Origin of the sequence: Streptomyces sp. NPDC002669 (genome assembly GCF_042889165.1) — a bacterium.
In the GTDB taxonomy this organism is placed as follows: Bacteria; Actinomycetota; Actinomycetes; order Streptomycetales; family Streptomycetaceae; genus Streptomyces.
In genome coordinates, this window is sequence record NZ_JBIAQQ010000001.1 from 279,653 (window position 1) to 336,443 (window position 56,791).

Genomic DNA, 56,791 nt, shown 5'->3' on the forward strand with positions numbered 1-56,791 from the left:
CGGGCCATAATCTGTTCCTCCAGCACCGTGCGGGGCCCCAGAATACAATGTCACGTTCCACGGGAACCCTTGTCCCGGAGCCGCGGAAGGCGTGGTCAGGCCGTCGAGGCGCGGTGCACCGCCTCGGCGACGGCGAGGTCCTCCCACCCCGCTCCGACGCTCTTGAAGAACCGGGGCCGTCCGGTGCCGTCCGACACCTCTCCGTCGCACCGTCCGGTCACCAGCTCGGCGAGGTTACCGGCGATGTCCTGGGCCCGGAAGGCCCCTTCGGCGATCGGGATCAGCAGGTCCCCCGGTTCCGACAGGGCCGCCGCCCGCGATTCGACGACCACCCGGGAACGGGACACCAGAGCGGTGTCGACCTCACGGGCGTCGGCGGTGTGCGAGCCGACCGCGACGACCGTCGCCCCGTCCGGCACGAGGGTGCCGTCGAACAGCGGGGTGGCGGAGGTGGTGCAGCAGAGCACCAGGTCGGCCGTGGCCACCGCCGATCCGTCCGCCTTCCCCGCGTGGGCGTCCGTGCCGAGCCGGCGGGCCCGCTCGACCAGCTCGTCGGTCCGGTGCGGGGTGCGGCCGACCACGGTGACCCGTTCCACCCGGCGCTCCGCGAGCACCGCGGCGAGGTGGCCGTGGGCCTGGGGTCCCGTGCCGAAGAGCACCAGATGGCGCACGACCGGTCCGGTGAGGTACCGGATCGCGAGCGCGGACACGGCCGGGGTGCGCAGCGTGGTGAGCGCGGCCCCGTCCAGCAGGGCGAGCGGCAGCAGGGTGGGGGCGTCGAGCAGCAGGTAGCTCCCGGTGATCCGGGGCAGGCCGGCCGCCGGATTGTCCGGGGCGACCCCGGCGATCTTCACCCCGGTCACCCGGCGGGTGGTGGCCGGCATGAGCAGCAACTCCCCGCCGGGTACCGCGAGATGGTGCCGGGCCGGGACCGTCTCCGGGTCCAGCCCCCCGCGCAGCGCCGCTTCCAGGGCGTCCACGGCTCCGGTCGGGCCCAGGGCCTCGATGGCGTCGGCGCCGAGCAGGGGGAGAGTCACAGCAGGAATCCTTCGGGGAAGGGGTCGGTCGGGTCCAGGAAGTATTGTGCGGTCCCGGTGATCCAGGCGCGCCCGGTGATGGTGGGAACGACGGCCGGCAGCCCGCCCACGGTGGTCTCCTCGACGAGCCGGCCGGTGAACGAGGTGCCGATGAACGACTCGTTCACGAAGTCGGTGTCCAGGGCGAGTTCGCCGCGTGCGTGCAGCTGGGCCATGCGCGCGGAGGTGCCGGTGCCGCAGGGCGAGCGGTCGAACCAGCCGGGGTGGATGGCCATCGCGTGCCGGGAGTGGCGCGCGTCGGAGCCGGGGGCGATGAACTGCACGTGCTTGAGCCCGCGGACGTCCGGGGCTTCGGGGTGTACGGGCAGGTCGGTGGCGTTGACCGTCTTCATCAGGGCGAGCCCGGCGGCCAGGATGTCGTCCTTGCGCGCCCGGTCGAAGGGCAGTCCGAGGTCGGCCAGTTCCACCATCGCGTAGAAGTTGCCGCCGTAGGCGAGGTCGTAGCGCAGGGTCCCGTGACCGGGCACGTCCGCCGTCCGGTCGAGCGCGACGCTGAACGCGGGCACGTTGGTGAGGGTCACGGCGGTGGCCGCGCCGTCCTTCACCCGCACGTCGACCTTGACGAGTCCGGCGGGGGTGTCCAGCCGCACGGTGGTGACGGGTTCGGTGACCTCCACCATCCCGGTCTCCACCAGCACGGTCGCCACCCCGATGGTGCCGTGTCCGCACATCGGCAGACAGCCGGAGACCTCGATGTAGAGGACGCCGTAGTCCGCGTCCGGGCGGGTGGGCGGCTGGAGGATCGCGCCGCTCATCGCGGCGTGGCCGCGCGGTTCGTACATGAGCAGGGTGCGCACGGCGTCCCGGTGCTTCTCGAAATGGCTGCGCCGTTCGGCCATCGTGTCGCCGGGAATGGTGCCGACGCCGCCGGTGATCACCCGGGTCGGCATGCCCTCGGTGTGCGAGTCGACGGCGTGGAAGATGTGACGGGTCTGCAAGGCTCCTCCTGGTTCGTCACGGGTGGGACGGGGCGGCGGCCGGCGAAGCGAGCGCCGGCCGCCTTCTCCCGGCGACTGACGAGCGGCCCGGGACCGGACGGCCGCCCGTCAGGATCTCAGCGCAGGCCCCCGGCGAGGACCTTCTCCGTGACGGCGCGCACGGCGGCCGCGTCGTCGGCGGGCAGGGGGTTGCGCGGCGGGCGGGTGGGGCCGCCGTGGCGTCCGGCGACGTCCATGGACAGCTTGATGGCCTGGACGAACTCCGGCTTGGAGTCCCACCTCAGCAGCGGGTGCAGCTCCCGGTAGAGCGGCAGGGCGGTCTCCAGGTCGCCGCTCACCGCGGCCCGGTACAGGTCCACGCAGCAGTACGGCAGCATGTTCGGGCTGCCGGCGATCCATCCGACGGCACCGGCGACGCCGAGTTCCAGCAGTACGTCGTCGGCGCCCACCAGGAGGTCGAGGCCGGGGGCCCGCTCGGCGATCTCGTACGCCCTGCGGACGTCGCCGGTGAACTCCTTGACGGCCACGACGCTGCCCTCGTTGTGGAGCTCGGCGAGCAGGGCGGGACTCAGGTCCACCTTGGTGTCGTACGGGTTGTTGTACGCGACGACCGGGACGCCGACCTCGGCCACCTCGGCGTAGTGGGCGCGCACGCCCGCCTCGTCGCAGCGGTACCCGTTGGGCGGCAGGAGCAGCACGGACCCGGCCCCCGCCTCGGCGGCCTGTTCCGCCCAGCGCCGGGACTCGGCGCTGCCGTAGGCGGAGACACCCGGCATGACGCGGTCGCCGTCCCCGGCCGCCTCGACGGCGACCCGGACCATCCGGGCGCGTTCCTCGTCGGTGAGGGTCTGGTACTCGCCCAGCGACCCGTTGGGCACCACGCCGTCGCAGCCCGCCTCGACGAGGTTGCGCACGTGGGTGGCGTAGGCGTCGTAGTCGATGGTGCGGTCGTCGCGCAGGGGGAGGGGGGTGGCGACCATGATGCCCTGCCAGGGGCGGGTGCGCGTGGGGCTGTTCGTCTGCATGCTGGCTCCTTGGGTGTGTGGCCTGTCGCGGGGGCGACATGATGCGGTACGGCGGGAACACGGTGACGCGGGCGGCGGGGCGTGCCCGGCCGTCATGGGGCGGGAAAACCGAGGCGGACGGCTTCGCGCGCTACTGGGGATCGGACAGGTCGGCGAGGGCGGACAGCTTCACGGGGCAGGCCAGCGGGCGCCGGTCGGGTCCGGCCGGTGCCGTGCCGCCGCCGTGCGCGGCGGCGAGTTCCCCGACGGCGAATCCGCACGTCCGGCCCTGGCACCACCCCATCCCGGCGCGGGTGAAGAGTTTGACGGTCCGGGAGTCGCGGGCGCCGAGTTCCTCGCACGCCGTACGGATCCGGCCCGCGGACACCTCCTCGCAGCGGCAGACCTCCGTGTCGTCGGCCGGCCACTCGTGCCAGCCGTCCCCCGGCCGGTGCACGGTTCCCATCAGGTCGGCGAAGGCCCGCAGCCGACGCCGGGTGCGGCGCAGCGCGGCCACGCCGCGCCCCGCCCCCTCCGGCGAGCCGCCCCGTGTCTCACGGACGATCGACAGTGCCGCCAACTCACCTTCGCACAGGGCGAGTTCGACCCCACCCACGCCGCCGGTCTCGCCGGCCGCCCAGATGCCGGGGACCGTCGTCCTGAGCTGTTCGTCGAGGACGACCGCGTGCGTGCCGTCGGTGCCCGGACGCGTTTCGCAGCCGGTCGCCACGGCGAGTTCGAGCTGGGGCACGAGGCCGTGTCCCACGGCGAGCGCGTCGCATTCGATCCGGCGGCCGGTCCCCGCGACGGGGCGCCAGCGGTGGTCCACCCGGCTGACGGTCACGGCCTCGACCCGTCCGTCGCCGTGCACCTCGGTGACCGCGCGGTGGCTCAGCACCCTGACCCCGGCGCGCGCCAGCGCCGCGCCGAACCTGACCGCCTCCACCGCCTTGGCGGGGTTGACGGCCAGCACCCGGGGGGAGCGCGCGTACGCCCCGTAGCCGGCGGCCTCGACCAGGGCCGGGACGCGTGCGCCGGCCCGGGTCAGCGAGGCGGCGACCGCCTGGAGGAGCGGCCCGCTCCCGGCGACCACGATCCGGCGCCCCGGCAGCACCAGGCCGGACTTGAGCATGGCCTGGGCCCCCGCCGCGCCCACGACGCCCGGGAGCGTCCAGCCGGGGAAGGGGAGCTGGCGTTCGTGGGCGCCGGTCGCCAGCAGCAGCCGACGGGCCCGCACTGCGGCGCGGGCCGCCTCGTCGGCCCCGGCGACCGCGTGCAGGGTCCAGTCGTCGCCGGTCCGCTCGACCGTCCACACCTGATGGCTGGCCAGGTGCCGGATCGCGCCGGTGTCCCGGTGCGCGGCCAGCCGTGCGGACAGGCCGGTGAAGGCGGACCAGCCGTGGTGCAGGACCTGGGGCCGGGCGGCGCCGAGGCCGTCGGCCGGGTTGCGGTAGTACTGCCCGCCGGGCGCGGCGGCGGCGTCCAGCAGGACGACGTCGAGTCCGTGGTCGGCCGCGGTGACGGCCGCGGCCAGACCTGCGGGACCCGCGCCCACCACGGCGAGTTCGGCGCGGCCGGTGTCGCGCGGGCGGCCCTCAGCCGTCGAGTGCGGCATGCCCGTTCCCCTCCTGCGTGGTGATGGCGTCGTCCGGCCGGGCGGGGACCAGGCAGGCGCGCTGGTTGGGCCGGCCGTTGATGGTGGCCAGGCAGTCGTAGCAGGCGCCGATGCCGCAGAAGGCTCCCCTGGGGCGGCCGTTGACCCGGGTGGTGCGCCAGGTCATGATGCCCGCCGCCCAGAGGGCGGCGGCGACGCTCTGACCCGGCAGGGCGGTGAGCGGGCGGCCGTCGAAGGTGATCGGGAACTCCGGGCCGGGTTCGGCTCCGACGAGTTCGGCCGGGGTGCGTGCGCGGGTGCGTCTCACGGGGTCCTCTCCTGGGGTCCGGGCCTGGGCGGGCGGGTTCCGTTCCGCGCCGTCATGCGGCACGGTCCGGGGCGTGGAACCGGTCGGGTGCGAACGGTCCGAGGTCGAGCGCGGGACGCTCGCCCCGGACCGCGTCGGCGATCAGCCGCCCGGTCACCGGCGCCAGTCCGATGCCCGCGCCCTCGTGCCCGCAGGCGTGGAAGAGGCCGGGCACCCGGGAGTCGGGGCCGATCGCGGGCAGGTGGTCGGGCAGGTAGGGGCGGAACCCGTGGTAGGCGCGCAGCACCCGTACGTCCGCCAGCAGGGGGAAGAGGGCGGCGGCCCCGGCCGCCAGCCGGGCGAGCACCGGAACCGACAGCGTCCGGTCGAAGCCGACCCGTTCGCGGCTCGCCCCGATGAGCACCGGGCCCGCCGGGGTGCCCTCCACCACCGGCGAGGTCTGCAGGGCCGCGGACCCGCTCGACACGTCGGCCACGTACTCCGCCGCGTAGACCTTGTGGCGGATCAGCCGGGGCAGCGGTTCGGTGACGAGGACGAATCCCCGGCGCGGGAGGACCGGGAGGCTCACCCCGGCCAGCGCGGCCAGTTCGCCGCCCCAGGTCCCGGCCGCGTTGACCACGACGGGGGCGTGCAGTTCGCCCCGCGGGGTGCGCACCCCGCTCACCGCCCCCGAGCGGTCCCGCAGGATGTCCACCACCTCCTCCCCCGGGTGCAGGCGCGCCCCGGCCCGGACCGCCGACCGCAGCAACTCCGCTGCGGCGAGCGCCGGTTGGACCTGTGCGTCCTGCGGGTAGTGGCAGCCGCCCGCCAGCTCCGGCGCGAGGTGGGGCTCCAGGTCGCGGAGCCGGTCGGCCGGGACGTGGTGCGCCTCGACACCGGCCGCCCGCTGGCCGTCGGCCGTCGCGGACAGGGCGTCCAGGGAGCCCTCGGAGGCCGCCACGACCACGCCGCCCTTGCTCTCGTACTCGATGCCCGGGGGCAGTTCGGCGGCCAGCTCCTGCCACAGGGCGGCGGAGAGCAGCGCCAGCTCCAGCTCGGGCCCCGGCACCTTGTCGGAGACCAGCAGGTTCCCCTCGCCGGCTCCGGTGGTGCCGCCGGCCACGGGTCCGCGGTCGACGACGGCCACGGAGAGTCCGGACCGGGCGATGTAGTGGGCACAGGCGGCGCCGACGACTCCGGCGCCGACGATGACGACATCCAGAGAGTGTCTCGTGAGCACGTCAGTAATATGTCACATTGCTTTGAGGTCGCCAAGGGTGCGCACGGGGTCGGTTGATCAACGGCCGTGCCTCCCCGCCCCGGCCGGGACGGCACGGGGGCGGGGAGGCACGGGAAGGCGCGGGGCGGTACGGGCGGGGAGGTTCCGCCCCGGACCCGTGGCCCCGTCAGGGACGGGGCACGTTCCGCAGGTTGGAGCGGGCCATCTGGACCATGCGGCCCACCCCGCCGTCCAGCACGATCTTGCTGGCGGAGAGCGCGAAGCCGGTCACCATCTCCGCGCTGATCTTCGGCGGGATGGAGAGGGCGTTGGGGTCGGTGACGACGTCGACGAGCGCCGGGCCCTTGTGCCGGAAGGCGTCCTTGAGTGCCCCTTCGAGCTGTTTGGGCTTCTCCACCCGCACCCCGTACGCCCCGGCGGCCCGCGCGACCGCCGCGAAGTCCGGGTTCCGGTTGGCCGTGCCGAACGACGGCAGGCCCGCGACCAGCATCTCCAGCTCGACCATGCCGAGGGAGGAGTTGTTGAACAGCACCACCTTCACCGGCAGGTCGTACTGCACCAGGGTCAGGAAGTCGCCCATCAGCATGGTGAATCCGCCGTCGCCGGACATCGACACGACCTGCCGGTCCCGGTCGGTGAACTGGGCACCGATGGCCTGCGGCAGCGCGTTGGCCATCGACCCGTGGCTGAACGAACCGATCACGCGGCGCCGGCCGTTGGGCGAGAGGTAGCGGGCCGCCCAGACGTTGCACATGCCGGTGTCCACGGTGAACACGGCGTCGTCGTCGGCCAGTTCGTCCAGCACCGAGGCGACGTACTCCGGGTGGATCGGGACGTGCTTCTCGACCTTGCGGGTGTACGCCTTGACCACGCCCTCCAGCGCGTCGGCGTGTTTCTTCAGCATCCGGTCGAGGAACTTGCGGTCGGACTTGGCCCTCACCTGCGGGGTCAGACAGCGCAGCGTCTCCCGGACGTCGCCCCAGACCGCCAGGTCCAGCTTGGAACGGCGGCCGAGGTGCTCGGGGCGCACGTCCACCTGGACGATCTTCACGTCGGACGGGAGGAAGGCGTTGTACGGGAAGTCGGTGCCGAGCAGGATGAGGAGGTCGCACTCGTGGGTCGCCTCGTACGCCGCGCCGTAGCCGAGCAGTCCGCTCATGCCGACGTCGTACGGGTTGTCGTACTGAATCCACTCCTTGCCGCGCAGCGCGTGCCCGACCGGGGCCTTCACCCGTTCGGCGAACTCCATCACCTCGGCGTGGGCGCCGGCCGTGCCGCTGCCGCAGAACAGGGTCACGCGTTTCGCCGCGTCGACCATTCGGCGCAGCTTCTCGATCTCCTCGTCCCCGGGCCGCACCGTGGGCCTGGAGGTGACCAGGGCGTGTTCGATCGACTTCTCCGGGGCGGGGCGGGCCGCGATGTCGCCCGGCATCGTGACGACGCTGACCCCGCCCCGGCCGATCGCGTGCTGGATGGCCGTCTGGAGCAGCCGCGGCATCTGCTCCGGGTTGGAGATCATCTCGTTGTAGTGGCTGCACTCCTGGAAGAGCAGCTCCGGATGGGTCTCCTGGAAGTAGCCGAGGCCGATCTCGCCCGACGGGATGTGCGAGGCGAGGGCGAGCACGGGTGCCATGGAGCGGTGGGCGTCGTAGAGGCCGTTGATCAGGTGCAGGTTGCCCGGGCCGCACGATCCGGCGCAGGCCGCCAGCGCGCCGGTGACCTGGGCCTCCGCACCGGCGGCGAAGGCGGCCGTCTCCTCGTGCCGCACCTGGATCCAGTCGATGCCGCGATGGCGCCGGATGGCGTCGACGACCGGGTTGAGGCTGTCGCCGACGACGCCGTACATGCGCTTGACACCCGCCCGGACGAGGATGTCGACGAACTGCTCCGACACGTTCTGCTTGGCCATGGGTGCGTACCTTTCCGCGCTTCGGCTTCCGGACTCCGCATCCATCAACCCATGGCACGCGGGGTTACGCCTCCCAGACGCCGACCCCCGTGCGGTCGTCGGAGTACCCCTTCACCCGGAGCTGGGTGTCGGCGAGGAAGGGGACGAGCCCGGGTGCCCCGCTGCGGGCCCAGCGCCCGGCGAGTTCCCCGGCGAGGGCCGGTTCGCCCCGCATCGGTTCGGCGAGACCGGTGCTGCACAGCAGCAGGGCGTCCCCCGGCCGGGCCACCGAGGCCCGGAAGCGAAACGGTTCGGCGGGCGGGTCGTCACCGGTCGTGGCCGGCAGCGGTTCGAGGTCCTGCCAGGCGTGGTCGCGCAGCCGGAAGAGCCCGCCGCCGCCGATGCCGAAGAAGACCCTGGTGCGGCAGTCGGGGTCCGCGGGCAGCAGGAGGCAGCGCAGCCCCGCCGTGTACTCCGGCGGCTCCAGCCCCTGTTCCGCGGCGCGGACGCGCAGCCTGCCGTACGTACGGTCGGTGAGGCGGTTCAGACCGGACTTGAGGTCTCCGCGCCGCCCCGCCCTGATGTCCTCGGCGAGCCGGACGTGGCTGCGGCCCACGGCCTCGCCGATCCAGCGGCAGGCATCGGCCGCCGCCAGGTGCGCCGACCGGGTGGCGCGGGCCCCGGTGGCCACGGCGACCAGGAGCAGCGCGTCCTCGTCGTCGCCGAAGCGCGCGGTGAGCAGCGCGTCGCGGCGGGGCTCGCCCCGGAACCGCGCGGAGTCCCCGCGCACGGACGCGGCGCGCAGGGTGTACGTGCCGTAGCGGGCGCCGTCCAGCACGGTGTCGGCGACGAGGCCGTCCAGCTCCTCGGCGGTGGCGGCGGGCAGGGCCGTGGGCTCGGCGTCGTAGGTGGGCGGGCGGTCACCCACGTGGCCGATCGCGAAACGGTCGGCGGGCCCGGGCCCCGGCTCCGGGACGCCGGGTACGACAGGGGTTTCGGGGACGACGGGGGTCGTGGGGGCGGCGGGTGCTCCCGGAGCGGTGGCGGACTGCTCGGTGATCGGCCTCCTGGGCAGCGGGGGCAGTGGCTCCGGCGCTCCGGCGCCCGGCTCCACGGCCGGGTCCGGCTTCGTGACCTGGTCCGGCCTCGCGAGGGGTGGTGGGTAGGGGGCCCGCGGGTCCACGGGCACGCGCGGCAACGGTACGGCGAAGGTGCGCGGACGCGACGGACCGGCCGGGGAATCCGTGGCGGGGGCGTCCGGGGCGTGCACGACCGCGGCCGGCGGCTCCCACGGGGCCCGCTCCGGCCGGAGTATCGGCGGACCGGGCGGCACGGGAGGCGCCGGTGGGGCGGGTGGTGCGGGTAACACGGATGGTTCGGGCGGCGCGGGCGGCACCGAGGGTGCGGAAGACACAACCGGTTCGGGGACCGGTGCCCCTCCCGAAGGTGCTCCTGCCGAAGGCGCCTCCCCCGCCGTCCTTGTCTCCCCCGCGTCTCCGCGCCCCGTACGCCCGTCCGGTCCCACCGCGTCCGACGCCGAGTCGAAACGGTCGTCGAGCGTGTCGGCCGCATCGCCCGTTCCGGTGTCCCGGGCGTCCTCGTCGTACAGCCTGTGCCACCAGTCGTCCTCACGGGCGGCGGGCTTCTCCCCCTGCTGACTCATTCCCTTATTGTCGGCCGCCCGGGCCGTACGAAAACGGGGCATCCGGAAAAAGCGGCTGCGAACACAGGTCCGCCGGGCGCCCCCACCCCCCACGGGAAGGACGCCCGGCGGACCGGCTCGGTGTGATCAGCGCACGGCGTATGCGTCGGTCACGGTCTGGACGACGGAGTTGCCGTTGGCGTCCGTCAGTTCGGTCTTCAGCGTGACCGGCTTGCCGGCCGCGCCCGCGTGGTTCACGGTCGCGGTCCACCGGCCGTTCTGCTGGGCGGTGGTCGCGGCGGTCCAGGTCTTGCCGCCGTCGTACGAGTACGAGACCTTGGCCGCGGTCAGCTTGCCGGGCGTGTAGCCGGCGTGGCCGGTGACGCTCAGGCCGATCTTCTGGCCGTCCTGCGCCGCGAGGGTCTTGAGCCCGTCGGCCGCCAGGTCGTAGCCCGGGAAGAGCAGCGGGATGCCCTGCGAGTACACGTTCTCGTCACGCTTCGAACGGAACTTCCAGGTGGTCTCGGTGCTGGTGGACCGCTTCCACACGGCGGCGGGCTGGCCGAACCGGGTGGTCTGCATGGTGAGTTCGTACGCGGCGTCCTCGGCCGGGACGGTGAACACCCCGGACGGCCAGCCGTTCTCGCCGATCAGCTTGCCACCGCTGCTCAGCCGCATGTTGCCCACGTCGCCGAAGGAACCCTGGAGACCGGCGTGCTCGCTGTCGCTCCAGAAGCCCGGGGCGACGCCGATCAGGTTGTCCTGGCGCTCGGCGGCGAGCTGGAGCTCACCGGCGGCGTCGCGCGGGGCGGCGGGGACCGGGATGCCCCGGTACCAGTTCTCCGTGCGCGTCGAGCCGGCCCGGTAGGTGCGCGGCTGATCGGTCATCATCTCGCCCCAGGGGAAGCTGGAGGAGAGGTACCGCGTCCAGGAGGTGTCGCCCGCCGAGTAGTACTCGGTGCGCTTGCCCGGGGCGGCGACGGAGTCGGTGATGGCGGAGAACGTCGCGCCGTACGGGCGGCTGATGAGCATCATGTCGACGTAGTCCGCCGCGACGCCCATCGCCTCGTAGTTGGCGGTGACCTTGCCGAGTTTCGTGTCGCGGACCTTGTAGGTGCGGTCCGAGGTGATCGGGCCGGTCTCCGGGAAGGCCAGGTTGTAGACGAACGGGCTGACGGCCGTGGCCTTCCAGCTCAGCTCGACCGGGCCGTCGGCCAGGGCGGACTTCAGCGCGGCGGCCTCGCCCGCCTCGATGCCGAGCGCGGGCAGCACCGCCTGGGCGAAGCCCATGCCCGGCTGCCAGGGGCCTGCGGCGGGGCGGTGGACGATGACGGCCTTGGCACCCGCGGCCTTGGCGTCGCGCGCCCAGGAGTAGATGATGCCGTCGTCGTCACCGACCTCGACCAGGGCGATCTTCCCTGCGACGCCCGCGGCCTTCAGCTCCCCGGGAGTGCCCTTTCCGGCGTCGACCAGGGCGGCGCGGCCCGTACCGTCGAGGTTGACGGAGCCGGTACTCGCCACCGTCGGGTGCAGCTCGGCGCCGCCGACGACCGACAACTTCTCGATCTGCGGGGCGTACGCGCGCCAGAAGCTGGCGAACTCGAAGTCGCCGTCGCTCGCCCGGCCCTGCACGTCGGCCAGGTAGTTCTTGACGGCGGAGCCGCCGTTGATGGAGCCCGAGTGCAGCCAGACGTCGTCCCAGCTGCGGCCGAACGCGAGCGTGGTGGAACGGTTCTCGGACACCCGGTCCGTGGTCTTGACCTGGACCCGGTGGGCCTTGCGGGCGTCCAGGACCACGGTGGTGTCCTTGGTGACGTTCAGCTGCGGCCGCGCGAGGTAGGCGACGGAGTCGGTCATGCGGCCGGTGGTGTCCTTCGGGTCGGCCGTGGTGACGAAGCCGGACAGGAAGTACGCGCCGGGGCGCACCTGGTAGACCTGGTCGGTGGCACCGCCGTTGAAGCGGCGCTCACCGCTGGCGGTGTCGGTGCCGATGACGTCCAGCGAGGAGGAGCCGGCCGCGGGCTTGCCCGCGCGGTCGACGAGCTTGACCCGCAGGGTGACGGTCTCGGCCCCGACGTACAGCGAGAACGGGGTGGAGACCTTGGCTCCGCCGGGGCCGGTGGCCAGTACGCGTCCGGTGACGTCGCCGTACTGGGCGGCCTTCAGCTTCGCCGTCGGGTCGATCTCCAGCGGGACCTCAACGGTGGCTCCGGCGGGCACCGTGACGGTGCGGGTGCCGAGCTTGGCGACCGCGGAGCGGACGGCCGAGCCGTCGTTGCCGGTGACGCCCTGGACGCTCAGCGAGAGCTTCACCGGCTTGGTGCCGGAGTTGGTGTACGGCACGTCGACCGTGGTGCGGTCGCTCCGGTCCTGCGGCCAGTTGAAGGTGCCGCCCTGGACGGCGGGGGCGCCGACGAGGGTGGTGTCGATGGCGGCCTCGACGTCGAGCCGGCCGCCGCCGGTCTCGCGCACGTCGCCGGGGATGTCGCTCTTCGCGGAGGACACCAGGGCCGCCTTGATCTGCTGGGCGGTCCAGTCCGGGTGACGCTGCTTCACGATGGCCGCGGCGCCCGCGACGTGCGGGGTGGCCATCGACGTACCGGACATCGACTGGTACGCGTAGAGGCCCCGGCCCCCGGCCGCGGCGGCCGAGATGGCGACGCCGGGGGCGGCGATCTCGGGCTTGAGGGTGTGCGAGACGATCGCGGGTCCGCGGCTGGAGAACTGGGCCGTGGAGTCGTCGCGGTCGACGGCGCCGACGGTCAGCACGCTCGGGGCGCAGCCGGGCGAGGAGACGGTGTTCGCCGTCGGGCCCGCGTTGCCGGCCGCGATCACGAACAGGGTGCCCCTGCTCTGCGCGAGCTCCTCGGCGGCGACGCTCATCGGGTCGGTGCAGTCGGTCGGTTCCGGGCTGCCGAGGCTCATGGAGACGACGTCGGCCTTCTGGTCGACGGCCCACTGCATGCCGGCGATGATCCAGGACTCGGCGCCGGAGCCGCTGTCGTTGAGGACCTTGCCCGCGAGCAGGTCGGCGCCGGGGGCAACGCCCTTCTTCTTGCCGCCGCTGGCGGCTCCGGAGCCGCCGACGGTGGAGATGGTGTGGGTGCCGTGGCCCTGGCGGTCGTCGGTGCTGTCGGAGTCGGTGAAGTTCTCCGAGGCGGCGATCCGGCCCTTGAGGTCGGGGTGTTCGGCGTCGACACCGGTGTCGAGGACGGCGACCTTGGTGCCCTTGCCGTCGTAACCGGCGGCCCAGGCGAGGTCGGCGCCGACCTGCTTGGTCGACTTGTCGAGGGTGGCCTGGACCTTGCGGTCGAGCCAGAGCTTCTTCGGACCCGCGGCCGAGAAGGAACGGGCGCCGCCGGTGAGGTCCGCCCAGAAGTCGGCGGCCTTCTTCTTGTCCGCCTTGAGCGCGACGCCGTCGATGGCGTCGAGCGCGAGTCCGCGCTCGGCACCGCGCGGGGTGGCGAACGTGGAACGGGCCCGGCCCTTGTCGTAGACGGCGATCAGCGGCAGCGACTTGCTGTGGGCGTCGTCGTAGCCCTGCCGGACGAGACCGGTGACGTTGAAGAGTTCCTCGTCGACCCGGCCCGCGGCCAGCGCCTCGACGGCGGTGTCGGGGTAGACGTAGAGGTCCTTGCCGGACTGCCTGGTCTGGACGAGGGGGACGGAACCGTCCTCGCGGGGCAGCGCGGTGACCGAGGCGGCCCCCGAACCGTCCGTGCTCACCAGGACCTTGTCGCCGGTGACCAGGGTCACCGTGACCGGCTTGCCCTTCTTGGCGTCGGCGGCGGCGCTGCCGGTCAGTGCTCTCTTACCCGTCGCGTCGTCCTGCGGCACTGCCGAGGACGGGGCGATCGCGGTGACGGCCAGGACGGCGGCGGTGGCCGCTCCCAGTGCCGTACGCGATATCGGACGCATCGCTCTCCCCAAGTGAATCCGGAACCAACCTGCGCAAACCGCAGCTTTCCGGAGGTTGTTGGTACTGCGGTGGCGCCACATTGGCAGAGCGAAGAGCGTTAAAGGGATGATGTACACGGCGGGTTTACGCCGTGGCCGCTTTCCGCCACGGCTGGACACCCGGCGACAGCGACATCGTGCGGAATCAGCGCGTCCATGAGGGGGCCGGGATGCTGGGAGCCATAGGTCTGGACGAGATACAGGAGTCCGCCTACCGTGCACTCGTGGCGGTGGGAGCTGCGGAGATAGCCGATCTCGCGCACCGGCTGGCACTTCCCGAGGCGGACACCGAACGGGCCCTGCGCAGGCTGGAGCAGCACGGGCTCGCCGCCCAGTCCTCCGCCCGCACGGGGCGCTGGGTGGCGGCCCCGCCGGGCGTGGCGCTCGGGGCGCTGCTCACCCAGCAGCGTCACGAGCTGGAGCAGGCGGAGCTGGCGGCGGCCCTGCTCGCCGAGGAGTACCGGGCGGAGGCCGCCGAATCGGCCGTGCACGATCTGGTCGAGGTGGTGACGGGGGCCAGTGCGGTGTCGCACCGCTTCCACCAGTTGCAGCTGGGGGCGGCGAACGAGGTGTGCGCCCTGGTCACCGGGAAGCCGATCGCGGTCAGCGGCATGGAGAACGAGGCCGAGGAGCGGGCCGCCACGCGCGGGGTGTCGTACCGGGTGGTGGTCGAGCGCGAGCTCCTCTCGCAGCCGTCCGGGATCATGGAGCTGTCGGCCGCGCTGAGCCGCGACGAGCAGTGCCGGGTCATCGACCGGGTGCCGACCAAGCTGGTCGTCGCCGACGGCACCCTGGCGATGGTCCCGCTGACCGGGCGCAGCGCCGAGCCCTCGGCCCTGGTGGTCCACGCCTCCGGGCTGCTGGAGTCGCTGGTGGGGCTCTTCGAGGCGGTGTGGCGTCAGGCCATGCCGCTCAGGCTGGGCGAGAGCGGCCTGCCGCAGGGGGAATCCGTCGAGCCCGACCCGACGGACCTGGAGATCCTGTCGCTGCTGCTGGCCGGGCTGACGGACGCGAGCGTGGCGAAGCAGCTGGATCTGGGGCTGCGGACCGTGCAGCGCCGGGTGAAGGGACTGATGGAGCTGACCGGGGTGTCGACCCGGTTGCAGCTGGGCTGGCACGCGTACGAACGGGGCTGGGTGGCCCGTACCCCGCGGGCCTGACCGGGGCCCGGGGGCGGGTCGCCGACCGCGCCCGGTGCGGGGCCGGTGACGGTGCGCCACCGGCCCCGCACCGTCGCCGGCCGGACTCCGGTACGGCTCCGAGCCGCACGGGCGGCCCCGTCCGGGGAGCGCTGACGGGCGGGACCGGCCGGACTCCGGCAGGCTGGTCGAATGAGCGTGTGGCAACTCGTCGCCGTCGGCCTGGTCATGCTCCTCGGCCTGCTCGGTGTGCTGGTGCCGGGGGCACCGGGGCAGGCGATCGTCTGGGCCGCCGTGCTGTGGTGGGCGCTGACCGACATGACGCCGGCCGCCTGGGGCGTACTGATCGGCGCCACCGCGCTGCTGTTGTTGAGCCAGGCGCTGAAGCCGCTGCTGCCCCCGCGCCGCCCCCACGAGTCGGGGGCACCGCGCAGGACGCTGACGCTCGGCGGGATCGGCGCGATCGTGGGTTTCTTCGTACTGCCGGTGATCGGTGCGGTCGTCGGCTACGTGGGAGCCATCTACGGGGCGGAACGGCTGCGGCTGGGCAGCCACGCGGCGGGCTGGACGTCGGTCCGCTCGGTGATGCGGGCGACGGGCTACTCGGTGCTCGTGGAACTCTTCGCGTGCCTGTTGGTGGCGGGGGCCTGGCTGGGCGCGGTGCTGTGGGGCTAGGGTCTTTCGTTTGGATCATGCCGGGCTCGCGTGCCCCGGCACTTCCCCAAGCTCTCGGCTGCGCTCGAGCAGGGGAGACCCCATCGCTCGCGGCGTTGTCGTCGGTCGCCATGGCTCCGCCATGTCTCCCTTCTCCGCCTTGCGATCGCACGCACCGGACCCCGCTCACTGATCCGGCCTGATCCAAACGAAAGACCCTAGGGCTCACCCACGAACCCCCTTCACACCAAAGCATTCTGACTGACCGTCATGCTTACTTCTCCCGGCTCTCCGGCGCCGGGTCCAGCAGGGCCGTGGCGGCCAGGAAGTCCTCGTGGGCCTCCCCGTACCGCTCGGCGGCGAGGAGGAACATGGAACGGTCGGTCAGGGCCCCGGCCAGGGCGGCCCGGCCCTCCGCCCCGACCAGCTCCGTCAGTCTGCGGGCGAGTGCCACGCCCCGGTCGAAGAACGGCCGGAGCGGTTCCAGGACGATGTGGCTGCGCCTCTCCCGCAGCAGTGCCGCGCGGATGGTCGCTCTGCGGTGCACGGCGATCAGTTCGGGCAGATGGGTGCGGGGGTCCGTGTCGGCCTCCCCGGCCAGGCGGGCGGCCCGCTCCTCCAGGGCCGGCAGGGCGTCGAAGTAGGCCCGGGCGGTGTCGCCCGACCAGGAGGTCGAGCCGAACGACGGTGCCGGGGAGTCGGGAGACGCCGGGGGTTCCAGTTCCCGGCCCGACAGCGCGAGCAGCATGGTCCACCAGGAAAGGACGTTGCTCCAGCTCCTGCGCTCCCCGGTTTCGTCCAGCTCGGCGAGGAGGCCGAGTGCCTCCTGCCGCGCCGCCGTCGCCTCGTCCCGGCGCCCGGCGGCGTCCAGCATCTGGGAGTGGCGGACGAGTTCCCAGACCAGGATGGCCGGCGGCCCGTTCCCGGCCGCGCACTCCTCACGGGCGGTGGCCACGATGCCCGCGAAGGCGTTCAGGGCCGCCCCGTGGTCCCCGGCGGCGTCCAGTTCGGCCGCCCACTCGATCGCGTCCCAGAAGGAACCCCTGTCCGGCTCCTTCGCGCCCCCGGCCCGGGTGAACCTCCCGCAGATCTCCGCGGCCTCCCGGTGGCGCCCCTCCTCCGCCAGTGCGACGGTCAGCCGGCCGTGCCCGTACAGGGGGCTCTGCACCTGCCCCGCCTCGAAGCCCTGCCGGCCGACCCGGGCCATCTCCTCGCACAACGCGAAGCCCTCCGCCCGCCGCCCGGCCTCGTACAGCTGCCGCTGGTGGGCGGAGAGGGCCCGGACGAGGGTCTCCGTACGGTTCGGATCGTCCGCCCCGATCCGCCGGGCGACGGCCACCGCCTCGGCGTACAGGGCCAGTTGTGCGTCCGGGTGATCCCGGAGCTCCCGCGCGTGGCCGGCCGAGATCAGCGCCCGGCAGAGCTTCGGCAGATAGGCCCGCGGGCTCACTTCGGCCAGCACCCGGTACGCCTCCAGCTCCTGCCGGGCGTCCGGCCGGCCCGACCCGAGCAACACCGTCCGCGCCCGCAGCACCGCATCCTGATCGACGTTCTCGGTGGGATTCATGACGGTGATTCTGGGACCCGGGAACAGGCCGGAACAAGGCCGGTCGGGTGTGCTTCCGGTCCTACGAAAAAGGCCGCTGACCTGTCATGATGGAGACGTCTTCAGCCCTTTCGGGGATTTTCCGGCCGCGTCGCACGAGGCGGGTTCAGCCGGTGCCCAGGAGCTCCAGGTGCCGCACCCCGTACGAGCGCCAGGGCCGCCACCGTTGCGCCCCCGGCCTCCCGTACGGGTCCACGTCGGGGTCGCCGAGCGCCCGCGTCCTGATGAGCGCCGCGGTCACCGGGCCGATCCCGGGCAGCCGCAGCAGGGCCTGCTCGGCCTCGTCGCGGTCGGCCCCGGCGTCCAGCCGCAGCTCCCCGCCGGCGAGCGCGGACGCCAGGGCCCGCAGCTCCGGGTCCTCGGCCGCCCCGGCCAGCACGGCGGGTTCGGGGAACACCCGGGTCAGCCCGCCGCAGGGCACGTCCAGCGCCGTCCCGTACCGCTCGACGAGCCGCGCCGCCGCCTCCCGGCCCACCAGGGCCCGGACGGCGAACTCCTCCGGGTCCGCGGCGCCGGGCGAACGCAGTCCCGGCCTGGCGGCGACCCCCGGGGCGAGCCGCGGGTCGGCGCCCAGCCGCTCGTCGACGGCGTACGGATCGGCGTCCAGGTCGAAGAGGCGCCGCAGCCGCTGGACGGCCGTCGTCAGGTCCCGCAGGTCCGTGAGGTGGATGCGGGCGTCCAGCCAGGAACCGGCGGACCGCTCGTCGACGGCCACGACGCCCGAGCCGTACGGGAGCCGCAGGGTGCGCCGGTAGGTGCGGGCGCCCGTCCCGCCGCAGACCTCCTCGATCCCGGCGACCGCCTCACCGGCCAGCAGGTCGAAGACCTGGCGCGCCGCGTACGGCCCCCGGTGGGCGAGCCGCAGCGGGATGCCGGTGGTCCGCCCCACCCGTACCGTTCCGCCGCGCCCCGTACCGGCCTCGGTCCGCAGTGCAGTCGGTGTGCGGGCGTAGATCTGCCGGATCGTGTCATTGAACTGGCGCACACTGGCGAAGCCGGCCGCGAAGGCGATCTCGGTCACGGGCAGCCCGGTCGTCTGGAGCAGCACCCGTGCGGTGTGGGCGCGCTGGGCGCGGGCCAGTGCGACGGGTCCGGCGCCCAGCTCCGCGTTGAGCTGCCGCTGCACCTGGCGCGAGCTGTAACCGAGCCGGTGGGCGAGGCCGGGCACGCCCTCCCGGTCGACCACGCCGTCGCCGATCATCCGCATGGCGCGGCCCACGACGTCGGCCCGGACGTTCCACTCCGCCGAGCCGGGCACCGCGTCCGGGCGGCAGCGGCGGCAGGCCCGGAAGCCGTTTCCCTGCGCGGCGGCCGCCGTCGGGTAGAAGCGGACGTTCTTCCGCTTGGGGGTCACGGCGGGGCAGCTCGGCCGGCAGTAGATGCCGGTCGTCTCGACGGCGAAGAAGAACTCCCCGTCGAAACGGGCGTCGCGGCTGCTCACCGCCTCGTACCTGGTCCGTTCGTCCATCACGGAATCCAGTGTGCGGCACCCCCCGGCACCGCACTGGCGGATTTCGGACGCGGCCCTGCGCGCGGTCGGCCGACGCGCGGGGCCGTGGGAACACGGCCGCGGCTACCGAGCCCGGCCCCGCTTCGCCTCCATGGCGGCGCGCCCCTCGGCCCCCTTGCGCTTCCAGTCCCGCAGGATCTCCGACCGCAGCCGGGCGTCGGTCTTGGCGACGATGCGCTGGTTCTCGCGCAACAGCTTGCGGAAGCTGTCGAGGCGCCGCTCGTGCAGCGAACCGTCCTCGATCGCCGCGAGCACCGCGCAGCCCGGCTCGGACTCGTGGGCGCAGTCGTGGAACCGGCACTGCTCGGCCAGCTCCTCGATCTCGGAGAAGACCTGGCCCACGCCTTGCTCCGCGTCCCAGAGACCGACCCCGCGCAGCCCCGGGGTGTCGATCAGCACGCCCCCGCCGGGCAGGACCAGCAGGTTGCGGGTGGTGGTGGTGTGGCGGCCCTTGCCATCGACGTCACGGGCGGCCTGCACCTCCATCACGTCCTGGCCGAGCAGGGTGTTGGCGAGGGTCGACTTGCCCGCGCCGGACACCCCGAGCAGCACGCTCGTACCGCCGGAGACGATGGCGGAGAAGACGTCGATGCCCTCCCCCGTGGCGGAGCTGACGGGCAGCACCTGCACCCCGGGGGCGACGCCCTCGATGTCCTGGACCAGGTAGGACAGCGTGGCGGCGTCCGGCACCAGGTCGGCCTTGGTCAGCACCACGATCGGCTCGGCGGCGCCGTCCCCGGCGGACCCGTCCGTGCGCAGCAGCGCGTCGCCGGAGGAGCTGGACATGGCGAGCGCGAGGAAGCGCTCCACCCGCCCCAGGTCGAGTTCCACGGCGAGCGAGACGCAGATGACGATGTGGTCGACGTTGGTGGCGAGCACCTGCCCCTCGGAGCGCTGCGACGACGTCGAGCGGACGAAGGCGGTGCGCCGCGGCAGCAGCGTGCGGACGAACTGCGGATCACCGTCGGGATCGACGGCGACCCAGTCACCCGTGCAGACGATCCGCATCGGATCGCGCGGGACGACGAAGGCGGTGTCGGCCCTGAGCATGCCGTCCGGGGTGACGACATCGCACTGGCCGCGGTCGACCCGCACCACACGCCCGGGAAGCAGACCCTGTTCGGCGTACGGCGCGAACTCGGCCTCCCACTCGGCGTCCCAACCGTACGGGGACAGCGGGTGCGCGGCGGACGAGCCCTGGAGGGAGGAGAGAGCGGACGAGAAAGACTGGAGGGACAAGGGAAACCCTTCGAAGGGTGGCCCCGGCAACGCGCTTGCGGGCGCGGAGAGTTACGAAGAGGTCAGCCGGTGACCACGGGGGTGGGAACGATGTTCTTCCGGTTGTGGGCAACGCCCATCGCAACGACAGTCATCACGGTCCTCACCTCCTGGTTCACACATGAACCCGACACCGGCGGCTCAGCACGCCGTCCGGAACTCCGCACACGATAGCCCGCGTCCGTCGGGCGGCTCAACACATTTACCGGGACGCGCGCCGCATCCGCCGGATCGGGGACCACGCTCCGGGCCGTATTCATCGGAGTTATCCGGCTATCTCGCTCGATCAGGTGATACGCATGCACAACCACCGGTCCGGGGCCGTTATGGTGCCGAGCATGACCTCACCCCAGACCGCCAACGGCACGTTCACCCAAGCCCAGTTGGGCACGATCACACTGATCGGGTGGAGCGGCGAACACCCTGACGGCGGCCACGACGTCGCCTTCCTCCTCGTCTACTCGCTGGGCGACGGCACGGACGGTCCCGCCGCCGGTGAGGCCGCCATGCGCGTGGCCCTGGAGCGCTGCGGACTGCCGGTCGGCAACGGCCCGGTGTACGCGGCGGAGCACCCCGGCCTCCAGGTGAAGCTGCTCGTCCAGGCGGGCCAGGCCGTTCTGACGCTGCCCCACTTCACCGCGCAGTACCCCGCCCCGCCCGAGTGGCTCGCCGCCGCGAACCAGCGGGGCGAGGTGCACGCGATGTTCGCGACCCGTCCGTGGCCCCAGGGCGCCCCGGGCCGCCCGGTCGACGAGGGGCTGCTGCGGTCCTTCGCCGGCGATCCGGAGGTCATCATGTCCTCCGCCCACTGCGTGCTCCCGGTGCGCAGCCTGGGTTGATCCGCCCCGGCACATGACGATGCCCACCGCCCCCGTGGCGCGGTGGGCATCGTCATGTGCGAAGCCCGGGGCGTTGTTGCCCCCGGTCCTGCTCGGCGGTCGGCCGTGCCCCGTGAACCGGTGGGGCACAGCCGTGCGGACGACCGCGGGAACGGTCCCGGGTCGCCCGCACGCCGGACGCGTCAGTTGTTGGCGATCCCGTTGCCCGACAGCACCGGGATGCCGTTGACCAGGTGCGACAGCGCCTCGTCGCCCTTGGCCTGGGTGGAGTTCTCGGCACACTGCTGGTTCTGCGGCGAGGACAGGACGTTGACGTCCTGGACCGCGACCGGCACCAGCAGGCCGACGAGGGCACCGGCGTTGGCCTTGAGCGGCAGGCCGACACAGGCCTTGTTCAGCGTGCCCTGGACGAGCTGGACCTGCGGGCTGCCGTCGCCCTCGGTCACACTGTTGCCGAACGAGTCCACGGCGCCGTTGCCGTTGACCGACGTCGTGCCACCGTCGTTGCCGATCGCCATGGCCGCCGGGGCCATCGCGGCGGACAGGCCGACCAGGGACACGGCCACTGCTGCGCCGGTCATCATCTTCTTCATCACGCTTCACCTTTCGGAGCGTCCCGTTGTGGAACGTACTGATCAACCCGCTACGGAAGCGTGGGTTCCGCAGTACCACCCGAATGGGTTCGATCCGGCATGAGTTCGACCGCTCCGTTCACCCCTCGACGGCCTCGCCGGAGGTGCGGGCCGCCGGGATCCGGCTCTCCGCGCGGGGCCGGGCGGGTGCCGGGGGCGGCGTCCGTTCCGGGTCGCCGTGGGCGGCGCGCCACTCGGCGAGCAACCGGTCGTAGATGGGGGTGCCGCCCTGTCCGTGCCCCGGCCGACCGTGGGAGTTCTGACTGTCGTACTGGTCCATGAGGTGGGCTTACCCGATGCGGCGGACGGTGTCCGCCGCCACTACGGCAACCGGCCCAGCGCACCGCCCCTTCGAGGGGTCCCGCGCTCCGGACGCACGACGGGGCCGGCACATCCGGGCGGCCGACGAACGGCTGCCGCGTGGATGTGCCGGCCCCACGGGTACGTCATGTGCTGCGGGCAGGCGGGCCCGAAGCGGCCCGCGGTGTGCTCCCCCCGCGCGTACGAGAAGTCGGGAGGAGCGCCCGGGGCGGTACGGCCTTAGTTGTTGCCGGCGCCGTTGCCGGACAGGATCGGGATGTCGTCCAGGATGTGCGAGAGGGCCTCGTCACCCTTGGCCTGGGTGGAGTTCTCGGTGCACTGCTGGTTCTGCGGCGAGGACAGAACGTTGATGTCCTGGACCGCGATCGGGATGGCACCGAGCACCGAACCGACGTTGGCCTTGGCCGGCAGCGCGATGCAGGGCTTGTTGAGCGAGCCCTGGATGAGCGCGAACTGCGGGCTCCAGTCGCCGTGGGTGGCGGAGTTGCCGTACGACTGGACGGCACCGTTGCCGTTGACCGACGTCGTGCCACCGTCGTTGCCGATCGCCATGGCCGCCGGGGCGGCCGCGGCGGAGACGCCGACGATCGAAGCAGCGACAGCTGCCGAGGCCATAATCTTCTTGATCATGAAATAGCCCTTCTGGGGTTTCTCTGTTGCCCGCCTGTCCGGAGCGTTCTGATCAACTCGCGGCGACGGGGATGGTTGTGCCCGTTCACTCGAACGGCGCTCTCGCGTTCAGCTGTTCACCGGATGCGCGGCACCGGAGGAATGCGAAAGTCTTCGCCGGGCGGCAATCGCCTCGGGGCGACGGATCAACCGCCGACCGGCATACCGCCCAGGAGCGGGGCCGCACCCTTGGCCGCGCCGGTGGCCTTGCCCGCCAGGTCGCCGAGGGTGCCGTCCTTCACCGCGCCCGCGGCGTTGTCGACCGCGTCGACGACCGGGTCGACGGCCTGCGGGGCGCTCTCCACCACCTGGTTGACACCGCCGTTGAGGCTGAAGTTGGGGGCCGTGGTGGTGGTGACGGCGAAGGCGGGGGCAGCCGTTCCGAGCGCGGCCACGGAACCGGCGATGATTGCGGCGGTCTTCGCGTACTTCACTTTCGGGTTCCCTTCTGCAGCGGCAGCTTCATCGGTCGCGTGAACCGCGCCGCACGAGCCCTCTGTGGCCGTGCCCTCCTGCCGCTTTCGCAGTGGGTAACGAGGCGAAAGCGGCCCGGAAACTGGACTGGGACACTTTTTTCCCCGGGGCCACTCGTTCGATTTCGGGAACCGGAAAAGGGCAGGGAAAAGCCCCGGAACGCGGAAATGCGTTCCGGGGCCTTCCGGTCACGGGCTTTCGGCCCGGTCGACCGGAGGTCAGACGTTGGCGCAGGTGTTGCCGAAGGCCGGGTTGAGCACACCGATCACGTCGATCGTGTTACCACAGACGTTGACCGGAATGTGGATCGGAAGCTGGATGACGTTTCCGGACACCAGACCGGGCGAGTTCGCGGCGCCGCCCTCGGCACCGGAGTCGGCGAAGGCGGGGGCGGCGGCGCCCATCGCCATGAGGGTTCCTGCGGCGATGGCGGCAACCTTGGTGTACTTCACGTTTTTCCCTTTCTTTGACGGAGTCCGAAGCAGCCACGTCTTTCGTGCCACACGAGCGCGATCCCGATCGCTCGTAACTCCGCCGCTCTCATTCGTAACGATTCAGGGCCGCAGGCGAAACTCGGGGAGCTGAAAATCCTCAAGAATCGCCCGAAAGATGCAATACCGATCACTTGACGTCACGGATGGGCCCGTGCGGTCACGCGACGTGTCCCACACCCTCCCGAGCCCGTACGCGGGCCCGGGAGGGCAGCAACAGGCCCGGAACCGCCGGGGGAGGAAGGCCGGCGGCCCGGGCCTGTCATTACGGCTGGGTCAGGTGTCGATCAGCCAACGGTCAGCTGTTGCCGGCGCCGTTGCCGGACAGGATCGGAATGCCGGACAGGATGTGCGACAGCGGCTCGTCGCCCTTGGCCTGGGTGGAGTTCTCGGTGCACTGCTGGTTCTGCGGCGAGGACAGAACGTTGACGTCCTGAACGGCGATCGGGATCAGGCCGAGGACCGAACCGACATTGGCCTTGGCCGGCAGGCCGATGCACGGCTTGTTCAGGCTGCCCTGGACCAGGCCGAACTGCGGGCTGCCGTCACCACGGGTCTCGGCGTTGCCGAACGACTGCGAGGCCCCGTTGCCGTTGATCGAGGTCGTGCCGCCGTTGTCACCGATGGCCATGGCCTGCGTCGCGCCCAGACCCAGAATGGAGGCGGCGACGGCGCCCGTAGCCAGAACCTTCTTGATCACGCTTCAACCCTTCTCGTACCGGATGCCCCGTACCGGAGCCCCCTGCCCAACTCGCGACCGGGCTTTTGGTTCTCGTACTTCCCGCCTTTCACCCGAATGCCCGGAGCGCACGCACAACCGTGCGAAATCACGCCCGCGGGCCGGTCGGGAAAACGAGCGCCCGGTCGTCGCACCGTCATCCATACCGTATTCGCGCGCCGATACGGAGCATCCCGGCCGCCGCGGTCGGGGCCGATCATGAGCCGCTTGCGCTACTCCGTTCGCGTGGTTACGAAACTTCCACGGCCGCGTGAGTTTCCTGAACAAAATCTTCTCGTTATGAGTGTCACAAGCGTGCACGCTCGGGCGCTTGACCGGCAGAAGCAGTACTCAGCACATGAAGAACACGTCTTCGTGGTCTCCACGTTTCCACAACCGCCGCTTTCCGGTCTCACGCACGAAGGCCGTCGGGGTGGCGTCCCGACAGTGTCCGCATCGCCTGCTGTACGAACAAGCGAGCGTTCCGCTCGCACGGAATGTCCATAGGAAAGGGCACCAATGCGAAAAGCCTTGAGTAAGAGCGTGCTGGTGATGGCGGCGGCGTCAGGCATCCTGGCCGTGTCCGGGGGGTACGCGTTCGCGGACGCCTCCGCCGAGGGTGCGGCCGTCGGTTCGCCGGGCGTCGGCTCGGGCAACACCGTGCAGGTGCCGGTGCACGTACCGGTCAATGTGTGTGGCAACACCGTCAACGTGGTCGGCCTGCTGAACCCCGCGTTCGGGAACAAGTGCAAGAACGAGAGCGGCGGCAGCGGCAGCGGCAGTGGTACGGGCGCAAGCGCCGAGGGCGTCGCGGCCAACTCCCCCGGCGTGCTCTCCGGCAACGTCGTCCAGGCGCCCATCGACATCCCGGTCAACGTGTGCGGCAACACCGTCAACGTCATCGGCGCGCTGAACCCGGCGGCCGGGAACAACTGCGAGAACGGGTCGGGCGGCACCAGCACTCCGCCTCCCGTCCACCCGCCGCACAAGCCGCCGGTCCACCCCCCGCACCACCCGCCGGTCCACCCCCCGCACCACCCGCCGGTCCACCCGCCGCACCACCCGCCGGTCCACCCGCCGCACAAGCCGCCGGTGCACCCGCCGCACCACCCGCCGCACAAGCCCCCGCACCACCACACCCCGAACTGCCCTCCCACCACACCGCCCACCACTCCCCCCACCACTCCTCCGACCACGCCCCCCACCACACCGCCCACCACACCGCCCACCACTCCTCCGACCACCCCGCCCACCATGCCGCCGAACCACCCCGAGCCGGCACACCACAAGCCCCCGCACCACAAGCCGCCGCACCACAAGCCGCCGCAGCTGGCGCACACCGGCTCGGACGCGAAGCTCGGCCTGGCCGGCGGTGCCGCCGCGGCCATGGTGCTCGGCGGGACCCTGCTGGTCCGCCGTACCCGCGCCGCGCGGGACTGATCGGATCGGCCCCCGGGCAGCGGTGACGAGCAGTAGGTCACCAGGCAGCAGGTAGAGAAGGGCGGGGTCCGTCGTCGCAGCCCGAGCTGTGACGACGGACCCCGCCCCTTCGTCGTTCCCGGGCCCGCCGCGGGCCCGGGAGGGTCCCGGTCAGATCCGGGAGAGTCCCGCGCGGTCCAGGCAGGCCGCGACCTCGGCGGTCTCGGCCGCGTCCAGGCGGCGCATCGGCGGGCTCACCGCGTTGGTGGTGATGATCCCGCGCAGCATCAGGGCCGTCTTGAACGCGCCGAGGCCGGCGGCGGTGGCGGACGTCGTGCCGGGGCGTGCCGCGCGGACGATGTCGAAGAGCCGGACGAGCCGGTCCTGTTCGGCCCGGGCTGCGGCCCAGTCGCCGCGCACCGCGGCCTCGTGGAGGCGTACGTAGCCATGCGGGTCGACGTTGCCGAGCCCCGGGACCGAGCCGTCGGCCCCGCTCAGCATCATCGCGTCCACGACCAGTTCGTGCCCGGTGAGCACGGAGAACTCCGGCAGCTCGCGGGCTCCGATGACCAGGCGGCGGAACGATCCGTCGTCGCCGCTGGAGTCCTTCACACCGGCCAGTACACCGTCCGCGGCGAGCGGCAGCAGCAGTTCCGGGGTGAGCTTGCTGTGCACGCAGACCGGCACGTCGTACGCCAGGACCGGCCGGTCGAGGGCGGCGGCGACGTCACGGAAGTGCCGGTCGATCTCGGTGTCGTGGGTGCGGGTGTAGAACGGCGCGGTGACGACGACCGCGTCGGCGCCGAGCCCGACCGCGGCGCGGCCCCGTTCGATCGCGCGGTCGGTGGTGGTCTCGATGGCTCCGACGAGCACCGGTACCTGGCCCGCGGAGACGGCCGTGACGATCTCGATGACCTCGTCCTGCCGGGCGGGCGTCAGGTAGGCGGTCTCGCCGGAGCTGCCGAGGGCGAACAGGCCGCTGACGCCGCCGTCGAGCAGATGCCCCACGACCCGTTCCAGGGACGGCCGGTCGATCCCGCCGTCCTCGGTGAGCGGGGTGACGAGGGGCGGGATCACTCCGGAGTGACGCGGAGTTCGGGCGGTCATGCGGTGCTCCTTGCGGACGGTACGGGGGCCGGGTCCCCGGCGGGGGCCCCGGAGTGCTGGGGGTGGACGCAGTTCCAGCGGTGCCCGTCGGGGCCGGTGGCCGGGGCGGGGAAGACCGTGGCGCACGCGTCGTCCGCCTTCCAGCAGCGGGTGCGGAACGGGCAGCCGGTCGGCGGGTTGGTCGCCGAGGGGACCGGGCCGGTGAGCACGATCCGTTCGGTGGACTCCAGCAGGCTGGGGGTCGCCGAGAGCAGTGCCTCGGTGTACGGGTGCGCGGGGCTTTTGGTGACGTCCGCCGCGCGCCCCTCCTCGACGATCCGGCCGAGGTAGAGGACGGCGACGCGGTCGGCGAGGTAGCGCACGGTCTGGATGTCGTGCGAGATGAACACCATGCCGAGGCCGAGACGTTCGCGCAGGTCGACGAGGAGGTTGAGGACCTGGGCTCGGACGGAGACGTCGAGTGCGGAGGTCGGTTCGTCGGCGACGATCAGCTCCGGTTCGAGGGCCAGGGCGCGGGCGATGGCGACGCGCTGGCGCTGACCGCCGGAGAGCTGTCCGGGGAGGGCCGCGAGGGTGTGGCCGGGCAGGCCGACCAGGTCGAGGAGTTCCTCCACGCGGTTCTCGCGCTCCTCCCGGGTGCCCCGCCGGTGCACGTCGAGCGGATCGCGCAGGATCTGACGGACCGTGAGGCGGGGGTTGAGGGCGGTGGACGGGTCCTGGAAGACGACGCCGACGGCGGAGCCGAACTCGTCGCGGCGCCGGGCGCCGGGCATGCCCCACAGGTCCTGGTCGTGGAAGAGGACCCGGCCCTCGGTGGGCTTCTGGAGCCCGGTCAGGACGCGGGCGAGGGTGGACTTGCCACAGCCGGACTCGCCGACCAGGCCGACGATCTCGCCCCGGCCGACCTCCAGGGTGGCGTCGGTGAGGGCGTGCACCGCGTCCCGGCGGAACACTCCGCCGCTGCGGGCCTTGTGGCGCACGTGGACGCCTTCGAGCCTGATCACGGGGTGCTCCCTTCCAGCTGTACGGCCTTCGCCGGGTGGTGGCAGGCGAAGGCGTGGTCGTCGGCGCCCTCGCCCGGGGTGAGCGCGGGCGGGGTCGTGCGGCACAGGTCGGTGGCGGCGGCGCAGCGCGAGGCGAACCGGCAGCCGGTGCCGAAGCCCTGGGGTGCGGGGACGATGCCGCGGATCTGGTGCAGCCGTTCGGCGCCCGCCTCCAGGGAGACGACGGAGCCGAGGAGGCCGCGGCTGTAGTGGTGGGTGGGGCCGGTGAGCACGGAGCGGGTGGTGCCGATCTCGGCGAGGCGGCCCGCGTACATGACGGCGACGCGGTGCGAGAGGTCGCCGACGAGGGCCAGGTCGTGCGAGACGAGGACCATCGCGAAGCCGAGTTCGTCGCGCAGCCGGACGAGGAGTTCGACGACCTGGGCCTGGACGGTGACGTCGAGGGCGGTGGTCGGCTCGTCGGCGATGAGCAGCCGGGGGTCGCGGGAGAGCGCCATGGCGATCAGGACGCGCTGGCGCTGGCCGCCGGAGAGCTCGTGCGGGTAGCTGCGCAGGGTGCGTTCGGGCGAGAGGCCGACGAGTTCGAGGAGTTCGGCGGGGGTCCGGGTGCCACCGCGCGAGGTGAGCTGTTTGAGCTGGGTGCCGACGAGGACGGACGGGTTGAGGGAGGAGAGCGCGTCCTGGTAGACCATCGCGATCTCGGGGCCCATCAGGGCGCGGCGTTCCTTCGGCGACAGCTCCAGCAGGTTCCGCCCGCGGTAGCGGATCTCGCCGCTGACCTCGGCGTTGCGGGCGAGCAGGCCCATGACGGCGAGGCTGGTGACGGACTTGCCGCAGCCGGACTCGCCGACCAGACCGAGGGTCTCGCCCTCGTGGACGGTGAAGTTCAGCGCGTCGACGACGGGGATGTCGCCGTAGCGGTCGGGGAAGCGGATGGCGAGGTCGCGGACGGCGAGGAGTTCGTCGGCGTCCTCGCGGACCGGGGTGATGGTGGGTTCGGTGGCCCGGATCCGGTCGGCGAGCCGGGCGAGCGCGGCGTCGGTGCCGGCGGTGGGGGCGGCCTCGACCGGGTCCGGGCCGGTGGCCGCGGTGGGATCGGCGGCGGGGCGGGCGCTCCTGGGCGCCGCGGAGGCGTCGGTGAGCCCCTCGGAGAGGATGTTCAGGGCGAGGACGGTGATCAGCAGGGCGAGGCCGGGGAAGAAGGTGGCCCACCAGCCGCCGGCCAGGAGGATCTGTCGGCCGTAGGCGAGGACGCTGCCCCAACTGGGGTCGGGGTCCTGCACACCTGCGCCGATGAAGGAGAGGCCGGCCTCGAAGATGATCGCCTCGGCGACCATGACGGTGGCGAACACCAGGACCGGGGCCATGCAGTTGACGGCAACGTGCCGCAGGACGATGTGACCGCGGCGGGCCCCGATGACCTTCTCGGCCGCCACGTAGTCCTCGCCGTACTGGGACAGCACGTTGGCGCGGACGACGCGGGCCAGGGAGGGGGTGTAGACGAACGCGATGGTGAAGATGATCACCGGAACGCTGGTACCGAAGACGGCGACGAGCACGGCGGCGAGCGCGATCGGCGGGAAGGACATGACGACGTCGAGGGTTCGCATCACGGATTCGTCGCCGAGCCTGCGGGAGGTGGCCGCCAGCGATCCGAGCAGTGCCCCGGCCGCCAGGGCCAGGGCGGTCGCGCCGAGGCCGATGACCAACGAGTAGCGCGAGCCGTGCACGACCCGGGCGAAGACGTCGCGGCCTGCCCGGTCGGTGCCGAACCAGTGCTCCGCGCCGGGGGCCTGCACCGGGGTGCCGGTGGTCAGCGGGTCCTGGGTGAACAGCGGGGCGGACACGGCGCCGAGCACGACGACGATCAGCACGCCGAGGGCGATGCGGGAGGTGACCGGGAGGGAGCGGAACGCGATGCCCGGTCGGGACAGTTTGGTGGCCGGAGAGCCGGTGGCGAACATGTCACACCGTCCTGATGCGCGGGTTGACCAGCAGGTGGAGCAGGTCGACGATGACGTTGACCACCAGGAACACGATGGCGATGGTCAGTACGGTGCCCTGGACCAGGGCGACGTCGCCGCCGGTGACACCTTCGAGGATGAGCTTGCCCATGCCGGGCAGGTCGAAGATCGCTTCGATGACGACGGCTCCGCTGAGCATGTAGCCGACCTTGATGCCGAGCACGGTCAGCGGGGTGACGAGCGCGTTGCGCAGGACCGAGCGGATCACCAGGAGCGGCGGGAGTCCGTTGCCGCGGGCGGTGCGGACGTAGTCGCGGTCGAGTTCGGCGACCATCGCGGTCCGCACCAGGCGGGCGAGCGAGGCGGAGACGGGGAGGGCGAGGGAGATCGCGGGCAGCGTCATGGTGGTGAGCCAGCCGCCGAAGGAGTCGGCGGGGTTGGTGTAGCCGCCGGTCGGGAAGATGCGGGTGTTCAGGGCGAACTGCTGGATGAGCAGGACGCCGAGCCAGAACGACGGGATGGCGACCCCGGCCATGGAGACGACCCGGAACAGCTGGTCGGGCCAGCGGTCCCGGTACATCGCGCCGATCACGCCGGACACGACGGCCAGTACGACCGCGAGGACCAGGCCGAGGACGGTCAGCTGGAGGGTGAGCGGGAAGGCGGCCGTGATCCGGTCGATGACGGGCCGGCTGGGCGGGACGGTCGAGCCCAGGTCGAAGTGGAGCAGCTGTCCCAGGAAGTGGACGTACCGGACCGGGAGGGGGTCGTCGAGGCCGTTGGCCTCGGCGAAGGCCGCACGGGCCTCGGGGGTGGCGCTCTCCCCGAGCGCGTTGAAGGCCGGGTCGACCGGCGAGAACTGCAGCACCACGAAGACGAGCAGCGCGATGCCGAGGACCATCACCGGCATCATCGCGACGCGGCGCAGCGCGAGCCGGAGAAAAGCAACCATCGTCGGGTTCCTTGCGGTTGGGCGGGCCGGGGTCTTCCGTCCGGGTCGGGGCGGTCCGGGCGGAAGGTCCCGGTGGTCCGGGACACCTGGGTCGGGGCGTCCCGGACCGGGCGGGTCGGGCGGTCGGTCCGGGCCCGGCCGGTCAGGCGCGGCCGACGTCCAGGAAGGACAGGCCGGTGGTGGGCAGGGGCTTGAAGCCGGGCAGCGCCTTCTCGTTCCAGGCGGTGGGCAGCTTGCGGTGGAGGATCGGGTAGAGCGCGGCCTCGTCGGCGATCAGGTCGGTGACCTGGCCCCACAGTTCCTTGCGCCGTGCGTCGTCGGCGGCGCCGGCGGCCTTGTCGAGCAGCCGCCCGACCTGCTTGTAGGCGGCCGAGCCGCCCCAGCCGTACCGCTTCTCGGGCCAGAAGCCGTAGTAGAACCAGCGCAGCAGGAGGTCGGCGTCGTTGCCGAAGACGGAGGGGTCGCCCGGGGCGACCAGCACCTCGAAGTCGCCCTTGTCGATCTTGGCGTACTGGGCCGGGGACTGTGCGATGTCGAGGGTGACCTCGACGCCCGCCGCCTTCCAGCTCTCCTTGAGCAGGGGGGCGATGTCCTTGACCCAGCCGGTGTCGGTGGTGAGGACGGTGAAGGAGAGGTTCTTGACGCCCGCTTCGGCGAGCAGTCGCCTCGCCTTCGCCACGTCGTGGGTGTAGACCGTGGCGGCCTCGTGGTAGTCGGGGTGGGTGGCGGGGACGTAACCGGTGGCGGGTGCGGCGTTGCCGACCATCGCGGTGGAGATGATCTTCTCGGTGTCCAGGGCGTAGTGCAGTGCCTGGCGCACCCGCTTGTCGGCGAACCGCTCGTCGGCGGTGTTGAACATCAGGAAGAGCAGGCCGAAGGACTGCACGGACTCGGTCTTCACCGAGCCCGAGAGCCGCTTCACGTCGATGTAGGGAACGTCCTCGATGGCCTGGACGCGGCCCGACTCCATGGCGCTGACGCGGGCCGACTGGTCGGACATCAGGCGCCAGATCATCTTCTTGGCCTTGGCGGGTCGGGCGCCGTTGTACTTGTCGTACGCCTCGAAGACGATCTTGTCCTCGCGGGTGGCCTCGACGAACCGGTAGGGCCCGGAGCCGACCGGTTCGGCGTCGAACGCCTTCGGGTCCGGCTCGACGATCTTCTTCGGGACGATCCGGACCACGGCCATCCGGGACGGGAAGAGCGTGAAGGGGTGCTTGAGCTTGAACTCGACCGTGCTCGCGTCGACCGCCTTCACCGTGTCGATGAAGGGCACGAACTGGGCCATCAGCGAGGCGTTCTTCGGGTCCAGGACGCGGGCGAAGCTGAACACCACGTCGTCGGCGGTGACCGGCGAGCCGTCGTGGAAGGTGGCGCCCTTGCGGAGCGTGGCCCGGTAGGTGGTGGCGTTGATCTTCTCCGGCATCCCGGTGGCGAGCGCGGGGCGGGCCACGAGCGTCACCGGGTCGAGGTCCACGAGGCCCTCGAAGATGTGCATGTTGGCGGCGTAGGGGGTGGCGCCGGAGGTGATCATGGGGTCGAAGCCGGTCGACAGGGGGTATGAGAGGCCGGCTTCGATGACGCCGTCCCCCTCGCCCCCGCCCGCCGCGCCGTCGGCGGTCGAGGACGGTCCGCCGCAGGCGGAAAGGCTCGCCGTGATGACGGCTGCCGCACCGGCGGCACTGGCGTAACGCAGGAAGGTGCGGCGCTCGACACCGGCGGGTCTCAGCTCGGGCACGGGTCCTCCAGGGACATCGAAGGTGGGACGTGACTGCGTCGAATGGATCAAGGGCGCGTCGGGAACACGGGGTCGCGAAGGGCGTCAATCCACCGGCAGGGCATAAGACGTCAGATGTCTGATGCCTTGATAGCGTGGGAACGTAGCTTGACAATCGAGAGGGGTCAAGAGGTGGGGAGTTCACGCATGTCCGGTACGAAGCCCGGCCGACAGTTGCTCCGGCAGGAAGTCGTCGAGGGCATCAAGCGCTACATCCTGGAGGAAAGGCTCCGCCCCGGGGACCCGCTGCCCACCGAGCCGGCCCTGTGCGAGGCGCTCGGCGCCAGCCGTTCCAGCGTGCGCGAGGCGGTCAAGATCCTCGATGCGCTGGACATCGTCGAGGTGCGCCACGGGCACGGCACCTACGTGGGGCGGCTGAGCCTGTCCGCCCTGGTGGAGAGCCTGACCTTCCGCGGACTGCTCTCCCCCGACGACGACTTCCAGGTGATGGCCGACCTGGTCGACGTGCGCGAGCTGTTCGAGCGCGGAATGGCCGACCGGATCGTCTCGCTGCTCGACGAGGAGCAGCTCGACAAGCTGGACACGCTGGTCACCACCATGCGCGAGACCGGCGCCCGGGACGGCCACGGCTTCGTGGAGGCCGACCGGGCGTTCCACGAACTGCTGGTGGCCCCGCTCGGCAACGAACTGATCGGCCAGCTCTCGATGGCCTTCTGGGACGTGTACACGATCGTCGCGCCACACCTCGACGGGTTCACGCAGGCCGACGAGATGGAGACGATCGCGGCGCACCAGAACATCGTGGACGCCGCGCGGGCCGACGACATCGCCGGCTTCATGAAGGCGCTGGGCGAGCACTACGCCCCGGTCAGGCGCCGGATCTCCGAGGCGCGGGCCCGCGACGCGGCCCGGGGCTGACCCCGCGCGTCCCGGCCGCCCCGCCTCCGGGCCCTCCCGAAGAAGCCGGACCGCGGCCCCCCGCCGGGAGCGGGCCGGGCCCGCCCCGGGCGGAAGGCTCCAGGCCCCCTCGGCGCCGAGCCCGGTCCGACGGGGGCCTTGACGCTCACCGCGAGCGCTGCCTAGGGTCCGTGTGCCGCCAGGACATCTGACGTCTTCTGTCCTGCTGGTCGGCGTTCAGCTCCCGGTCGCACCCAGAAGGGCACCCCCATGCCGTTGACGGATCTCCCGCTCGCGGAATGCCGCGTCTACCGGCCCGAACTGCCGGTTCCGGACGACTTCGACGCCTTCTGGTCGCGCACGCCCGGCCCGGCACCGCGGGAGGAGCCGGTGTACACGCCCGTCGACGCCGGGCTCCCCCGCATCCGTACGTACGACGTGTCGCTGCCGGGCTTCGCCGGGCGGCCGGTCCGCGGCTGGCTGCGGCTGCCGGCCGGGGCCACCGAACCGCTCGGCTGCGTCGTGGAGTTCCTGGGGTACGGGCGCGGGCGCGGCCTCCCCCACGAGAACCTGCTCTGGGCGTCCGCCGGACACGCGCACCTGATCATGGACACCCGCGGCCAGGGCTGGTCGGCGGCGCCGGGCACCACCGCCGACACGGACGCCGGGGCGGCCGGCGCCGTCCCCGGCTTCCTCACCCGCGGCATCGAGAGCCCCGAGACGTACTACTACCGGCGGGTGTTCGCCGACGCGGTGCGCTGCGTGGAGGCGATGCGTGCCCACCCCGGGATCGATCCGGACCGGATCGTCGTCACCGGGGTCAGCCAGGGCGGCGGCATCGCGCTGGCGGTGGCCGGGCTGGTGCCGGGGCTGGCCGGGGTGATGCCGGACGTGCCGTTCCTCTGCAACTTCCGGCGGGCCGCCGAGATCTCGGGCCGGCCGCCGTACACCGAGATCGCCGAGTACCTGAGGCTCCACCGCGACCGCGTCGGGACGGCGTTCACCACGCTGTCGTACTTCGACGCCGCCCTGCTCGCCACCCGCGCCACCGCTCCCGCGCTGTTCTCCATCGCGATGATGGACGACATCTGCCCGCCCTCCACCTGCTTCACCGCCTACAACCACTACGCGGGCCCCAAGGACGTCCGGGTCTACGAGTTCAACGGGCACGAGGGCGGCACGGCCCATCATCAGCGGGAGCAACTGGCCTGGGTGCGTTCCCTGTTCGCGGGCCCGCCGTCGGGGCGGCCCGAACACTCCTGACCGGAGGCTCTTCCGTGCGCAGACGCTCCGTGATCCGCGACAGCAGCACGCCCGCCACCCGGGTGCTCACCGGTGAGGGCATCACCCACGGCTCCCTGCACACCGGCGGATGGCGCAGCTGCCCGGAGCACCGGACGGAGCGGGTCCGCCGGGAGTCGGGCAAGCCGAAGAACCGCGACTTCGTGATCGGCACCGGCATGAGCGGGGCCACCGGCGCCGGCCCCGTCGCCGGCTCCGCGGACCGGGTCGCCGCCTTCTCGCCGGAGGTCGTCTCGATCATGATCGGTACGAACGGCATCGCGGCCCCGGGCTCGGCCCGGAGACCTACCGGGCCAACCTCGTCCCGCTCGTGCGGCCGGTGCGCGCCCTGCCCGGTTCGCCGGTCCCGGTGCTCCAGTCGCCCCATCCGGTCGATTCCGCCAAGTGGCCCGGCCGGGTGGGACTTCCGCGGTACGCGCAGGTCTCCGCTCCCTGCGCATCCCGTAGAGCACGTCCAAAACACGCGCCGAGCACGCCCGAGGCGCGTCCGGAGCGCGTCCGGAGCGCGTGCCGGGCGCGTCCGGAACACGTCCGCCGGAGGCCGTCGGCCCCGCCGGGCACTCCCCCGGTCCTCCGCCCTTCCCAGAAGCACCACCCCTTCCGAGAAGAGAGATCACCCATGCAGCGAAAAGCCCCCCTCGCCCTGCTCGCCGCCGCCCTGCTGGTCGCCACCGCGGCCGGCACCGCCCACGGCGCCACCGCCCCCGCCCCGGGCCAACTGACCTTCCAGAACCTGACCGTCGACGGGGTGGGCTCGCCCCACTACCGCATCCCGGCGCTCACCACCTCCGTCAGGGGCACGGTCCTCGCGGCCTACGACGCCCGGCCCACCCTGGGCGACCTGCCGGGCAACATCTCCGTCGTACTGCGCCGCAGCACCGACGGGGGCGTCACCTGGCAGCCGCAGCAGGTGGTCCGCAAGGACGCCGCGCCCAAGGGATACGGCGACCCCAGCCTCCTCGTCGACCGGGACACCGGCCGGATCTTCCTCTTCTACGCGGCCTCGGTGAACCAGGGCTTCTTCGGCTCGGGCACCGGCAACGACGAGAACGACCCGAACGTCCTCCAGACCGACTACAGCTACTCCGACGACGACGGGCTGACCTGGACCCACCGCCGCATCACCGAGCAGATCAAGAACCCTGCCTGGGCGGGGATGTTCGCCGCCTCCGGGGAGGGCATCCAGTTGCGGCACGGCGCGTACGAGGGGCGGCTGATCCAGCAGTACGCCGTCCGCGTCGACGGTGCCAACCACGCGGTCAGCGCCTACAGCGACGACCACGGCGAGACCTGGAAAACGGGCAACCCGGTCGGGCCCGGCGGCGACGAGAACAAGACCGTGGAGCTCTCGGACGGCAGGGTGATGCTCAACAACCGTTCGAAGCCGTACCGGACGATCGCGTACTCCACCGACGGCGGCGTCAACTACACCCCGTTCGTCCAGGACACCCGGCTCACCGACCCGGCGAACAACGCCTCGGTGATGCGTTACGCCCCCGACGCCCCGCCGTCGGACCCGCAGTCGTCGTGGCTGCTGTTCAGCAACACCGAGGACGCGTCGGCGCGGCGGAACCTGACGGTGAAGATGTCCTGCGACAACGGGAGGTCCTGGCCGATCAGAAAGGTCGTCGACCCGGGCTCCGCCGCCTACTCGACGCTGACCCGGCTGCCCGGCGGCCGCCTCGGGCTGCTCTACGAGCGGGCCGACTACCAGCACATCACGTACGCGTCCTTCGACCTGAAGTGGCTGGGCGGCACCTGCGCCGACATCACCATCACCCCGCCGGCCGCCCTGAGGGCGGGGACGGCCGCGGAGGTGACGGTCCGCGTCGTCAACCGGATGGACGTACGGCGCGCGGCGGGCACGGTCGACCTGACCGTACCGGCGGGCTGGACGGCGCGGCAGCGGAGCATTCCCGCGCTGGACCCGGGCCAGGGCGCCGACATCGAGGTCCCGGTCACCGTGGCGGCGGGGGCCTCGGGGAACGCCGCCCTCACCGCGACGTACCGCACGATGGGCCTCCAGGCGTCCGGCGGCGGGACGGTGACGGTCACTCCGTGACCGGACGGCGCCCCGGTCCGTGCGATCGGGGCGCGCACCGCCTCCCGGAGGTCGCGTGCGCCCCGGGCAACGCCGTACGCCCCGGGGTGCACGACGTGTGTCCCCCGTCCCGTCCCCGGGCGGGTGCGACGATGAGGACGGTCAGCACCTCGCGTGCGTCGGGACGGGCGGTGGATCGGTGACGGTGACGGGTTTACGCATCGGGGTGGTCGGCGGCAGCATCGCCGGCTGCGCCATGGCGATCGCGGCGGGGCGGGCCGGGGCGGAGGTCACCGTCCACGAGCGCAGCGACGGCGCGTTGCAGGAGCGGGGCTTCGGGATCGTCATGCCGCCCCCGCTCCACCGGGAGCTGGTGACCGGCGGTTATCTGGGCGCGGACATGCCGACGGTTCCGGTCGCCGACCGCGTCTGGCTCACCCGGGCCCCGGGCGGGCGGTCCTCGCGCGAGCTGGCCCGCCAGCGGTCCCCGGTGGCCGCGTGCAACTGGGGGCTGTTGTGGCGGGCGTTGCGCGGGCGGATCGGGAAGGGCGTGTACCGCGGCGGGCTGCCCGTCGAATCCGTCGGCCGGGCCTCCTCGGGCCGCGCCCTGATCCGTACCGGGGACGGGGAGCTGGAGTACGACATCGTGGTGGGGGCGGACGGGCACCGGTCCGTCACCCGCGCCCTGGTGGCCCCGGACGTCCGGCCGGTGCCCGCCGGGTACCTGGCGTGGCGGGGCACGATCCCGCTGGAGGTGCTCCGCGACCACCCGGGGCCGCTGGAACTGCTGCGGACCGCCTGGGTCACCCTGGGGTTCTCCGGCGGGCACGCCGTCTTCTATCTGATTCCGGGCCCGGTGCCCGGCTCGCGGCTGCTGGCCCATGTCGTCTACGGGTCCGCCCCGGGGCCGGCCGGGGCGCGGGAGCCGGTGCCCGCCGAGTACCTGCGCGACCTGGCCGAGGAGCACTTCCCGGCGGAGTGGGCCGACATCGTCGCCCGCGGTGAGCACGGGATGCGGGCCCTCCACCCGGTCGCCGACTTCATGACGCCGCGCGTCGCCGAGCCGCCGTTCCTGCTGGCGGGCGACGCGGCGAGCGTCACCAGGCCGCACACGGCCAGCGGCGCGGTCAAGGCGCTGCAGGACGCGTTGTGTCTGGAACGGGCCCTGCGCGCCGGGGTCCCGGTGGCCGAGGCGCTGCGCCGGTACGCCGACGAGCGCACCGCCGAGGGGACCCGGCTGGTGGAGCTGGGCCGTCGGCTGGGGCGCGACCTGGTGGAGCGCACGCCCGACTGGGCGGCGATGGGGCCCGCCGAGGTGGAGGCGTGGAGCCGGGCCTCGTTGGACGGCGACCGGAGTTATCTCTACGGCAGCGTGCACCGGCCCTGAGGGCTGTCCGGCCTCCGGGAGCGGTTTCCGGCGGCCGGTGTCCGTGCCCGATGCTCCCGGCCACGACCCGCGGGAACCGCGGCCGGGAGGCGGTGTCTCAGCGGCCGGGGCGCGCGACCCCGGCTGCCGCGGCGGTCAGTTCGGCCATGTCCACGATCCGGTCGGCGGCCTCCGCCACGGCCGGGTCGTGGGTGGCCACGACCGTGACGCAGTCGTCCTGGCGGGTGCGTTCGGCGAGGAGCGCGGCCAGTTCGCCGGCCTGCGACCGGTCGACGGCCGCGGTCGGTTCGTCGACCAGCAGGAGCTTCGGGGAACGGAAGAGCGCGCGGGCCAGGGCGACGCGCTGGCGCTCGCCGCCGGAGAGCTGGTCGGGCCGGTGGCGCAGCCGGTGGCCGAGACCGACCCGGGTCAGCGCCTCCTCGGCGCGGGTCCGGTGGGCGCGGGGCCGTTCGCCGCCGATGTACGCGGCGGCCAGCAGCTGCTCGACGGCGGGCAGCCCGGAGAGCAGGTTGCCGCTCTGGAACATGTAACCGATGCGGTCCCTGCGCACCTTGGCGCGGCCCCGGTCGGAGAGCACGGCGAGGTCGTCGCCGTCCAGCAGGACCTGCCCGGAGTCGGGCCGCAGCAGCGCCCCGGCGACGGCCAGCAGGGTGGACTTGCCGGAGCCCGAGGGGCCGACGAGCGCGGTGGTGCGGCCGGGCTCGAAGGTGACGTCGAGGCCGTCGAGGACGGTGGTACGGGCGTCGGCGCGGCCGAACCCGACGGTGACGGAGATCAGTTCGAGGCTCATCGGTTGGCTCCCAGCATGGTCAGGGGGTCGGCGCGGGTGACCCGGCGCAGGGTCAGCGCGGTGCCCGCGAGGCCGACGGCCGCGACGGTGCACATGGTGGTGGCGAGGGTGGCGGCGGGCAGGCTGAACGGCACCTTCTCGCCGACCAGGAGCCCGACCGCGGCGGCGAGCGCGGCGCCCGCCGCGGTGCCGAGGACGACGACCAGGCCCGCCTGGAGCACGGTGTGGGCGAGCAGCTTCCGCCGGGAGGCGCCGAGCGCGCGCAGCAGGGCGAGTTCGGGCTGGCTCTGCACGGTCCACACGGCGAAGAAGGCGCCGACCACCAGGGGGGCGATCAGGTAGAGGAAGACCTGGATCGAGGTCATGGTGACGCGTTCGCCGGTGTAGCCGGGGGCCGCCTCGTACGTCTTCTCCTTGGTGAGGGTGGTGGTGGAGTGGCGTTCGTCGAGGGTGGTGGCCGGGGTGCCCGGCGCGGTGCTCAGGGCGAGCGCGCTGAACTGGCCGGGGATCGCCGCGGTGGCGGAGGCGGGGGCACCGGGGGTGCTGAACCGGATGCGCTGCCAGGTCTTCAGCGGGACGTAGGCGGCGGGCACGTGCCCGTAGCTGAGGCGTTCGGTCAGGCCGACGACGCGCAGTTCGATGCCGAGCCGGTCGATGACGAGGGTGTCGCCGACGCGCACTCCCTCGTCGGCGAGTTTCGCGGAGATCACGATGCTGTCCGCCCCGGCGCCCGCGAGGCCCTCGCCCCGGGTGACGGACGGGGCGAGGAAGGAGCCGGGCTCGATGCCGAAGGCGGCGAGGTCGACCTCGGCGCCCCGGTCCGTCGTGCCGCGGGTGATGGAGACGCCCAGCGGTGCGGTGCCGGTGCCCGCGTCCTTCCGCCAGGCGTCGGCGGTGCTCTCGTCGAGGAGGCTGCGGGCGAACTGGTCGGACCGGGCGTCGGAGGAGAAGACGAACTGCGCGGCCGGGAGGCGGCGCAGCGCGGAGATGGTGTCGTCGCCGAGGCCGGTGGTGAAGCCGGAGACGATGCCGACGAGTGCGGCGACGAGCACCACGACGGACCCCATGAGCAGGAAGCGCCCTCGGGCGGCGCGCAGCTCCAGCAGTGCGAGGAACACGGCGGTTCCCTTCGGTGGATCGATGTTAGGGACGGTGTGTCGCCAACATAGATGATGGCGACGCACCGTCCCTAACTGGGGGTCGGTCGACGGGTACGGCCTCCTACACTTGGGCGCGTGCCCCGGATCAGCGCCGCCACGGTCGCCGAACACCACGCCCAGCAGCGACTGGCCCTGGTGCGGGCGGCGCGCGCACTGCTGGAGGAGGGCGACGCCGAGGCCGTGACCTTCGCGGCGGTCGCCAGGGCCACCGGCCTGGCCCGCAACAGCGTGTACAAGTACTTCCCGGGCCGCCCCGAACTGCTCGCCGCGGTCGTCGAGGACGCGATGCCGCGCTGGACGGACGCCATCCGGGCGGGCATGTCGGCGGCGGGCACGCCGGAGGAGAAGATCGCGGCGTACGTGTCGTCCCAGCTGGATCTGGTGCGCAGCGGGGAGCACCGGCTCGCCCAGGCCCTCGCCGGGGTCCGGGACGCGGCGGTGGTGCGGGAGAGCGCGGCACGGGTCCACCGGGAGCTGCTCACCCCGTTGATCGGCGCGCTCACCGAGCTGGGCGAGGAGGACCCCCGGCGCACGGCACTGCTGTTGCAGGGCATCGTCAACGCCGCCACGACGGCGATCGAGTCGGGCGACGACCACGCGGCGGTGGCGGACCGGGCGGTACGGATGGCGGTCGCGGCGGTACTCGGAACGGACCGGCCGACGGACTGACGGCCGCCGGACCGGCCGGGTGACGGATCGTCGGATCGGCCCGGTGACGGATCGACCGAGCGGCGGGCCGGCGGCTCGATCGGGTCGCGGGCCGACGGGCCGGTGACCCGCGATCGGCCCGGTGCGGCGGCCGGTGCGGCGGTCGGCGCTACGGGCGGTGCGGTTCCAGGCGGGCTCGGATGCCGTCGAAGTGGGTGCGCATGGCGCGTACCGCGCGCTCGCCGTCGGCCGCCGCCACCGCCTCGACGATCTCGTGGTGCTGGGCGCAGGTGACCACCGGGTCCTGATGGCCGTCGTCGAGATCCTCGCGCACCCGGTCCATGGCCGCCCAGAAGGCGTCGAGCACCTCGCTGAGCAGGTGGTTGTCGAGCGAGGCGTAGAGCGCGAGGTGGAAGGCCCGGTCGGTGCCGCGCGCCACCCGCCCGCCGGTGCGGGCCTCGGCCCCCATCTCCGCCGCGAGGCCGCGCAGCACGTCGAGGTCCCCGTCCGGGATGCCGGCCGCGACGGCGCCGATCAGCCCCGTCTCCAACGCCTCGCGCACCTTCATCAGTTCGAGCAGCCCCGGCTCGCCCCGCCGGTGCCGCACGGCCGCCCGGAAGGCGAGCCCCTCGGCGAAGGGCGAGAGCGACAGCGAGCCGACGAAGGTTCCGGAGCCCCGGCGGATCTCCACGACGTTCATGGCCTGGAGACCCTTCAGCGCCTCCCGGACCGACACCCGGCCGACGCCGAAGAGCTCCATCAGTTCCGCCTCGGTCGGCAGCGCGTCACCGGGGGCGAGCCTGCGTTCCAGGATCAGTTCCTTGAGCCGGCGCTCCAGGTCCTGGGCCACGGTGGGGCGCGTCACAACGTCCTCCTGTGCTTCGACTGCCCCTTGACCGGTCGCAGGAGCATCTGTTTAAGGTGAGCCAGACATAGGACATCTTACGTCTCATGTCGCGTTCCGCGGAATCCTCGGTGCCGCGGCACGGCGCCCCGACCGAGCTGGAGAGCCCTCACCATGTCCCTGACCACACCGTTGCGCGGCGTCGTCCCGCCGGTCTGCACCCCGCTCGACTCCCGGGGGGAGGTCGACACCGCTTCCCTCGCCCGGCTCGTCGAGCACCTCGTGGACGGCGGGGTGCACGGGCTGTTCGCGCTCGGCTCCACCAGCGAGGTCGCGTACCTCACCGACGAGCAGCGCGCCACGGCGCTGCGGACGGTGGTCGAGGCGGCCGCCGGCCGGGTTCCGGTACTGGCCGGAGTCATCGACACCACCACCGCGCGCGTGATCCACCACGCCGAGGCCGCCGCCGGACTCGGTGCGGACGCCCTGGTCGCCACCGCGCCGTTCTACACCCGGACCCACCCCGAGGAGATCGCCGGACACTTCCGGAAGCTGCGCGCGACGGTGGACCTGCCGCTGTTCGCGTACGACATCCCGGTCGCGGTGCACAGCAAGCTGTCCGCCGCGCTGGTGCGCGAACTCGCCGAGGACGGCACCCTGGCCGGCCTCAAGGACAGCAGCGGGGACGAGGGCGGGCTGCGCAGGCTGCTCGTCGAACTGGGCGGCCGGGGTGGCCGCGGGGTGGGCCCGGCGCCGGGGTTCAGTGTGCTCACCGGCTCCGAACTCACGGTGGACGCCGCCCTGTTGGCCGGGGCCGACGGTGTCGTGCCGGGCATCGGCAACGTGGACCCGGCCGGGTACGTCCGGCTGTACGAGGCCGCCCTGGCCGGGGACTGGACGCTCGCCGCGCAGGAGCAGGAGCGGCTCGTGGAGCTGTTCGGCATGGTGGACGTCGGGCCGGAGGCGGACATGGGCCGCAGTTCCTCGGCGCTCGGCTCGTTCAAGGCGGCGCTCCAGCTGCTCGGCGTCATCGAGTGCGGGGCCACGGCCTTCCCGCAGATCCCGCTGAGCGCCGGGGCGGTCGCCGAGGTCGGCCGGCACCTGCGCGCCGCCGGCCTGTCCCCGGTCCGATGAGCGCCTCCTCCCGCCCGGCGCCCGAAGTCCCGGCACCGGGCGCCGGAACGGGGGCGGCGGTGATCGGGCTCGATCTCGGCGGTACGAAGATCGCCGCCGCGCTCTTCGCCGCCGACGGAACGGTCCTGGCCCGGCACACCCGGCCGACACCGGCCGGGGACGGCGCGTCGGCGGTGCTGGACGCGCTCGCCGGTGCCGCTGCCGCCGTCGACCCCGGTCGGCTGGCCACGGCGCTCGGCATCGCGGCGGCCGGGGTCGTCGATCCCCGCAGCGGCCTGGTCACCAGCGCCACCGACACCATCCGCGGCTGGGCCGGCACCGCGCTGGGCAGCGGCCTCGCGGACCGCACCGGCTACCCGGTGGCCTGCGACAACGACGTACGCGCCACCGCAGGGCCGGAGCTGGCGGCACCGACCGGCCCGGGAACGGACCACGCGCCCTCCGAGCCGGCACCCTCGCGCGAAACGGCACCGGCCGGGCACGGGCTGCCCGGACACGAGTCGTCCGGGGCGCGCCGGACGGCGCCGGGGTCACGACGCACGGGCGACGGGTCGTTGTTGTTCGTGGCCGTCGGCACGGGCGTGGGCGGCGCGATCGCCGTCGACGGGCGGATGCTGCACGGCGCGGCCGGCATCGCCGGGCACCTGGGGCATCTGCCGAGCCCCGCGGCGGCCGGACTGCCCTGCACCTGCGGCGCCACCGGGCACCTGGAGGTCATCGCCTCCGGCCCCGGCATCGCCGCCCACTACGAGCGGCTGACCGGCGCCCCCGTCGACCGGCTCGAAACCGTCGCGGTCCGCGCCGCGCGGGGTGACGACCACGCCGTCCGCGCCATCACCGTCGGCGCGGCAGCCACCGGGCGCGCGCTCGGCGGGCTCGCCAACGCCCTGGGACCCGACCGGGTCGTCGTCGGCGGCGGGGTGCCCCGCATCGGCCCGCTGTACTGGGACGCGCTGACCGCCGCCTTCGTCCCGGAACTGATGCCACCGCTGCGCGGGCTCCGGCCCGAGCCGCCGCGGTTCGGCACCGACGCGGCCGTGCGCGGCGCGGCCGCCCTCACCACCACCCTTCCCCTCCACCGACCGGGAGCCGGCCGATGACCGCACAGGACCCGACCGCCGCACAGGACCCGCCCGCCGCGCACGAAACGACGGACGTACCGGAGACGACGTGCACCCCGCAGCCGTCCCCCGCCCCGGGGCCGGCATCCGCGCGGGAGCTGGCCGACTCGCTCCGGGGCAGGCTGATCGTGTCCTGCCAGGCGCCCCCCGGCGACCCGATGCGGGAGACCGGCACCCTCGTCCGGCTCGCCCGGTCGGCCGTCGCCGGGGGCGGCGCGGCGATCCGCGCCAACGAACCGGAGGTCGTCGCCGCGATCGTGGCGGCCGTGGACCTCCCGGTCATCGGCCTGTGGAAGGACGGCGACGAGGGCGTCTACATCACCCCGACCGTGCGGCACGCCCTGGCGGTCGCCGGGGCCGGAGCCGCCGTCGTCGCCGCGGACGCCACCGACCGGCCCCGCCCCGACGGCTCCTCCTTCGCCGAACTGGTCACCGCGGTCCACGGGGCCGGAGCCCTGGTCATGGCCGACGTCGCCACGCTCGCCGAGGGCGTCGCCGCCGCCGCGCAGGGCGCGGACTTCGTGTCCACCACCCTCTCCGGCTACGTCCCCGGCTCCCCGGAGCAGACCGGCCCGGATCTCGGCCTGGTCGCCGCGCTCGCCGCCGCGATCGACGTGCCGGTGGTGGCCGAGGGCCGCGTCAACACCCCGGAGGAGGCCGCCGAGGCCCTGGCCCGCGGCGCGCACAGCGTCGTCGTGGGCACCGCCATCACCGCGCCCACCGCCCTGACCGCCCGTTTCGTCGCGGGCCTCACCCGGCCCTGACCCGTAACCGTCCCGCGGGCCGGCGCTCAAGGGCGAGTGCCGTCCCGCACCCTGGAGTCACCGTGCAGACCACACCACCCCCCACGCTCCCCTGGTACCGAGAGGTGAGCGGCACCCAGTGGAAGTCGTTCCTCGCCGCCTGGATCGGTTACGTCCTCGACGGCTTCGACTTCGTGCTGATCACGCTCGTCCTCACCGAGATCAGTGACGACTTCGGGCTGAGCACGGTACAGGCCGCCAGTCTGATCTCCGGCGCGTTCATCACCCGCTGGCTGGGCGGCGCGGTGCTCGGCGCCGTCGGGGACCGCTACGGCCGCAAGCTCTCCATGGTCCTGAGCATCCTGCTGTACTCGCTGGGCACCTTCGCCTGCGGGTTCGCGTGGAACTACCAGAGCCTGTTCGCCGCCCGGCTCGCCATCGGCATGGGCATGGCCGGCGAGTACAGCGCCAGTGCCACGTACGTCATGGAGAGCTGGCCGGCCAAGCTCCGCAGCCGGGCCAGCGGCTTCCTGATCTCCGGCTTCTCGGTCGGCTCGGTGCTCGCCGCGCAGGTCTACAACTGGGTGGTGCCCTCGCTCGGCTGGCGGTGGATGTTCTACCTGGGGCTGGTCCCGATCGTCATCGCGCTGTGGATGCGGCGCGCGCTGCCGGAGGCCGAGGAGTGGGCGGAGGACGTCGCGGACAGCGGCGCCCGGCCCAACCCGTTCCGGCCGCTGTTCGTGACCCGGGGCCGGGCCCTCGTCAACACGGTCCTGGTCGTCGTCGCCACCGTGGCGCTGTTCCTGGTGTTCACCCCGGGCGGCGCCGGGGCGGTCCCGGTGCTCTCGGTGGTCGCCGGACTGGCGCTCGCCGCCTTCGCCGTGCAGCTGGGCGGGCGGCGCGGCTGGGCGCTCTACCTGTCGATGATCGTGACGCTGTTCTTCGCGTTCCTGTACTCGTGGCCGATCCAGGCGCTGCTGCCCACGTACCTGAAGACCGAGCTGGGCTACACCACCGACCAGGTCACCGACGTGCTGTACTTCGCCGGCTTCGGCACCATGGTCGGCTGCTGGGCCGCGGGCTTCCTCGGCGACCGGATCGGGGCGAGGAAGGCGTACGCGCTGACGCTGCTCGCCTCGCTGGCCTTCGTGTACCCGGTCTTCGCCGTGCACGACAACCTGCTGCTGCTCGGCGTCCTGCTCTTCCTGCTCCAGGCGACCGGCTTCGGCATCTCCGGGCTGCTGCCCCGGTACATCGGCGGGCACTTCCCGACCCGGAGCCGGGGCGCAGCGCTCGGCTTCACGTACAACGTGGGCGCGCTGGGCGGTGCGGTGGCCCCGGTCCTGGGCGCGCACCTGGCGTCCGGGATGGAGCTGGGGCAGGCGCTGGCCGTGCTGACCTTCGCGGGCACGGTGATCGTGGTGCTGCTGGTCGGCCTCGACGTGCCGGCCAGGCTGAACCGGCTGGCCGACCCGGACGCGCCGCGGGACCACCTCGCGCCGGCTCCGGAGGCCGGCCGGCACCCGGCCGTCTGAGACGGGGGAGGGGCGGGAACGGGGCCGAGGAACCGGACCCGGTACGGCCGCGGGCGCGGTGGGACGCGTCCCACCGCGCCCGCGGCCGTCGTGCGGTCAGTGCGTGATGCGCTCGAAGACCGCGGCGAGACCCTGCCCGCCGCCGATGCACATCGTCTCCAGGCCGTACCGGGCCTCGCGGCGGTGCAGTTCACGGGTGAGCGTGGCAAGGATGCGGGCGCCGGTGGCGCCGACCGGGTGGCCGAGGGAGACCCCGGAGCCGTTGACGTTGACGCGCTGCTCGTGATCCTTCTCACCGAGGCCCAACTCGCGTGTGCAGGCGAGCACTTGGGCGGCGAAGGCTTCGTTGAGCTCGATCAGGTCGAGGTCGGCGAGGGTGAGTCCGGCCCGTTCGAGCGCGGCCCGGGTCGCGGGTACGGGGCCGAGGCCCATGGTCGCGGCGGGCACCCCGGCGCGGGCGAACGAGACGAGCCGAACCAGCGGGGTGAGGCCGAGGCGTTCGGCGGTGGCCGCACCGGTCACCAGGCAGGCGGCGGCCGCGTCGTTCTGCCCGCTGGCGTTGCCCGCGGTGACGGTCGCCTCCGGATCGGTCTTCGCCATGATCGGGCGCAGCGCGGCGAGTTGTTCCGCGGTGGTGTCGGGGCGGGGGTGCTCGTCGGTGGTGACGACGGTCTCGCCCTTACGGGTCCGTACGGTGACCGGCACGATCTCCGCGTCGTAGCGGCCCTCCGCCGCCGCCCGCCCGGCGCGCCGCTGCGAGCGCAGGGCGAGGGCGTCCTGGTCGGCGCGGCCGATGCCGTACGCGCGCCGCAGGTTCTCCGCCGTCTCGATCATGCCGCCGGGCACCGGGTGGTGGACGCCGCCGGCCGTGACCCGGCCCCGGGCCAGTGCGTCGTGGAGCTGGAGGCCGGGCCCCTTGATGCCCCAGCGGCCCTCGTGCGTGTAGTACGGGGCGGCGCTCATCACGTCCACGCCGCCCGCGATGACGACCTCGCTGAAACCGGCCCGGATCTGCATCGCCGCGTCCAGCACGGCCTGGAGACCGGAGCCGCAGCGGCGGTCGACCTGGGTACCGGTGACGGTCTGGGGCAGTCCGGCGTCGAGGGCGGCGACCCGGCCGATGGCGGGTGCCTCGGCGGACGGGTAGGAGTGTCCGAGGATCACCTCGTCGACCGCGTCGGGATCGATCCCGGTACGGGCGACGACCTCGGCGATAACGCGTGCGGCGAGTGCGGCCGGCGTCTGCTGCGCGAACACTCCGCCGAAACGGCCGATGGGGGTGCGCAGCGGTTCACAGATGACGACATCGAGCTGCTGGTCGGGCACGGCGTGACCTTTCGGTGACGGGTGGCAAGGGGCGGGCGGTGCGGGGCGTGTCTCAATCGTGGGGCGGGTCTCAGTCGTGGGGCGCGGCGGTCCCTTCCCCGGCCGGGCCCGCCGGGGTGGGCAGTGCCTCCTCCGCCACCGCGAGCACCGCCCGCAGGGCTGCGGAGGGGTTGTCGGGCCGCCAGGCCAGCGCGGCCCGGAGCCGGACGGGCGGGCCGGACAGCGGCCGGTAGACGAGACCGTTCTGCTGGATGTGCTGGACGGAGGTGACGGTGAGCGTGACGCCGACGCCCGCGGCGACCAGCGCGAGGATGGTGTACGAGTCGGGCGCCTCCTGCACCACCCGGGGGTGGAAACCGGCGGCCTCGCAGACACCGACCATCGCGTCGCGCACGGTGGAGCCGGTGTTGGCGGGGAAGGCGACGAAGGGCTCGTCGGCGAGCACCTCGACGGGGACGCTCCCCCGTCGGGCGAGCGGGTGGTCGGAGGGCAGCGCGCACACCAGCTCCTCCTCGGCGATCACCCGGTGGGCCACCCCGGGCCGGGTCACCGGCAGCCGGACGAACCCCAGGTCGAGCGAGCCGTCGGCGACCCGGTCGAGGGCGACGTTGGCGTAGGTCTGCCCCTTCATGGCCAGTTCGACGGCGGGGTGGGCGGCGCGCACGGCCCGGGTGAGGAGCGGCAGCGTCTCGTGGCTGGAGGCGCCCGCGAAGCCGATCGTGACCCGCCCGTACTCACCGCGGCCCGCCGCCTGCGCGGCCCGTACCGCGGTGTCGAGATCGGCGAGGACGGCCCGTACCGGCCGGAGGAAGGACTCCCCCGCGCCGGTGAGCCGCACCGACCGGGTGTTGCGTTCGAAGAGCTGGACGCCCAGTTCCTTCTCCAGCCGGCGGATCTGCTGGCTCAGCGGCGGCTGGGCCATCTGCAGCCGTTTCGCGGCCCGCCCGAAGTGCAACTCCTCGGCCACGGCGACGAACGCGGCCAGATGACGCAGTTCCATGCCGCTCCTCCGGTCCCCGGCCGCACCGGCCGGCCCCGTCGCCCCGGGCCCGTCGGTCCGGCAGTCCATTCATTGCCCGGCCGTCTCGATGCGACCTTAATTCGGTATTGGACAGCGATCAATGGCCGCTGACACGGTGGAACGACGCGCGGACCGGGACGCGCGCGGAGCCGGAGGAGCACCGTTGCAGCAGCGGAACGACAGGACGGGCCGGACGGTGACCGGCCCGACCGGGACCGGTCCGCCGCCGGGACCGGCCGAACTCCGGCTGCCGCGCGAGGGCGTGGCCCCGGACCGCGGCTATCTTCGCCGAGACGGAACACACGCCATCCCCGAGAGGACCGCAACCACCATGCGCATCAGGATCGTCGGCGCCGGGGCCATGGGCCGCGGCATCGCCCAGTGGGCGGCGACCGCCGGACACACCGTCGAGCTGTGCGACGTACGCCCCCAGGCGGTGACGGAAGCCCTGGACTTCGTACGGTCCATGCTCGAACGGGCCGTGCAGAAGGGCCGGTTGTCCGCCGAGGACCGGGACGCCACCGCGGCGCGCCTGGTCCCGCTCGACGACCCGTGGGCGGACGGGCCGGACGTCGAGCTGGTCGTCGAGGCCGTGCGGGAGGACCTCGACACCAAGACGGAGGTCTTCGGCCGGCTGGAGCGGGCGCTGCCCGCGACGGCCGTCTTCGCGACCAACACCTCCTCCCTGTCGGTCACCCGGATCGCCGCCGGGCTGAAGGACCCGGGCCGCCTGGCCGGGCTGCACTTCTTCAACCCGGTGCCGCTGATGAGGATCGTCGAGATCGTGCCGGGCGCGGCCACCCGCGCGGACATCCCGCCGACCCTCACCGCGTTCGTCGAGGGCTGCGGCCACCGCGCGGTCACCGTCGCCGACACCCCCGGTTTCCTCGTCAACCACGCCGGGCGCGGGCTGGTGACCGAGGCGCTCGCCCTGCTGGAGGAAGGGGTCGGCACACCGGAGGACATCGACCGGATCGCCCGTGACGTGCTCGGGCTGCGGATGGGCCCGTTCGAGCTGATGGACCTCACCGGGCTGGACGTGACGGCCGCGGTGATCGACTCGATCTGGCAGGGCTTCCGCCACGCGGACCGGCTCCGCCCCTCCTACCTCACCCCGAACCGGGTGGCGGCCGGGCTGCACGGCCGCAAGACCGGGCGCGGCTGGTACGCGTACGGTCCCCAGGCGCCCGCCCCCGCCCCGGAGCCGCCGGTCACCGGTGACCCGGACCGCCCGGTGTTCGTCCACGCCGCCGGGGGCCGGGACGCGGACGCGCTGCGGATGGCGCTGACCGCCGCGGGCGCCGTCGTGGAGACCGGTGACGGGCCGTCGGCCGACGCCCTCGTGCTGGTCCCGGTCTGGGGCACCTCGGTGGCCGGGGCGGTCGCCGGGCACGGGCTGCCCGCGGCGCGCACCTTCGGGGTGGACCCGTTGCCCGCGGTGGGCCGGCGCCGGGTGCTGGCCGTGACCCCGGCGGCGGACCCGGCCGCAGCACGCGACGCCCGCGCGGTGCTGGCCCGGTCGGCGGAGGGCGAGGAGCCCCGGGCGGTCTCGGTGGTGCGGGACACTGCGGGTTCGGTCGCCCAGCGGCTGCTCGCCTCGATCGTGTCGGTGGCGGCCGGGATCGCGGAGCGTTCCATCGCCTCCCCCGGCGACATCGACCTGGCCGTCACCGCCGGGCTCGGCTACCCGGTCGGCCCGCTGGCCTGGGGCGACCGGGTCGGCGCCGGACGGATGCTGGAGCTGCACCGGGCGCTGCACCGCACGACGGACGACCCGCGCCACCGGCCGAGCCGCTGGGTCACCGAACGCGCCCTGCTCGGCCTGTCGCTGACCGACCCGGGCACGTCGCCCGCCGACTGCGTGGACGGTCCCGGGCCCTCCTGACGCGCGGGGCGGGCCCGGACCGGAACCCACCGCGCCGGACCCCGGCCGGGCCCGCCCCACCCCGTTCGGGCAGGTGTCCGTTTCTTACAAGACCCCGGCCCGGCCCCGGCCTAGGGTTCGGGGCATGACTCCACGCATGGATGCGATCGGCATCGTCACCAAGGACCTGACCGCGTCGCTCGCCTTCTACCGCCGGCTCGGTCTCGACATCCCCGCCGACGCCGACTCCGCGCCCCATGTCGAGGCGACGCTCCCGAACGGCATGCGCCTGATGTGGGACACCGAGGACGTCATCCGCTCGTTCGACCCCGGGTGGACCGAACCCGCCGACGACGGGCAGCGCCTCGGGCTCGCCTTCCGCTGCAACGGTCCGGCGGAGGTGGACGCGGTGTACGACGAACTGACCGGTGCCGGGCACGAGGGACGGCTGAAGCCGTGGGACGCGGCCTGGGGGCAGCGTTACGCGATGGTCCTCGACCCGGACGGCTGCGAGGTGTCGCTGTACGCCGCGAACGACTGAGACCGGGCCCGGGGCGCCGCTCCTTCCGCGGGCCGCCCCGGCCCGCGGGTCCTCAGGACGTGCCCCGCGCCAGGTGGGCGGTCAGGGTGGTGCCGGTCAGGGCGCGCATCTCCCGGGCGAGGTGGGCCTGGTCGGTGCAGCCCGCCGCGACCGCCGCCTCGGCGTAGGGCGTCCCGGCCCGGGCGAGGGCCAGCGCCCGCTGCAACCGCAGGATCCGGGCGAGCGTCTTGGGCCCGTAGCCGAAGGCCGCGAGCGAGCGCCGGTGCAGCCGGCGGACGCCGAGACCGGTCGCGCGCGCGGTGTCCGCGACGGACCCCCCGGCGGCGAGCCGGGCGGCCACGGACCGCATCAGCGGGTCCGGCGGCGCGGTGCCGGCCGCCCGGCGCAGGACGACGTCCTCCAGCGCGGCGGCGGGGTCGGGCGCCTCGGCGACGCGCTGGGTGAGCTCGCGGACCAGGGCGCCGGGCCACAGGTCCGCCAGATCGGTGCGCAGATCGCGCAGTTCGTGCGCCGGTACGCCGAGGAGGGCGGGGGCGACGCCGGGATCGAAGCGGATTCCCGCGTACCGCCCGCCGGCCGCCGCGCCCGGGACCATGGCGCGGGTGTCGGGGCCCGCGACGAGCAACCGCCCGCCGAACCAGAGCAGGTCCATGCATCCGTCGGGCAGCACCGGACCGACGCGACCGTCCGGCGCCGCCAGCGTCCACACGGTCGCCCCGCCGAACCGCGACGCCCGTTCCTCGTACCCGTTGCCCATGGCCACACGCTAGTCTCGTCGGCGGACCGATCGGCTTCCCGGGGGCTTTGCATGACGGCACTGATGGAGTTCACCACCGACAGCGGCGCGACGGTGACGGTCGAGGTCGACCGTCAGGCGCAGGGCGCGAATCTGGTCGCCCTGGGCGATGACAACACCCTGACCAGAGCCGGTCGTACGTTCGACAGCGCACTCACGGGCATGCGGTCCGCGGCCGAGTCCGCGCTCGCGGTGTTCCGGGACGGCGCCCTGAAACCCGACGGGGTGGAACTCGAATTCGGGGTGAAGATCACGGCGGAGGCCGGGGCCGTGATCGCCAAGAGCGCGGTGGAGGGCCACCTCCTGGTCAAGCTGTCCTGGTCCCCCGGGGCCGAGCGGGAGGACGCGGCGCCGCCCGCTGCCGGGACCACGAACGCCCCGCCGGTGCCCCCGCAGGCCGCACCCGCGACTCCCGCACCGACCGCACCGCCGGCGCCGTCCGCCGGATGACACCGGCCGGGCCGGGTGCTCACGCGCCGGGCGGCCGGTCCGCCCCGTCGTCCGGCTCCTCGGCCCCGTCGGTGTCCCCGCTCTTCTCCCGGTCCTTGTCCGGCTCCTTGTCGCGGCTCGGCTGCAGCCTGGACTTCACGTCGTCCGGCGGCAGGAACTTCGACCAGCGCTCCGGGAACTCGGAGGGCATGTAGGGGCTGTCCTCGTCGCCCTCGTCGTCGTCCTCGTCGTCGTCCTCGTCCCAGTACGCCGCCCGGCTCTCCGCCTGCGCCCTGGCCACCAGTTCCGCCGCCTGGGCCGCGCGCAGCCGGTCGTTGGCCGCGCGGGCGGCGGCCGTGGCCAGCGAGGGCCACACCCGGTCGATGGCCGCGTTCACCGCGGCCCCCACCAGCACCGCGAACGCGGAGATGCCGATCCACAGCAGAACGGCGATCGGGGCCGCCAGCGAGCCGTAGATCGTGGGCCCCTCGACCGTGCTGGTGAGGTAGATCCGCAGCAGGAAGCTGCCCAGCACCCACATGACGAACGCCACCAGCGCGCCCGGCACGTCCTCGATCCACGGCGAACGCACCGGCACGGACACGTGGTAGAGCGTCGTCAGGAACGCGATCGACAGCAGGACCACCAGCGGCCAGTACAGGATGCTTATGAGTTCGGTGCCCCAGGGGACGAACTCCACGACCCGGTCGGGGCCGACGACCAGCAGCGGCAGCACGACGGCCCCGAGCAGCAGCGCGACGACGTACAGCAGGAAGGCGAGCAGGCGCGTCCTGACGATGCCCCGGTGGCCGTCGAGCCCGTACATCACCGTGATCGTGTCGATGAAGACGTTGACCGCGCGGGAGCCGGACCAGAGCGCGATCGCGAAGCCGATCGAGATGACGTCGGGCCGGGCGCCGGTGGTGACGTCGGCCAGCAGCGGCTTGGCGAAGTCGTTGACACCGCGCTCGCTGAGCACGGTGTGCGCGGCGTTGAGGATGTTGCGCTCGATGGAGGCGACCGTGGTGGTACTGGTCCATTCGTCGACGTAGCCGAGCAGTCCGATCAGGCCGAGGAGCAGGGGCGGCAGGGACAGCAGGGTGAAGAACGCCGCCTCGGCCGCGAGCCCCAGGATGCGGTACTCCATGCACGAGTTGACGGTGTCCTTGAGCAGCTGCCAGACCATCTGCCGCTTGGACACGTTGCGGTAGAGGACTCGGGCCCGGTGGAGCCGCCCCGTCGGCCGCTCGGGTGTTTCATTTGCTGCCTGCACATCCTTACCGTATCGGCATGGCAGCCACCACCCACACAGTGTCCAACCAGGTCCCGCCGCTGGTCGGCTACGACGTCTTCGCCGCCGACCGGGTGCTCTCCGAGGCCGTGCGGCGGCATGTTCCGCCCGCTCTGCTGGCCGAGGTCCGGGGCGAGCTCGGCGAGCTCGGCAGGGCCGCCGGCTCCGCGCAGGCGCAGGAGTGGGGCGAGCGGGCGAACGCGAATCCGCCGGTGCTGCGCACCCATGACCGGTACGGCCACCGCATCGACGAGGTGGACTTCCACCCGGCCTGGCACCGGCTGCTGGGCCACGCGGTCTCGGCGGGCCTCACCGGCGCCTGGCACCGGGACGCCGGGCACGTGCGGCGGGCGGCGGGCTTCCTCGTGTGGACGCAGGCCGAGGCGGGGCACGGCTGTCCGCTGTCGATGACGCACGCGGCGGTGCCCGCGCTGCGGACCGATCCGGCGCTGGCCGCCGAGTGGGAGCCGCTGCTGACCTCGCCCGTGTACGAGCAGGGGTTGCGGCCCGTCGCGCAGAAGGCCGGGGCGCTCCTCGGGATGGGCATGACGGAGAAGCAGGGCGGCACCGACGTACGGTCGAACACCACCCGGGCCCGGCCGCTGGCCGCGGCGGGCGAGTACCTGCTCACCGGGCACAAGTGGTTCTGCTCGGCTCCGATGTCCGACGGCTTCCTGGTGCTGGCGCAGGCGCCCGGGGGTCTGACCTGCTTCCTGCTGCCCCGGGTGCTGCCCGACGGCACCCGCAACGTCTTCGCCCTCCAGCGGCTCAAGGACAAGCTGGGCAACCGGTCGAACGCCTCGGCCGAGGTCGAGTTCGACGGCACGTGGGTGCGCCGGGTGGGCGAGGAGGGACGCGGGGTGCGCACCATCATCGAGATGGTCGCGGCGACCCGGCTGGACTGCGTGCTCGGTTCGGCGGCGCTGATGCGGCAGGCGGTCGCGCAGGCGGTCCACCACTGCGCGTACCGCAGCGCGTTCGGCGGGGTGCTGATCGAGAAGCCGCTGATGCGCAACGTGCTGGCCGATCTGGCGCTGGAGTCGGAGGCCGCGACGGTGCTGGCGATGCGGCTGGCGGCGGCGTACGACGCCGGTACGGACGGCGAGCGGGCCTTCCTTCGGATCGCGGTGCCCGCGGCGAAGTACTGGGTGACCAAGCGGTGCACGCCCCTGGTGGGCGAGGCGCTGGAGTGTCTGGGCGGCAACGGCTACGTCGAGGAGTCCGGGATGCCGCGGCTGCTGCGCGAGGCGCCGCTCAACTCGATCTGGGAGGGCTCGGGGAACGTGCAGGCGCTGGACGTGCTGCGGGCCCTGCAGCGGGAGCCGATGGCGCTGAACGCGTTCCTCCAGGAGGTCGGCCGGGCGCGCGGCGCCGACCACCGGCTGGACCGGGCGATCAAGGACCTGCTGACGGAGCTCGCCGACCTGAACGGGATCGAGGCGCGGGCCCGCAGGCTGGCCGAGCGGATGGCGCTGGTGCTCCAGGGTTCGCTGCTGGTGCGCTGGGCCCCGCCGGAGGTGGCCGACGCGTTCTGCGCGTCCCGGCTGGGCGGGGACTGGGGGGCGGCCTTCGGGACGCTGCCGCACAGTCTGGACCTGGCCCCGGTGGTGGAACGGGCCCGGCCCGACCAGTACGGCGGGGAGGGCTGACGGGGCCGCCCGGAGGAAACACACAGCGACGGAGGGTGGTGCTGCGCCGACACGGCACCACCCTCCTTGCTGTGCACACCGGACGGGGGGCACAGGCTCCGCCGCTCGGTGTTCCCCCACTCTCATACGAACCCGCATGTCCTCGCCAGAGTTGCAAAGGGTTGCAAGCATTGTGCGGAGAGTGCGGTATCGGGGCCCGCGCAGCGGCAGGATGGGACCGTGGAGTGTCGAGCAGTCCCTGTCGGGTGGGGGGAGTCAAGCGTGGAGACCAGTGCTGCCGGGGTGAAACGATCAGCCGTCCCCCAGTCCGTCCAGGCCGCCCGCCTGGTCCACCGGGCCAGGGAGGCCAGGCTCTCCGGCGACCGTCCGGCGGTCGCGCCGCGGGCCGAGATCTGTGCGTCGTGGGACCGGATGGTGCGCGACGGCGTCGATCCCGACCAGTCGACCGAGAGCGTGCTGCTCGGGGTGGAGGAGATCGAGCACCGGCGCCGGACCTCGACGCTGAGCGAGGTGATGCCGCTGCTGAACGACGGTCTGGTCTCCCTGGCGGACACCGCCCAGCAGATCGTGGTGGTCACCGATGTGGAGGGCCGGGTGCTGTGGCGCCAGGGCAACACCCGGGTGCTGCGCCGGGCGGACAGCATCTGTCTGTCGGAGGGCGCGACATGGGCGGAGACCAGCGCGGGGACGAACGCGATCGGCACGGCGCTGATCTCGCGCACCCCGATCCAGGTGCACTCCACGGAGCACTTCGTGCGGACGCTGCACAACTGGACGTGCGCGGCGGCTCCGATACGTGACCCGCGGGACGGCAGGCTGATGGGCATCGTCGACATGAGCGGCCCCGCCTCCACGTTCCATCCGACGACGCTGGCCCTGGTCGGTTCGGTCGCCAGGCTGGCGGAGAGCGAGATCAGGAACCGGCATCTGCAGGCGCTCGACCGGCTGCGTTCGGTGGCAGCACCGCTGCTGTGCCGGCTGGGCGGGCGGGCCCTGGCGGTGGACACCAACGGCTGGCTCGCGGCGGTGACCGGGATGCCGCCGGTGGACCGGCTGCCGCTGCCCAAGTCGTTACGGCCGGGACGGGTGTGGCTGCCGTCGCTCGGCATGTGCCGGGTCGAGCCGTTGCCCGGCGGCTGGCTGGTGCAGGTCGCGGACGGGCCGGCGGACGGGGCGCCGCAACGGGTGGTGCTGGACCTGAGCAGGCCGCGCGGGCTCGCGGTCAACGTGGTGGGCGCGGTGGGCACCTGGACGCAGCGGCTCTCGCCCCGCCACGCGGAGCTGCTGTACGCCCTGGCGTTGCACCGCGAGGGACGCACGGCGTCCGAGCTCGCCCAGGACATCTTCGGCGACGCGACCCGGACGGTGACGGTGCGGGCGGAGATCTCGCGGATACGCCGCCATCTCGCGGAGGTGCTCGCGCACCGCCCGTACCGCTTCGGCGACGACGTCGAGGTGGAGGTGATCCACCCGGACCACCCGGCCGATCTGCTGCCGCACTCGACGGCCCCGGTGGTGGTCAGGGCGCGCGCGGCCGAGTGAGGGCGGACGCGCCGGTTCCGGTGCGAGCGGGACCGGCTTGGGGGTGCGCGGCGCGGCGTGGTTCCCTGGCAGTCATGAACAGCCCCGCACGTACCGCACCGCCCGCCACCACCGAGGTGACCGTCTGGTCCCTGGAACAGACCTCCCCCGACGACCTGCGCCCCGCCTCCGTCCCGGAGGGGGACGTACGGATCGTGCGCTCGCAGGTGCCGCTGCCCGAGTTCAGCCGGTTTCTCTACACGGCGGTCGGCGGCGACGTCCGGTGGACGGACCGGCTCGGCATGACGTACGCGCAGTGGGAGGAGGTCCTGGGCCGGCCGGGCGCCGAGACCTGGGTGGCGTACGAGAACGGCACCCCGGCCGGGTACATCGAGCTGGACCCGCAGGACGAGGGGGTGGTGGAGATCATGTACTTCGGGCTGATCCCCGCCTTCCGGGGCCGCCGGATCGGCGGGCACCTGCTCTCCCACGGGGTCGCCCGCGCCTGGGACCTGGCGGAGCGCTGGCCGGAGCGGACGCCGACGAAGCGGGTGTGGCTGCACACCTGC

Annotated in this window: 50 protein-coding genes (2 of these 50 cut by a window edge); 19 read left to right on the forward strand and 31 right to left on the reverse strand. The window is 73.2% G+C overall.

Features of this window, described 5'->3' with window-relative positions; genetic code table 11:
- The 10 genes from ACFYW1_RS01265 to ACFYW1_RS01310 all read right to left on the reverse strand — a co-directional run.
- On the reverse strand, positions 1-8 hold the beginning of the coding sequence (locus tag ACFYW1_RS01265; RefSeq protein ID WP_388985437.1) for a GntR family transcriptional regulator. It extends 706 nt beyond the left edge of the window; only the first 8 of its 714 coding nucleotides appear in the window; the start codon lies at positions 6-8; its stop codon lies off the left edge, out of view.
- 87 nt (positions 9-95) lie between these two features.
- Positions 96-1,037, reverse strand: a complete 942-nt coding sequence (locus tag ACFYW1_RS01270) for an ornithine cyclodeaminase family protein (RefSeq protein ID WP_388985438.1) — start codon at positions 1,035-1,037, stop codon at positions 96-98.
- A complete protein-coding gene (locus ACFYW1_RS01275; protein WP_388985440.1) occupies positions 1,034-2,035 on the reverse strand; it encodes a proline racemase family protein in 1,002 nt (333 codons plus the stop codon). The genes ACFYW1_RS01270 and ACFYW1_RS01275 overlap by 4 nt, the downstream gene beginning before the upstream one ends.
- A gap of 116 nt (positions 2,036-2,151) precedes the next feature.
- Positions 2,152-3,060: a dihydrodipicolinate synthase family protein gene (locus tag ACFYW1_RS01280; protein ID WP_388985442.1), complete on the reverse strand. Its 909-nt coding sequence runs from the start codon at positions 3,058-3,060 to the stop codon at positions 2,152-2,154.
- 130 nt (positions 3,061-3,190) lie between these two features.
- Positions 3,191-4,654, reverse strand: coding sequence for an NAD(P)/FAD-dependent oxidoreductase (locus ACFYW1_RS01285; RefSeq protein WP_388985444.1), 1,464 nt, complete (start codon positions 4,652-4,654; stop codon positions 3,191-3,193).
- Complete coding sequence (locus tag ACFYW1_RS01290; protein ID WP_388985446.1) at positions 4,635-4,961, reverse strand: (2Fe-2S)-binding protein; 327 nt, start codon at positions 4,959-4,961, stop codon at positions 4,635-4,637. The genes ACFYW1_RS01285 and ACFYW1_RS01290 overlap by 20 nt, the downstream gene beginning before the upstream one ends.
- A 52-nt stretch (positions 4,962-5,013) precedes the next feature.
- Positions 5,014-6,180, reverse strand: a complete 1,167-nt coding sequence (locus tag ACFYW1_RS01295) for an NAD(P)/FAD-dependent oxidoreductase (RefSeq protein ID WP_388985447.1) — start codon at positions 6,178-6,180, stop codon at positions 5,014-5,016.
- A 166-nt stretch (positions 6,181-6,346) separates the two neighbouring features.
- A complete protein-coding gene (locus ACFYW1_RS01300) occupies positions 6,347-8,089 on the reverse strand; it encodes a pyruvate dehydrogenase (RefSeq protein WP_388985448.1) in 1,743 nt (580 codons plus the stop codon).
- Positions 8,090-8,153: 64 nt separating this feature from the next.
- Positions 8,154-9,731 carry a protein phosphatase 2C domain-containing protein gene (locus tag ACFYW1_RS01305; protein ID WP_388985450.1) on the reverse strand — a complete coding sequence of 526 codons (1,578 nt, stop codon included), beginning with the start codon at positions 9,729-9,731 and terminating at the stop codon, positions 8,154-8,156.
- A gap of 126 nt (positions 9,732-9,857) precedes the next feature.
- Positions 9,858-13,628, reverse strand: coding sequence for a S8 family serine peptidase (locus ACFYW1_RS01310; RefSeq protein ID WP_388985452.1), 3,771 nt, complete (start codon positions 13,626-13,628; stop codon positions 9,858-9,860).
- A 209-nt stretch (positions 13,629-13,837) separates the two neighbouring features.
- Here ACFYW1_RS01310 and ACFYW1_RS01315 point away from each other — a divergent pair, with 209 nt between their 5' ends.
- On the forward strand, positions 13,838-14,827 hold the full coding sequence (locus ACFYW1_RS01315; protein WP_388985905.1) for a helix-turn-helix domain-containing protein: 990 nt from the start codon (positions 13,838-13,840) through the stop codon (positions 14,825-14,827).
- A 171-nt stretch (positions 14,828-14,998) separates the two neighbouring features.
- Complete coding sequence (locus ACFYW1_RS01320) at positions 14,999-15,481, forward strand: DUF456 domain-containing protein (RefSeq protein WP_388985453.1); 483 nt, start codon at positions 14,999-15,001, stop codon at positions 15,479-15,481.
- A 253-nt stretch (positions 15,482-15,734) separates the two neighbouring features.
- Here the strand turns inward: ACFYW1_RS01320 and ACFYW1_RS01325 are convergent, their stop codons facing one another.
- From ACFYW1_RS01325 to rsgA, 3 genes are all read right to left on the reverse strand, one after another.
- Positions 15,735-17,027, reverse strand: a complete 1,293-nt coding sequence (locus tag ACFYW1_RS01325; protein ID WP_388985455.1) for a hypothetical protein — start codon at positions 17,025-17,027, stop codon at positions 15,735-15,737.
- A gap of 145 nt (positions 17,028-17,172) precedes the next feature.
- A complete protein-coding gene (locus tag ACFYW1_RS01330; RefSeq protein WP_388985907.1) occupies positions 17,173-18,534 on the reverse strand; it encodes an AlkA N-terminal domain-containing protein in 1,362 nt (453 codons plus the stop codon).
- 105 nt (positions 18,535-18,639) lie between these two features.
- Entirely contained in the window at positions 18,640-19,815 is a 1,176-nt protein-coding gene (rsgA, locus tag ACFYW1_RS01335; protein WP_388985457.1) for a ribosome small subunit-dependent GTPase A, read from the reverse strand.
- Between the two features lie 377 nt (positions 19,816-20,192).
- On the opposite strand from rsgA, the gene ACFYW1_RS01340 reads away from it, so the two are divergent.
- Positions 20,193-20,693: a DUF5949 family protein gene (locus ACFYW1_RS01340; RefSeq protein ID WP_388985459.1), complete on the forward strand. Its 501-nt coding sequence runs from the start codon at positions 20,193-20,195 to the stop codon at positions 20,691-20,693.
- Between the two features lie 182 nt (positions 20,694-20,875).
- On the opposite strand, the gene ACFYW1_RS01345 is transcribed toward ACFYW1_RS01340, so the two are convergent.
- The 6 genes from ACFYW1_RS01345 to ACFYW1_RS01370 all read right to left on the reverse strand — a co-directional run bounded on the left by ACFYW1_RS01345 (position 20,876) and on the right by ACFYW1_RS01370 (position 23,980).
- On the reverse strand, positions 20,876-21,286 hold the full coding sequence (locus ACFYW1_RS01345) for a rodlin (RefSeq protein ID WP_388985461.1): 411 nt from the start codon (positions 21,284-21,286) through the stop codon (positions 20,876-20,878).
- Positions 21,287-21,404: 118 nt separating this feature from the next.
- A complete protein-coding gene (locus ACFYW1_RS01350) occupies positions 21,405-21,605 on the reverse strand; it encodes a hypothetical protein (RefSeq protein WP_388985463.1) in 201 nt (66 codons plus the stop codon).
- A 260-nt stretch (positions 21,606-21,865) separates the two neighbouring features.
- Positions 21,866-22,276, reverse strand: a complete 411-nt coding sequence (locus tag ACFYW1_RS01355) for a rodlin (RefSeq protein ID WP_388985465.1) — start codon at positions 22,274-22,276, stop codon at positions 21,866-21,868.
- A 185-nt stretch (positions 22,277-22,461) separates the two neighbouring features.
- Positions 22,462-22,749: a hypothetical protein gene (locus tag ACFYW1_RS01360; RefSeq protein WP_388985467.1), complete on the reverse strand. Its 288-nt coding sequence runs from the start codon at positions 22,747-22,749 to the stop codon at positions 22,462-22,464.
- A gap of 258 nt (positions 22,750-23,007) precedes the next feature.
- On the reverse strand, positions 23,008-23,241 hold the full coding sequence (locus ACFYW1_RS01365; protein WP_388985469.1) for a chaplin: 234 nt from the start codon (positions 23,239-23,241) through the stop codon (positions 23,008-23,010).
- Positions 23,242-23,578: 337 nt separating this feature from the next.
- Positions 23,579-23,980: a rodlin gene (locus ACFYW1_RS01370; protein ID WP_388985471.1), complete on the reverse strand. Its 402-nt coding sequence runs from the start codon at positions 23,978-23,980 to the stop codon at positions 23,579-23,581.
- A gap of 561 nt (positions 23,981-24,541) precedes the next feature.
- Between ACFYW1_RS01370 and ACFYW1_RS01375 the strand changes: the two genes are divergently transcribed.
- Positions 24,542-25,438, forward strand: coding sequence for a chaplin (locus tag ACFYW1_RS01375; protein ID WP_388985909.1), 897 nt, complete (start codon positions 24,542-24,544; stop codon positions 25,436-25,438).
- A gap of 150 nt (positions 25,439-25,588) precedes the next feature.
- Here the strand turns inward: ACFYW1_RS01375 and ACFYW1_RS01380 are convergent, their stop codons facing one another.
- From ACFYW1_RS01380 to ACFYW1_RS01400, 5 genes are all read right to left on the reverse strand, one after another.
- Complete coding sequence (locus ACFYW1_RS01380; protein ID WP_388985473.1) at positions 25,589-26,524, reverse strand: dihydrodipicolinate synthase family protein; 936 nt, start codon at positions 26,522-26,524, stop codon at positions 25,589-25,591.
- Entirely contained in the window at positions 26,521-27,528 is a 1,008-nt protein-coding gene (locus ACFYW1_RS01385; RefSeq protein ID WP_388985475.1) for an oligopeptide/dipeptide ABC transporter ATP-binding protein, read from the reverse strand. Before ACFYW1_RS01385 ends, ACFYW1_RS01380 begins: the two co-directional genes overlap by 4 nt.
- Positions 27,525-29,492 (reverse strand): dipeptide/oligopeptide/nickel ABC transporter permease/ATP-binding protein, encoded by a 1,968-nt coding sequence (locus ACFYW1_RS01390; RefSeq protein ID WP_388985477.1) that lies wholly within the window; start codon positions 29,490-29,492, stop codon positions 27,525-27,527. The genes ACFYW1_RS01385 and ACFYW1_RS01390 overlap by 4 nt, the downstream gene beginning before the upstream one ends.
- A gap of 1 nt (position 29,493) precedes the next feature.
- Positions 29,494-30,444, reverse strand: coding sequence for an ABC transporter permease (locus ACFYW1_RS01395; RefSeq protein WP_388985479.1), 951 nt, complete (start codon positions 30,442-30,444; stop codon positions 29,494-29,496).
- A gap of 142 nt (positions 30,445-30,586) precedes the next feature.
- Positions 30,587-32,182 carry an ABC transporter substrate-binding protein gene (locus ACFYW1_RS01400; protein ID WP_388985481.1) on the reverse strand — a complete coding sequence of 532 codons (1,596 nt, stop codon included), beginning with the start codon at positions 32,180-32,182 and terminating at the stop codon, positions 30,587-30,589.
- A gap of 186 nt (positions 32,183-32,368) precedes the next feature.
- Here ACFYW1_RS01400 and ACFYW1_RS01405 point away from each other — a divergent pair, with 186 nt between their 5' ends.
- From ACFYW1_RS01405 to ACFYW1_RS01420, 4 genes are all read left to right on the forward strand, one after another.
- Complete coding sequence (locus tag ACFYW1_RS01405; protein ID WP_388985483.1) at positions 32,369-33,100, forward strand: FadR/GntR family transcriptional regulator; 732 nt, start codon at positions 32,369-32,371, stop codon at positions 33,098-33,100.
- A gap of 249 nt (positions 33,101-33,349) precedes the next feature.
- Entirely contained in the window at positions 33,350-34,342 is a 993-nt protein-coding gene (locus ACFYW1_RS01410; RefSeq protein WP_388985485.1) for an acetylxylan esterase, read from the forward strand.
- 658 nt (positions 34,343-35,000) lie between these two features.
- Positions 35,001-36,443 carry an exo-alpha-sialidase gene (locus ACFYW1_RS01415; protein ID WP_388985486.1) on the forward strand — a complete coding sequence of 481 codons (1,443 nt, stop codon included), beginning with the start codon at positions 35,001-35,003 and terminating at the stop codon, positions 36,441-36,443.
- Between the two features lie 184 nt (positions 36,444-36,627).
- The gene (locus ACFYW1_RS01420; RefSeq protein ID WP_388985488.1) at positions 36,628-37,809 is read left to right on the forward strand and encodes an FAD-dependent monooxygenase; all 1,182 of its coding nucleotides are present in this window, start codon (positions 36,628-36,630) and stop codon (positions 37,807-37,809) included.
- A gap of 97 nt (positions 37,810-37,906) precedes the next feature.
- On the opposite strand, the gene ACFYW1_RS01425 is transcribed toward ACFYW1_RS01420, so the two are convergent.
- Positions 37,907-38,599: an ABC transporter ATP-binding protein gene (locus tag ACFYW1_RS01425; RefSeq protein WP_388985490.1), complete on the reverse strand. Its 693-nt coding sequence runs from the start codon at positions 38,597-38,599 to the stop codon at positions 37,907-37,909.
- Positions 38,596-39,717, reverse strand: coding sequence for an ABC transporter permease (locus ACFYW1_RS01430; RefSeq protein WP_388985492.1), 1,122 nt, complete (start codon positions 39,715-39,717; stop codon positions 38,596-38,598). Before ACFYW1_RS01430 ends, ACFYW1_RS01425 begins: the two co-directional genes overlap by 4 nt.
- Before the next feature lie 117 nt (positions 39,718-39,834).
- Here ACFYW1_RS01430 and ACFYW1_RS01435 point away from each other — a divergent pair, with 117 nt between their 5' ends.
- Positions 39,835-40,428 carry a TetR/AcrR family transcriptional regulator gene (locus ACFYW1_RS01435; protein ID WP_388985494.1) on the forward strand — a complete coding sequence of 198 codons (594 nt, stop codon included), beginning with the start codon at positions 39,835-39,837 and terminating at the stop codon, positions 40,426-40,428.
- 148 nt (positions 40,429-40,576) lie between these two features.
- Here the strand turns inward: ACFYW1_RS01435 and ACFYW1_RS01440 are convergent, their stop codons facing one another.
- The gene (locus ACFYW1_RS01440) at positions 40,577-41,272 is read right to left on the reverse strand and encodes a FadR/GntR family transcriptional regulator (protein WP_388985496.1); all 696 of its coding nucleotides are present in this window, start codon (positions 41,270-41,272) and stop codon (positions 40,577-40,579) included.
- Between the two features lie 153 nt (positions 41,273-41,425).
- Between ACFYW1_RS01440 and ACFYW1_RS01445 the strand changes: the two genes are divergently transcribed.
- The 4 genes from ACFYW1_RS01445 to ACFYW1_RS01460 all read left to right on the forward strand — a co-directional run bounded on the left by ACFYW1_RS01445 (position 41,426) and on the right by ACFYW1_RS01460 (position 45,784).
- On the forward strand, positions 41,426-42,385 hold the full coding sequence (locus tag ACFYW1_RS01445; RefSeq protein ID WP_388985498.1) for a dihydrodipicolinate synthase family protein: 960 nt from the start codon (positions 41,426-41,428) through the stop codon (positions 42,383-42,385).
- Positions 42,382-43,485: an ROK family protein gene (locus ACFYW1_RS01450; protein WP_388985500.1), complete on the forward strand. Its 1,104-nt coding sequence runs from the start codon at positions 42,382-42,384 to the stop codon at positions 43,483-43,485. Before ACFYW1_RS01445 ends, ACFYW1_RS01450 begins: the two co-directional genes overlap by 4 nt.
- A complete protein-coding gene (locus ACFYW1_RS01455; protein ID WP_388985502.1) occupies positions 43,482-44,270 on the forward strand; it encodes an N-acetylmannosamine-6-phosphate 2-epimerase in 789 nt (262 codons plus the stop codon). Before ACFYW1_RS01450 ends, ACFYW1_RS01455 begins: the two co-directional genes overlap by 4 nt.
- A 62-nt stretch (positions 44,271-44,332) precedes the next feature.
- Positions 44,333-45,784 (forward strand): sialate:H+ symport family MFS transporter, encoded by a 1,452-nt coding sequence (locus tag ACFYW1_RS01460; protein ID WP_388985504.1) that lies wholly within the window; start codon positions 44,333-44,335, stop codon positions 45,782-45,784.
- A 96-nt stretch (positions 45,785-45,880) separates the two neighbouring features.
- On the opposite strand, the gene ACFYW1_RS01465 is transcribed toward ACFYW1_RS01460, so the two are convergent.
- Both ACFYW1_RS01465 and ACFYW1_RS01470 read right to left on the reverse strand, forming a co-directional pair.
- The gene (locus ACFYW1_RS01465) at positions 45,881-47,110 is read right to left on the reverse strand and encodes an acetyl-CoA C-acetyltransferase (protein ID WP_388985506.1); all 1,230 of its coding nucleotides are present in this window, start codon (positions 47,108-47,110) and stop codon (positions 45,881-45,883) included.
- A 70-nt stretch (positions 47,111-47,180) separates the two neighbouring features.
- On the reverse strand, positions 47,181-48,110 hold the full coding sequence (locus tag ACFYW1_RS01470; RefSeq protein ID WP_388985508.1) for a LysR family transcriptional regulator: 930 nt from the start codon (positions 48,108-48,110) through the stop codon (positions 47,181-47,183).
- A 352-nt stretch (positions 48,111-48,462) separates the two neighbouring features.
- Here ACFYW1_RS01470 and ACFYW1_RS01475 point away from each other — a divergent pair, with 352 nt between their 5' ends.
- The gene (locus tag ACFYW1_RS01475; RefSeq protein ID WP_388985510.1) at positions 48,463-50,016 is read left to right on the forward strand and encodes a 3-hydroxyacyl-CoA dehydrogenase; all 1,554 of its coding nucleotides are present in this window, start codon (positions 48,463-48,465) and stop codon (positions 50,014-50,016) included.
- Positions 50,017-50,140: 124 nt separating this feature from the next.
- Entirely contained in the window at positions 50,141-50,536 is a 396-nt protein-coding gene (locus ACFYW1_RS01480) for a VOC family protein (RefSeq protein ID WP_388985511.1), read from the forward strand.
- Between the two features lie 52 nt (positions 50,537-50,588).
- Here the strand turns inward: ACFYW1_RS01480 and ACFYW1_RS01485 are convergent, their stop codons facing one another.
- Positions 50,589-51,293, reverse strand: a complete 705-nt coding sequence (locus ACFYW1_RS01485; RefSeq protein ID WP_388985513.1) for a helix-turn-helix domain-containing protein — start codon at positions 51,291-51,293, stop codon at positions 50,589-50,591.
- A gap of 51 nt (positions 51,294-51,344) precedes the next feature.
- Between ACFYW1_RS01485 and ACFYW1_RS01490 the strand changes: the two genes are divergently transcribed.
- Positions 51,345-51,782 carry a CU044_2847 family protein gene (locus ACFYW1_RS01490; RefSeq protein ID WP_388985515.1) on the forward strand — a complete coding sequence of 146 codons (438 nt, stop codon included), beginning with the start codon at positions 51,345-51,347 and terminating at the stop codon, positions 51,780-51,782.
- A gap of 19 nt (positions 51,783-51,801) precedes the next feature.
- On the opposite strand, the gene ACFYW1_RS01495 is transcribed toward ACFYW1_RS01490, so the two are convergent.
- A complete protein-coding gene (locus tag ACFYW1_RS01495) occupies positions 51,802-53,034 on the reverse strand; it encodes a YihY/virulence factor BrkB family protein (RefSeq protein WP_388985517.1) in 1,233 nt (410 codons plus the stop codon).
- 17 nt (positions 53,035-53,051) lie between these two features.
- On the opposite strand from ACFYW1_RS01495, the gene ACFYW1_RS01500 reads away from it, so the two are divergent.
- From ACFYW1_RS01500 to ACFYW1_RS01510, 3 genes are all read left to right on the forward strand, one after another.
- Positions 53,052-54,701, forward strand: a complete 1,650-nt coding sequence (locus tag ACFYW1_RS01500; protein ID WP_388985519.1) for an acyl-CoA dehydrogenase family protein — start codon at positions 53,052-53,054, stop codon at positions 54,699-54,701.
- A gap of 261 nt (positions 54,702-54,962) precedes the next feature.
- Positions 54,963-56,243: a GAF domain-containing protein gene (locus tag ACFYW1_RS01505; protein WP_388985521.1), complete on the forward strand. Its 1,281-nt coding sequence runs from the start codon at positions 54,963-54,965 to the stop codon at positions 56,241-56,243.
- Between the two features lie 74 nt (positions 56,244-56,317).
- Positions 56,318-56,791, forward strand: partial view of a GNAT family N-acetyltransferase gene (locus tag ACFYW1_RS01510; protein ID WP_388985522.1) — the 5' portion only. It continues 123 nt past the right edge of the window; only the first 474 of its 597 coding nucleotides appear in the window; it begins with the start codon at positions 56,318-56,320; its stop codon lies off the right edge, out of view.

Excerpts from the sequence above, each read along its gene's own strand:
- ACFYW1_RS01285 (WP_388985444.1), bottom strand. The coding sequence starts at position 4,654 with ATGCCGCACTCGACGGCTGAGGGCCGCCCGCGCGACACCGGCCGCGCC.
- ACFYW1_RS01455 (WP_388985502.1), top strand. The coding sequence starts at position 43,482 with ATGACCGCACAGGACCCGACCGCCGCACAGGACCCGCCCGCCGCGCAC.
- ACFYW1_RS01315 (WP_388985905.1), top strand. The coding sequence starts at position 13,838 with ATGCTGGGAGCCATAGGTCTGGACGAGATACAGGAGTCCGCCTACCGT.
- ACFYW1_RS01470 (WP_388985508.1), bottom strand. The coding sequence starts at position 48,110 with ATGGAACTGCGTCATCTGGCCGCGTTCGTCGCCGTGGCCGAGGAGTTG.
- ACFYW1_RS01480 (WP_388985511.1), top strand. The coding sequence starts at position 50,141 with ATGACTCCACGCATGGATGCGATCGGCATCGTCACCAAGGACCTGACC.
- ACFYW1_RS01395 (WP_388985479.1), bottom strand. The coding sequence starts at position 30,444 with ATGGTTGCTTTTCTCCGGCTCGCGCTGCGCCGCGTCGCGATGATGCCG.
- ACFYW1_RS01445 (WP_388985498.1), top strand. The coding sequence starts at position 41,426 with ATGTCCCTGACCACACCGTTGCGCGGCGTCGTCCCGCCGGTCTGCACC.
- ACFYW1_RS01405 (WP_388985483.1), top strand. The coding sequence starts at position 32,369 with ATGTCCGGTACGAAGCCCGGCCGACAGTTGCTCCGGCAGGAAGTCGTC.
- ACFYW1_RS01485 (WP_388985513.1), bottom strand. The coding sequence starts at position 51,293 with ATGGGCAACGGGTACGAGGAACGGGCGTCGCGGTTCGGCGGGGCGACC.
- ACFYW1_RS01475 (WP_388985510.1), top strand. The coding sequence starts at position 48,463 with ATGCGCATCAGGATCGTCGGCGCCGGGGCCATGGGCCGCGGCATCGCC.
- ACFYW1_RS01415 (WP_388985486.1), top strand. The coding sequence starts at position 35,001 with ATGCAGCGAAAAGCCCCCCTCGCCCTGCTCGCCGCCGCCCTGCTGGTC.
- ACFYW1_RS01450 (WP_388985500.1), top strand. The coding sequence starts at position 42,382 with ATGAGCGCCTCCTCCCGCCCGGCGCCCGAAGTCCCGGCACCGGGCGCC.
- ACFYW1_RS01305 (WP_388985450.1), bottom strand. The coding sequence starts at position 9,731 with ATGAGTCAGCAGGGGGAGAAGCCCGCCGCCCGTGAGGACGACTGGTGG.
- ACFYW1_RS01490 (WP_388985515.1), top strand. The coding sequence starts at position 51,345 with ATGACGGCACTGATGGAGTTCACCACCGACAGCGGCGCGACGGTGACG.
- ACFYW1_RS01425 (WP_388985490.1), bottom strand. The coding sequence starts at position 38,599 with ATGAGCCTCGAACTGATCTCCGTCACCGTCGGGTTCGGCCGCGCCGAC.
- ACFYW1_RS01310 (WP_388985452.1), bottom strand. The coding sequence starts at position 13,628 with ATGCGTCCGATATCGCGTACGGCACTGGGAGCGGCCACCGCCGCCGTC.
- ACFYW1_RS01410 (WP_388985485.1), top strand. The coding sequence starts at position 33,350 with ATGCCGTTGACGGATCTCCCGCTCGCGGAATGCCGCGTCTACCGGCCC.
- ACFYW1_RS01300 (WP_388985448.1), bottom strand. The coding sequence starts at position 8,089 with ATGGCCAAGCAGAACGTGTCGGAGCAGTTCGTCGACATCCTCGTCCGG.
- ACFYW1_RS01280 (WP_388985442.1), bottom strand. The coding sequence starts at position 3,060 with ATGCAGACGAACAGCCCCACGCGCACCCGCCCCTGGCAGGGCATCATG.
- ACFYW1_RS01325 (WP_388985455.1), bottom strand. The coding sequence starts at position 17,027 with ATGAATCCCACCGAGAACGTCGATCAGGATGCGGTGCTGCGGGCGCGG.
- ACFYW1_RS01355 (WP_388985465.1), bottom strand. The coding sequence starts at position 22,276 with ATGATCAAGAAGATTATGGCCTCGGCAGCTGTCGCTGCTTCGATCGTC.
- ACFYW1_RS01320 (WP_388985453.1), top strand. The coding sequence starts at position 14,999 with ATGAGCGTGTGGCAACTCGTCGCCGTCGGCCTGGTCATGCTCCTCGGC.
- ACFYW1_RS01345 (WP_388985461.1), bottom strand. The coding sequence starts at position 21,286 with ATGAAGAAGATGATGACCGGCGCAGCAGTGGCCGTGTCCCTGGTCGGC.
- ACFYW1_RS01340 (WP_388985459.1), top strand. The coding sequence starts at position 20,193 with ATGACCTCACCCCAGACCGCCAACGGCACGTTCACCCAAGCCCAGTTG.
- ACFYW1_RS01330 (WP_388985907.1), bottom strand. The coding sequence starts at position 18,534 with ATGGACGAACGGACCAGGTACGAGGCGGTGAGCAGCCGCGACGCCCGT.
- ACFYW1_RS01350 (WP_388985463.1), bottom strand. The coding sequence starts at position 21,605 with ATGGACCAGTACGACAGTCAGAACTCCCACGGTCGGCCGGGGCACGGA.
- ACFYW1_RS01390 (WP_388985477.1), bottom strand. The coding sequence starts at position 29,492 with ATGTTCGCCACCGGCTCTCCGGCCACCAAACTGTCCCGACCGGGCATC.
- ACFYW1_RS01500 (WP_388985519.1), top strand. The coding sequence starts at position 53,052 with ATGGCAGCCACCACCCACACAGTGTCCAACCAGGTCCCGCCGCTGGTC.
- ACFYW1_RS01380 (WP_388985473.1), bottom strand. The coding sequence starts at position 26,524 with ATGACCGCCCGAACTCCGCGTCACTCCGGAGTGATCCCGCCCCTCGTC.